Annotated in this window: 34 protein-coding genes and 4 pseudogenes; 21 read left to right on the plus strand and 17 right to left on the minus strand. The window is 74.1% G+C overall.

Translation table 11 applies throughout. The features are described from left to right. The 5 genes and pseudogenes from ABD323_RS15550 to ABD323_RS15570 all read right to left on the minus strand — a co-directional run. Positions 1-183, minus strand: a pseudogene (locus ABD323_RS15550) (hypothetical protein); the annotation flags it as partial. A 148-nt stretch (positions 184-331) separates the two neighbouring features. Further along, a complete protein-coding gene (locus ABD323_RS15555; RefSeq protein WP_344442169.1) occupies positions 332-1,198 on the minus strand; it encodes a (2Fe-2S)-binding protein in 867 nt (288 codons plus the stop codon). 117 nt (positions 1,199-1,315) lie between these two features. After that, the gene (locus tag ABD323_RS15560) at positions 1,316-2,314 is read right to left on the minus strand and encodes a hypothetical protein (RefSeq protein ID WP_425556006.1); all 999 of its coding nucleotides are present in this window, start codon (positions 2,312-2,314) and stop codon (positions 1,316-1,318) included. A 296-nt stretch (positions 2,315-2,610) separates the two neighbouring features. Beyond that, positions 2,611-3,600, minus strand: coding sequence for a hypothetical protein (locus ABD323_RS15565; RefSeq protein ID WP_344442170.1), 990 nt, complete (start codon positions 3,598-3,600; stop codon positions 2,611-2,613). Positions 3,601-3,749: 149 nt separating this feature from the next. Next, the gene (locus ABD323_RS15570; protein WP_344442171.1) at positions 3,750-4,400 is read right to left on the minus strand and encodes a nucleotidyltransferase family protein; all 651 of its coding nucleotides are present in this window, start codon (positions 4,398-4,400) and stop codon (positions 3,750-3,752) included. Between the two features lie 130 nt (positions 4,401-4,530). On the opposite strand from ABD323_RS15570, the gene moaA reads away from it, so the two are divergent. The 3 genes from moaA (at position 4,531) to ABD323_RS15585 (ending at position 8,122) form a co-directional block, all read left to right on the plus strand. Continuing rightward, on the plus strand, positions 4,531-5,526 hold the full coding sequence (gene moaA, locus ABD323_RS15575; protein ID WP_344442172.1) for a GTP 3',8-cyclase MoaA: 996 nt from the start codon (positions 4,531-4,533) through the stop codon (positions 5,524-5,526). Between the two features lie 90 nt (positions 5,527-5,616). Further along, positions 5,617-6,441: a hypothetical protein gene (locus ABD323_RS15580; RefSeq protein WP_344442173.1), complete on the plus strand. Its 825-nt coding sequence runs from the start codon at positions 5,617-5,619 to the stop codon at positions 6,439-6,441. 43 nt (positions 6,442-6,484) lie between these two features. Then, complete coding sequence (locus ABD323_RS15585) at positions 6,485-8,122, plus strand: alpha/beta hydrolase (protein ID WP_344442174.1); 1,638 nt, start codon at positions 6,485-6,487, stop codon at positions 8,120-8,122. A gap of 26 nt (positions 8,123-8,148) precedes the next feature. Here the strand turns inward: ABD323_RS15585 and ABD323_RS15590 are convergent, their stop codons facing one another. Continuing rightward, entirely contained in the window at positions 8,149-8,667 is a 519-nt protein-coding gene (locus ABD323_RS15590; RefSeq protein WP_344442175.1) for a hypothetical protein, read from the minus strand. Positions 8,668-8,690: 23 nt separating this feature from the next. Continuing rightward, complete coding sequence (locus ABD323_RS15595) at positions 8,691-9,812, minus strand: alpha/beta hydrolase (protein ID WP_344442177.1); 1,122 nt, start codon at positions 9,810-9,812, stop codon at positions 8,691-8,693. A 195-nt stretch (positions 9,813-10,007) separates the two neighbouring features. On the opposite strand from ABD323_RS15595, the gene ABD323_RS15600 reads away from it, so the two are divergent. Further along, the gene (locus tag ABD323_RS15600) at positions 10,008-11,009 is read left to right on the plus strand and encodes a hypothetical protein (RefSeq protein WP_344442178.1); all 1,002 of its coding nucleotides are present in this window, start codon (positions 10,008-10,010) and stop codon (positions 11,007-11,009) included. A 42-nt stretch (positions 11,010-11,051) separates the two neighbouring features. Here ABD323_RS15600 and ABD323_RS15605 read toward each other — a convergent pair whose 3' ends face one another. After that, entirely contained in the window at positions 11,052-13,124 is a 2,073-nt protein-coding gene (locus ABD323_RS15605) for a CocE/NonD family hydrolase (RefSeq protein WP_344442179.1), read from the minus strand. 233 nt (positions 13,125-13,357) lie between these two features. Here ABD323_RS15605 and nicT point away from each other — a divergent pair, with 233 nt between their 5' ends. Continuing rightward, entirely contained in the window at positions 13,358-14,539 is a 1,182-nt protein-coding gene (gene nicT, locus ABD323_RS15610; protein ID WP_344442180.1) for a Nickel transporter NicT, read from the plus strand. A gap of 36 nt (positions 14,540-14,575) precedes the next feature. On the opposite strand, the gene ABD323_RS46015 is transcribed toward nicT, so the two are convergent. The 3 genes and pseudogenes from ABD323_RS46015 to ABD323_RS15620 form a co-directional block, all read right to left on the minus strand. Beyond that, the gene (locus ABD323_RS46015; RefSeq protein ID WP_425556012.1) at positions 14,576-15,037 is read right to left on the minus strand and encodes an NPCBM/NEW2 domain-containing protein; all 462 of its coding nucleotides are present in this window, start codon (positions 15,035-15,037) and stop codon (positions 14,576-14,578) included. Further along, positions 15,029-16,702 (minus strand): annotated as a pseudogene (locus ABD323_RS15615) (NPCBM/NEW2 domain-containing protein); the annotation flags it as partial. The pseudogene ABD323_RS15615 and the gene ABD323_RS46015, both read right to left, overlap by 9 nt. 250 nt (positions 16,703-16,952) lie before the next feature. Further along, positions 16,953-17,897, minus strand: coding sequence for an SGNH/GDSL hydrolase family protein (locus ABD323_RS15620; protein ID WP_344442182.1), 945 nt, complete (start codon positions 17,895-17,897; stop codon positions 16,953-16,955). A 287-nt stretch (positions 17,898-18,184) separates the two neighbouring features. Between ABD323_RS15620 and ABD323_RS15625 the strand changes: the two genes are divergently transcribed. The 4 genes from ABD323_RS15625 to ABD323_RS15640 all read left to right on the plus strand — a co-directional run bounded on the left by ABD323_RS15625 (position 18,185) and on the right by ABD323_RS15640 (position 23,732). Further along, entirely contained in the window at positions 18,185-19,891 is a 1,707-nt protein-coding gene (locus tag ABD323_RS15625; RefSeq protein WP_344442183.1) for an FAD-binding dehydrogenase, read from the plus strand. A gap of 222 nt (positions 19,892-20,113) precedes the next feature. Further along, positions 20,114-21,778 (plus strand): purple acid phosphatase family protein, encoded by a 1,665-nt coding sequence (locus tag ABD323_RS15630; RefSeq protein WP_344442184.1) that lies wholly within the window; start codon positions 20,114-20,116, stop codon positions 21,776-21,778. Positions 21,779-22,002: 224 nt separating this feature from the next. Beyond that, the gene (locus ABD323_RS15635; protein ID WP_344442185.1) at positions 22,003-23,088 is read left to right on the plus strand and encodes an S-(hydroxymethyl)mycothiol dehydrogenase; all 1,086 of its coding nucleotides are present in this window, start codon (positions 22,003-22,005) and stop codon (positions 23,086-23,088) included. Beyond that, on the plus strand, positions 23,088-23,732 hold the full coding sequence (locus ABD323_RS15640; protein WP_344442186.1) for an MBL fold metallo-hydrolase: 645 nt from the start codon (positions 23,088-23,090) through the stop codon (positions 23,730-23,732). Before ABD323_RS15635 ends, ABD323_RS15640 begins: the two co-directional genes overlap by 1 nt. A 293-nt stretch (positions 23,733-24,025) precedes the next feature. Here ABD323_RS15640 and ABD323_RS15645 read toward each other — a convergent pair whose 3' ends face one another. Next, positions 24,026-24,502 (minus strand): peroxiredoxin, encoded by a 477-nt coding sequence (locus tag ABD323_RS15645; RefSeq protein WP_344442187.1) that lies wholly within the window; start codon positions 24,500-24,502, stop codon positions 24,026-24,028. Between the two features lie 115 nt (positions 24,503-24,617). Here ABD323_RS15645 and ABD323_RS15650 point away from each other — a divergent pair, with 115 nt between their 5' ends. Beyond that, a complete protein-coding gene (locus ABD323_RS15650) occupies positions 24,618-25,283 on the plus strand; it encodes a TetR/AcrR family transcriptional regulator (protein ID WP_344442188.1) in 666 nt (221 codons plus the stop codon). Between the two features lie 73 nt (positions 25,284-25,356). Here ABD323_RS15650 and ABD323_RS15655 read toward each other — a convergent pair whose 3' ends face one another. From ABD323_RS15655 to ABD323_RS15670, 4 genes are all read right to left on the minus strand, one after another. After that, positions 25,357-25,689: a YnfA family protein gene (locus ABD323_RS15655; protein ID WP_344442190.1), complete on the minus strand. Its 333-nt coding sequence runs from the start codon at positions 25,687-25,689 to the stop codon at positions 25,357-25,359. Positions 25,690-25,768: 79 nt separating this feature from the next. Next, the gene (locus tag ABD323_RS15660; protein ID WP_344442191.1) at positions 25,769-26,632 is read right to left on the minus strand and encodes a maleylpyruvate isomerase family mycothiol-dependent enzyme; all 864 of its coding nucleotides are present in this window, start codon (positions 26,630-26,632) and stop codon (positions 25,769-25,771) included. A gap of 127 nt (positions 26,633-26,759) precedes the next feature. Continuing rightward, on the minus strand, positions 26,760-29,096 hold the full coding sequence (locus ABD323_RS15665) for a terpene synthase family protein (protein WP_344442192.1): 2,337 nt from the start codon (positions 29,094-29,096) through the stop codon (positions 26,760-26,762). A 208-nt stretch (positions 29,097-29,304) separates the two neighbouring features. After that, complete coding sequence (locus ABD323_RS15670) at positions 29,305-30,516, minus strand: pyridoxal phosphate-dependent aminotransferase (RefSeq protein WP_344442193.1); 1,212 nt, start codon at positions 30,514-30,516, stop codon at positions 29,305-29,307. A 96-nt stretch (positions 30,517-30,612) separates the two neighbouring features. On the opposite strand from ABD323_RS15670, the pseudogene ABD323_RS15675 reads away from it, so the two are divergent. The 5 genes and pseudogenes from ABD323_RS15675 to ABD323_RS15695 form a co-directional block, all read left to right on the plus strand. Beyond that, positions 30,613-30,963, plus strand: a pseudogene (locus tag ABD323_RS15675) (winged helix-turn-helix transcriptional regulator); the annotation flags it as partial. 296 nt (positions 30,964-31,259) lie between these two features. Next, on the plus strand, positions 31,260-31,727 hold the full coding sequence (locus ABD323_RS15680; RefSeq protein WP_425556007.1) for a GNAT family N-acetyltransferase: 468 nt from the start codon (positions 31,260-31,262) through the stop codon (positions 31,725-31,727). 47 nt (positions 31,728-31,774) lie between these two features. Continuing rightward, positions 31,775-32,596 carry an SGNH/GDSL hydrolase family protein gene (locus tag ABD323_RS15685; protein ID WP_344442194.1) on the plus strand — a complete coding sequence of 274 codons (822 nt, stop codon included), beginning with the start codon at positions 31,775-31,777 and terminating at the stop codon, positions 32,594-32,596. A 41-nt stretch (positions 32,597-32,637) separates the two neighbouring features. Further along, entirely contained in the window at positions 32,638-34,344 is a 1,707-nt protein-coding gene (locus ABD323_RS15690) for an AMP-binding protein (RefSeq protein WP_344442195.1), read from the plus strand. A 172-nt stretch (positions 34,345-34,516) separates the two neighbouring features. Continuing rightward, positions 34,517-36,979: a Tex family protein gene (locus tag ABD323_RS15695; RefSeq protein ID WP_425556009.1), complete on the plus strand. Its 2,463-nt coding sequence runs from the start codon at positions 34,517-34,519 to the stop codon at positions 36,977-36,979. A 54-nt stretch (positions 36,980-37,033) separates the two neighbouring features. Here the strand turns inward: ABD323_RS15695 and ABD323_RS15700 are convergent, their stop codons facing one another. Further along, complete coding sequence (locus tag ABD323_RS15700) at positions 37,034-37,597, minus strand: NUDIX hydrolase (RefSeq protein ID WP_344442196.1); 564 nt, start codon at positions 37,595-37,597, stop codon at positions 37,034-37,036. Positions 37,598-37,716: 119 nt separating this feature from the next. Here ABD323_RS15700 and ABD323_RS15705 point away from each other — a divergent pair, with 119 nt between their 5' ends. The 6 genes and pseudogenes from ABD323_RS15705 to ABD323_RS15730 all read left to right on the plus strand — a co-directional run. Then, on the plus strand, positions 37,717-38,712 hold the full coding sequence (locus ABD323_RS15705) for a GNAT family N-acetyltransferase (protein WP_344442197.1): 996 nt from the start codon (positions 37,717-37,719) through the stop codon (positions 38,710-38,712). An 88-nt stretch (positions 38,713-38,800) separates the two neighbouring features. Then, complete coding sequence (locus tag ABD323_RS15710) at positions 38,801-40,435, plus strand: isovaleryl-CoA dehydrogenase (protein WP_344442198.1); 1,635 nt, start codon at positions 38,801-38,803, stop codon at positions 40,433-40,435. Positions 40,436-40,731: 296 nt separating this feature from the next. Continuing rightward, a complete protein-coding gene (locus ABD323_RS15715) occupies positions 40,732-42,273 on the plus strand; it encodes a coiled-coil domain-containing protein (RefSeq protein ID WP_344442199.1) in 1,542 nt (513 codons plus the stop codon). After that, complete coding sequence (locus ABD323_RS15720) at positions 42,270-42,836, plus strand: hypothetical protein (RefSeq protein ID WP_344442200.1); 567 nt, start codon at positions 42,270-42,272, stop codon at positions 42,834-42,836. The genes ABD323_RS15715 and ABD323_RS15720 overlap by 4 nt, the downstream gene beginning before the upstream one ends. A gap of 75 nt (positions 42,837-42,911) precedes the next feature. Then, on the plus strand, positions 42,912-48,917 hold the full coding sequence (locus ABD323_RS15725) for a dynamin family protein (RefSeq protein WP_344442201.1): 6,006 nt from the start codon (positions 42,912-42,914) through the stop codon (positions 48,915-48,917). Then, positions 48,917-49,264: pseudogene (locus tag ABD323_RS15730) on the plus strand (hypothetical protein); the annotation flags it as partial. The gene ABD323_RS15725 and the pseudogene ABD323_RS15730, both read left to right, overlap by 1 nt.

Raw genomic sequence — 49,264 nt, forward strand, 5'->3', positions numbered from 1 at the left:
GGTGCGCTCCCAGGAGTCTCCGCTGTCCTCGGCCTTGGTGGCCTTGAAACGCAGGAAGGCCACCAGGACGGCGACCAGGACGAGCGCGGCGCCGACCGCGACCGCCCAGCCCAGTGGTATGTCCGACAGTCTCATGGTGCTGAACGCCTCGCTTCCGGCCGTCGTGGTGGCAGCGGCCACCATGGACGTCCATCATGGCGGATGGCCGATCCCCGTACGGGTGGTTTGCCAGCAAATGCACGTGACGGGACGGAGTATGACGAAATGTCAGAATGACAGTACGACGGTTGAACTGATTTCTGGTGCGGATCGCGGGCGGACGGCCGCGCCCTCAGGCGCAGGTGCGCGGGCAGCCGGCGCAGGCGTCCGTAGGGCGCACGGTGTAGTAGAGGCAGCAGCTCACCCGCGAACGCCCGCGCGCCGCCGCCCGCCGCGGGGGTGCGCCACCGGCGCCGTGGAAGGCCGCCGCGCCGGTGAAGGGGGCGGTGCCGCCGGGCAGCAGGGCGGCCAGTTCCACCACCGCGCGCTCCTCGACGCCCAGCAGGCCGGCCGCGAACCAGAGTCCCTCGGCCAGCTCGTCGGTGGCCAGTCCCCACAGGGTGCGCGGGCCGCGCCGCAGCTCGCGGCGGAAGGCCGCCAGGACCGGGGCGAGCTGGCCGGCCACCGCCGTGCGCAGCTCCGCGCGCAGGGCGTCCTCGTCCGCCACCGGCCGGGCGCCGGGCAGCGCGGCGGCCGGGTCCTGTGGCAGGCAGGCGAAGGCCGGTGGCCGGGTGGCGAGTTCGAAGGGGCCGCCGCCGCCGGCCGCGCGCCGCAGGGCCAGGGTGCCCGGGGCCGGCAGCGGCACCCGGCGCTCCAGGAACCAGGGAAGCGTGAAGAACAGGCCCAGCGGCCAGGCGAGGCGGTGCAGCCAGAAGCCGGCCGCCACCTCGGGGCGCAGCGGCTCGCCGTAGCGGGACAGGCCGTACCGGGCCTCGGCGGCGAGCAGTCGGGCGCGCAGCTGCGGGTCGCCGGGCAACTGGGCGCAGCTGACCCAGCCCCGGCCCTCGGGCGGTTCGGTGAGCCGGATGCGCAGGTCGGGGAAGACCCGGGCGAGGGCGGCGTAGGAGTCGACCAGGGGGACGGGGGCGGGCCGCGCCGGGCCCATGACCCGCGCCGGACCCGCGGTGTCGGGGGTGCTCGTCGCGTGGCGCACGGTCATGGCGAGGCCCCATCGGGTCGGCCGGTGCTCGCGCGAGCCCGGGTGCGGCGGGTCCCGACCGGGCCGGGCGCGCGCGTGTCACCACCGCGCGCCCGGCCCCATCAGGTTAGCCTCACCTTAGCTGACAGGCCGTCGGGCGTCCCGTTCGGTGCGGCCGTCCGGGGGACCCGCGCTCCGCGTCCCCGGCACGCCCGGGCGCGCGCTCGGTGGGGCGCCGCGCGGCGCCCCCGGCGGACCGCCGGTCGCGGCGCTCTCGCCGAGCGCGCCGACCAGCCAGACCGGCACGCCGCCCAGCGCCTGCACCAGCCGCCCGGCCTCGGCCCGCAACTGCTGCGCCTCCTCCGGTTCGCAGACCTCGGCCAGCGCCGCCAGCGCGGGCGCCACGCCCACCATGAACCCCAGCTCCTCGCGCAGCCGCAGCGAGGCGGTGAAGCCCTCGCGGGCCCGCACCCGGTCGCCGCCGGCCAGGGCCAGGGCGGCCAGATGGCGCCAGGTGGAGGAGGCCAGCAGGGTGTCGCCGTGCGCCAACGCGCCGTCGTGCGCCCGCCGGTAGGCGATCCAGGCGGCCGTCCGGTCGCGCAGCAGGTTCTCCGCCACCAGGCCGCGGCGGAAGTCCAGCAGCGGGCGGCCCGCCGCGTCCGGGGCCAGCAGCGCGGAGGTCCGTCCCAGGGCGGCCTGCGCCTCGTCCAGCCGGTCGCGCGGACCCAGCACGCTGCCCAGGTAGGCCAGGAAGCCGCGCGCGCAGGCCGCCGTCGCGCGCTGCTCGGTGCTGGTCACCCCGGCCTCCGCCAGGCGCAGCGCGCCCTCCGCCTCCTCCCAGTGGTCGGCGGTGAACAGGCATTGCTCGATGAGGAGTTCGGCCCGGCACAGAGCCGTGCGCGGGTCCCGCTCGGCCGCCGGCATGAGCAGTTCGGCGGCCTCCTGCCAGCAGGCCCGGGAGCGCAGCCGCCAGACCGTGCCGCTGGTGATCTCGTCCAGGTGGCCGTCCGCGCCCGGATGCAGCCCTCCGCCGTGCGGTGGAATCCCCGGCGGGCCACCGCGCCCGCTCCCGGCCTCCCCCACCCGGCCACGCGTCCCCCCGCCCAGCGGGGCCGTTCCGTACTCCGACAACGCCACCTCCTTGTGTGCGCCATCAAGACCGGCCGGCAGACCGGGGGCGCCGCCCCCTGTGCGCCGTCCGGTCCTACGGATACCGCCGTCCACAGCCATGGCCGCCGTGGCGGCAATTCAACACGTGGGCGAGCTTGTGCACCAGATCACGAGCGCGACGTATTTTGCTTCCCGAGGCGGTGCGAGCTCGGCTCGAGGACGGGCGGACCGCGGGCCACGGGGGCGTACGCGGGCGCATCGGCGCAGGTCGAGGCGGCGTCGGTGGGACGGGTGGTGACGGAGGGTCAGGAGTGTCGCCAGGGTCAGGAGGTCCAGCCGGTCTCCAGCAGGGCCTCGGCGGCGCCGTTCGCGGGCTGCGGCACGCCGCCCTCGTCCAGCGTGAAGAGCGCCACCAGCAGTTGCTCGCCGCGCACGGTCGCCTGGTGCGAGTAGCCGGCGGTGGTGAACATCGCCGCCGCCATCTCCTCGGCGTGCAGGGTCTGCAGCCACAGGCACTCGATCGAGCGCAGGTCGGCCGGCTCCAGCCAGGTGTCCACCTGGGCCACGATCCGCTCGCCCAACAGCGTCACCGCGTCGCGCTCCTGGGCCTCGGTGAGCTCCAACTCGTCGAAGCCGAGCCACTCCAGGTAGCGGGCGGTGGTCAGCACGGCGTCCTGCGCGGTGCGCACCGGGTGCGGGCGGAAGGGCGGACGGTTCTGCCAGCGGCCGCCCTGCGGTGCGGCCGGGGTGCCCGGCGGGCGCGAGCGCGGTGGGCTCGGCGGCTCGCCGTGCGGGTGCGGGTGCGACGGCTGTGAAGGCTGTGAGGGGTGCGACGGGGGCTGCGGCGGCTCGTCGGCGTAGAGCGGGGCGGGTGATCCGGAGTAGGGGCGCACGCCGAGCGGGCGCGCGCCCTGCGGTCCGGTGGCACCGGTGCGCGGCGCCCGGTCCACCGGCAACCGGACGGTGGCACCGCAGTTGCAGGTGAACTCCGGTTGCGGCCACTGGTCGGAGCGGCCGCAGTGCGGGCAGCGCATGCTCAGCCAGGAGTCCTCCCAGGAGCGGAAGCGCACCTGGATCGGCACCCCGCCCTGCAGCAGCGGGATCTTCAGGGCCGCGCCGCAGGGGCAGGGCAGTGCCGGCGGCTCGTAGAGGTGCTCGCGGCGGCAGGCGGGGCAGCGGATGGGCCGGGTCGCACCGGCGCCGGGCCCGGTCACGGGCCCGTCCTCGCCCGGGTGGTAGCCGGAGTCGTAGGGGCTGCGGCCGCTGTGCGGTCCACGGCCGGAGAAGTCGTCGGGCAGCGGGGATCCGGACAAGGCGCGCACCGTCCGTTCGGGTGGAGAGGGCGGGACGCCTCCATGCTCCCCGATCGGGGCGCCCGGCGGCAGGGGTTAAGGGAACGATCAGGGGGATTTCAGGGGGAAGGGGACCGCTGTGCGCTGCCGGGAGGAGCGGGCGCGCGCTGTCAACCCGCCGACCAGCGGGCCAGGTCGGCCGGGGTGTCCAGATCGTCGGGCACCGCGACGTCGGCGCACTCGACCAGCCGCAGCCGGTCCTGACGCTCCGTCAGCAGTGTGCGCGCCCCGGCGTCGCCGTGCGCACCGGCCGCCGCCTCGGCCAGGTACGCGGCGCCGATCAGCACCGGGTGTCCGCGCCGGCCGTGGTAGCCGGCGGCCGCCAGCGCGGCGCCCTCGCGGTGCGCCGCCAGCAGCCGGGTGACGGCGGCCGGTGTCACGCCCGGGGTGTCCACCAGCGAGACCAGCACCGCCGAGCAGGGGCCGGGCAGGGCGGCCACGGCCGCCAGGCCCGCGCGCAGCGAGCCGCCCATGCCCTGCTCCCAGTCCGGGTTGGCGACCACCGTGCAGCCGTCCAGCGCGGCGGTGGCCAGCACCTGCTCGCGGGCCGCGCCCAGCACCACCACGAGCGGTCCGCAGCCGCCAGCGCGCAGCACCTCCAGCGCGTGCTCGACCAGCGGGCGCTCCCGCAGCCGCAGCAGCGCCTTGGGCCGCCCGCCCAGCCGGCGCCCGCCGCCGGCCGCCAGCAGCAGCCCCACCACCGGCGGCGGCGCGGGTGCGGGCCGGTCCACGGGGGCGGGGTGGGGCGGGGTGGCTGCCATGCCACCAGCTTGCCGCCCGGCGGGCCCGCCCGGCCTTGTGTGATTCCACAAGGGTGGGGCGCTGACCTTGGGGGGACCCCGGGGCATCCGCCGCTGGATCTTCCGTTCACCTGCGCTTCTACTGGCCGTTATGCACACCGCACCTGCCCCCCTGGTCGACCGCTTCGGCCGGGTCCACACCGACCTGCGGGTCTCGCTGACCGACCGCTGCAACCTGCGCTGCACGTACTGCATGCCGGCCGAGGGCCTGAACTGGCTGCCGAAGGCCGAGGTCCTCACCGACGACGAGATCGTCCGGCTGGTGCGGGTGGCGGTCCAGCGGCTCGGGATCCGCACGATCCGGCTGACCGGCGGCGAGCCGCTGCTGCGGCGCGGCCTGCCCGGGCTCCTCGCCCGCCTCACCGCGCTGGGGCCCGAGCTCTCGCTGACCACCAACGGGATCGGGCTGGCCCGCACGGCCGAGGAGCTGAAGGCGGCCGGGCTGCACCGGGTGAACGTCAGCCTGGACACCCTGCGCCCCGAGCGCTACCGGGAGATCACCCGGCGTGACCGGATCGCCGACGTGCTGGCCGGGCTGGCCGCCGCCCGGCGCGCCGGGCTGGCCCCGGTGAAGATCAACGCCGTGCCGGTGCGCGGGGTCAACGACGACGAGGTCCTCGACCTGGTCGAGTTCGCGGCCGCGCACGGCTACCGGATGCGCTTCATCGAGTCGATGCCGCTGGACGCCCAGGGCGCCTGGGACCGGGCGGCCATGATCACGGCCGACGAGCTGCTCGCGGTGCTCGGCTCCCGCTGGGAGCTGGTCCCGGTGGGCCGGCACGGCAACGCGCCGGCCGAGGAGTGGCGGATCGCCGGCACCGACACGGTCATCGGCGTGATCGCCTCGGTCACCCGGCCGTTCTGCGGCGGCTGCGACCGGGTGCGGCTGACCGCGGACGGACAGCTGCGCAACTGCCTGTTCGCCACCGAGGAGTCCGACCTGCGGGCGCTGCTGCGCGGCGGCGCGGACGACGCGGGCCTCGAGCGGGCATGGCGCGCCACCATCGCCCGCAAGGGGCCCGGGCACGAGATCGGCTCGGCCGACTTCCGGCGCCCGGAGCGTCCGATGTCCGCCATCGGCGGCTGAGCGGGAGCCGCCCGGGGCGTTGATGACCGGCCGCTGGGTGGTTCCTGGGAGAAGGCCGGGAACCGGCGCGATCCACCGAGCGTCCATCAGGTGTCATGGGGGGCGGGCGCAGGGCGCCGGGCGGGGGGTCGAGAGGTGCTGCTGGCGGCGAAGCCCCCGGTGCGGCGGGCGGAGCGGGAGTGGATCGAGCGCTCGATGGCGTGGCTGGTGGCCGAGTTCGGTCCCGGGCCGCTGCTGCGCGACCCGGTGCTGCCCACCGCCGAGTTCTTCCCCGGCCCCTACGACGGCTCCGAACAGGACATCCGCCGACTGGTCGGCCGGCTCTGCAAGTTCACCGGGGTGCACCCCGAGGTGGTGACCGTCGAGATCGACCCCGACGACGGCGAGTGGGCGATGGCCGCGGGACTGGGCTTCACCAGCCGCTCGCACTACGCGGCCGGCCACTACCGGCGGCGCCAGGGGCTCGCGGTGATAGGGGTCGACGCGCGGCTGGGCACCCGGCCGACGGCGCTGGTCGCCGTCGTGGCGCACGAGCTGGGCCACGTGCGGCTGCTCGACGAGGTGCGGGTCAGCGCCGAGCGGCCCGACCACGAGCCGCTCACCGACCTGCTGACGGTCTACTTCGGGCTGGGCGTCTTCAGCGCGAACGCGGCCCTGAGCACCGAGGTGGCGGGCGGGCGCCGCACCACCCGCCGACTGGGCTACCTCTCCGAGCGGGAGTACGGCTACGGGCTGGCCTGCTACGCCTGGCTGCGCGGGGAGAGCCGGGCCGGGCCGTGGGAGCGCCACCTGACGACCAACCCGCGGGCCTACCTGAAGCAGGGCCTGCGCTACCTGCGCCGCCATGCGCCCGGCCCGGAGCTGACGGCGGCCCGCGCGCTGGTGCACGGCCGGCCTTCCGACCGGGGAAGGTGACCCGGTGCGTGTTCATACGAAGAGATAGTGATATTTCTCAGCGGTGAACATCGCTCTGGCGCACCTGTCGCGCCGCATCCTGCCCGCCGTGCTGGGGGTCACCGTGGTCGCCGGCTGCGGCGGCTCGGGAGCCTCCCCGGACCCGGCGATGGAGTCGGCCGCCCCGAGCGCGCCCAGTGCCGCCGCCTCGCACGCCCCGGCCTCGCCCAGCGCCGCAGTCACCCCCACGGCCCAGCCCTCCGGCGCCGACGACCCCGCGCTCAAGCCGTTCTACGGCCAGCAGGTCGCCTGGAGCGCCTGCGCGGACGACCCGATGACCAAGGAGGTCAACGAGTCCTCCTTCCTGTGCGGCACCGCGCACGTCCCGCTGGACTACGCCCACCCGGCCGGCGACACCTTCGACCTCGCGCTGGTCAAGAAGCCGGCCGCGCAGTCGGTGCAGAAGCTCGGCTCGCTCTTCTTCAACCCGGGCGGTCCCGGCGGCTCGGGCATCGACATGGTCACCGGCGGCGCCGCCAGCCAGTTCAAGAGCCTGAACGACCGCTACGACCTGATCGGCTTCGACCCGCGCGGGGTGGGCAGGAGCAGCGCCGTGCACTGCCTGGACGACGCGGCCCGCGACCAGCTGAACGCCCTCGACCACGCCGACGGCGGCACCGGCAAGGCCTTCGCCGACGCCTGCCAGGCCAAGTCCGCCAAGCTGCTGCCGTTCGTCGGCACCGTCAACGCGGCCCGCGACCTGGACGTGCTGCGCGCGGTGGTCGGCGACCAGAAGCTCAACTACCTGGGCTTCTCCTACGGCACCTACCTCGGCGGCTTCTACGCCGAGCAGTTCCCCGACCGCACCGGCCGGCTGGTGCTGGACGGCGTGGTCGACCCGACGCTGAGCCAGCTGGACGCCGGCATCGCCCAACAGGTCGGCTTCGAGGGCGTCTTCGAGCGCTTCGCCGCGGACTGCGTCACCCACAGCGGCTGCTCGCTCGGCAAGGACCCGGGAGCCGCGGCGAAGAAGGCCGCCGACTTCCTGGACGGCCTGGAAGCCCACCCGATGACCGGCACGGACGGCCGCAAGCTCACCTCCGCCGAGGGCTGGACCGGCACGCTGGACATGCTCTACGGCGACGCGAAGTCCTGGGAGTACCTGCGCGACGGCCTGGCCTGGGCGATGCAGGGCCACAAGGCCGACTACCTGCTGGAGTTCGCGGACGACTACAACGGGCGCGACGGGCAGGGCCACTACAACAACCTGGCCGACGCCAACGTGGCGATCAACTGCGCCGACGACGGCTCGCCGATCCCCACCGACGACCAGATCCAGCAAGCCCTGCAGCAACTGCACGACAAGGCGCCCTACCTGGACCGCCGGGTGACCGCCGAGGACCTCAAGGCGCAGGACTGCCGGGCCTGGCCCTTCCACTCCGCCCCGCCGCCGCACGTCATCAAGGCCGCCGGCAGCGCGCCGATCCTGGTGGTCGGCTCCACCGGCGACGACGCCACCCCGTACGCCGGCGCGCAGAAGGTGGCCGCCAACCTGGCGAACGCCACGCTGCTCACCCGCGACGGGGACGGCCACACCGCCTACTCCAAGAGCGCCTGCATCAAGAAGGACGTCGACGCCTTCCTGATCGACGGCACGATGCCCCCGGCCGGCACCCACTGCCCGACGGACTCGGCCGGCTGACACGGTAGTCGACCGGCCGTCACGCTCTACCCGGCCCCCTGCCCCGCGCCCTCGCCCGCCGGGCAGGGGGTGTCGATGCGTGAGTGCCAGGTGGCGAGAGGGGTCGCCGTCGCCAGGGCGAGGAGCCGGGCGGTCGCCTCGGTCAGGGCGTGGGCGGCCTCGCGTGGGGTGGGGTGCTGGGTGTCGTGGGTGGCCAGGACGTGGGTGCCGCAGGTGTCGGCAGGGGGGCAGAGGCCCATGATCTCGGTGTCGACCGTCCAGGGTGGGCCCCAGCGGAGGTCGAAGGCGCAGCGGCGGGGGGCGTAGAGGCCGGCGGAGAAGTGCACGCCGGCCGCCTCGACCACCCCGAAGAGGCCGGCGATGGCGAACTGCGGCTGCGCGTGGAAGGCGAGGCGGCCGCCCGGTGGGGCGCCGAGGCGGTCGGCCAGGGTGCGCAGGTGGGCGTCGGCCTCGGCCAGGGCGGCCGAGACGGCGACGGCGTCGCCGTCGGGCAACTGGGGGAAGACCCAGCGCGGGTCGCCCCGGTCCAGCGGGATGGTCTCCATGGCGGACAGTCTGCCGCCAGGGGTCAGGCCGCGGCCGCCGGTGCGGCGAACTGCTTGCCGAGCCAGACCAGGGCCGGCGGGATCTCGCGGCCCCAGGTGTGGAAGTTGTGGCCGCCGCTGTTCAGGGTGATGGTGGAGAGCTTGGTGGGGGCCTTGAAGGCGGCCACCATCTCCTGGGTGGCGTGGTAGTTGTCCTCGTCGTAGCTGGTGGCCAGCAGCAGGGAGACGGGGGCGGCCGGGGCGTTCTTCAGCCGCCAGAGCAGGTCGTTCTCCTGCTTGAGCTGCGCGCTGCCGCCGAACAGGTCGCCGGTGGTGGGGTCGTTGCCCACGCTGTAGTCGGCGGAGAGCGCGACCGCGGCGCCGTACGCGTGCGGCTTGCGCAGCGCGAACTTCAGCGCGCAGTAGCCGCCGGTGGAGTCGCCCATCGCGGCGTGCGCGGCGGCCTGCGGCATGATCCGGTAGCCGCTGGCCATCGCCTTGGGCAGGTCCTCGGTGAAGTAGGTCTCCACCTGCGGGCCGCCGGGGACGTCCATGCACTCGGTGTCGCGGTTGGCGATGGGGCTGGGGCGCATCATCACCAGGACGGTGGGCGGCAGTTGCCGGTCGTTGATCGCCTGCAGCGTGCTGGCGGGGTACTGCATCAGCGAGATCAGCTTCTCGGGCGTGCCGGGGTAGCCGGTCAGCACCAGGGCCATCGGGAACTGCCGCTGCGCGTAATCGGGTTGGAAGTACTGCGGCGGCAGGTAGACGTAGCCGTCGTTGCTCAGCCCGGAGCTCGCGCCGGTCAGCCGGATCTTCTCGATCTGCCCGGAGCGCTCCTTGGCCGAGCCCTGCGAGGAGTAGAAGCTCTGCTGCCCGGTGATCGACAGGGCGTTGCTCGGCTGGTGGTCCACCACCGTGCCGTTGCCGCCGGCGGTGCCGAGCAGGTCGGTCCAGGAGGTGTAGAAGCCGAAGTAGGAGTTGGCGATCAGCGCCATGGCGACGATCACCGAGGCCTGGGTGGCGAAGAAGGCGGCGAAGCGGCCGAGCAGGGCCTTCCACCCTCTGCCGCCGAGCTTCGGCCAGAGCCAGAGGGTGGCGACGAAGGCGGCCACGGCCACCAGGCCGGCCACGATCTGCAGGGGAAGTCCGGTCAGCGCGAGCATTGAACGATCCTAGTTGACCTGGGTGAACGGATTTCCCCACCCCCGTCCGCGCTCGCCGCAGGCCTGGCCCGCTCCGTGTGTACGCCTCCAAAGTGCGCCCCTGTGCGCCCTGTTGACCTCGCCACTCGCCCTGCGGGAGGCTGATCGCGCATATGCACGCGAAAGGCTCTTGGGGGGCTCGACTTGCTCACTTCAGTGGGTGTTTCCCGTTCCGCGTTCCGCTCGGCGGCCGCGGTGGTCGGCGCGGCGTTGCTGGTCGGCGGGTGCAGCTCGGCACGCTACCCGGGGCCGCAGGGCCTGCCCGGTGGCCGGACCTCGACGCCGGCGCCCACCGGCACCGGCAGCGCGGGCGGCGCGCTCGGCTCGCTGGGCGGCACGCCCAGCGACGACCCGACGCCGAGCCCGCTGCCGACGCCGTACGGGATCCAGCTGACCACCTGGGTCGGCCCGGTCAACACGGCGCTGGGCCAGGTCGGCAAGGCCGGCAGCCTGGACTCGCTCAGCACCGCGCTCGGCACCGCCCAGCAGGCGGCGAGCGCGGCGGCCACCGGGCTGCAGGGCGCCGTGCCGCCGGACAGCCTCAGCGACGCCAACCGCAAGCTCTACGTCGCCCTGGACCAGCTGGCCACCGATCTCGGCCAGGTCCAGAGCGACATCACGGCGAGCAAGGTCTGCGCCACCTCCTCGGCGCTGGCCGAGACCGGCGGGGTGCAGGGGCTCAAGGACGTCCCCGCCGCCCTGCAGACGCTGGCCGCCTCCGGCTACACCACCGACTTCGCAGTCCCGCAGACCCCGCAGCAGCAGCACCGCGCGCTGGACAACGGCGCCTTCGTCCGCGAGGGCCAGGACGACGGCAACGGCGAGCTGACCGTGGAGAACGGCGGCGACGCCGACGCGGTGCTCACCCTGACCAAGAGCGGCACCACCGCCTACTCCTTCTACGTGGTCAAGGGCAAGACCGCCAAGGTGACCGGGATCCGGGACGGCAACTACGACGTCTACTTCACCGGCGGCTTCGACTGGGACGCCGGCACCAAGCAGTTCACCCAGAGCTGCGACTTCACCAAGTTCGACGACGGCCTGGACTTCACCACCACCAGCAGCACCTACTCGACCTGGAAGGTCAGCCTGCAGCCGGTCGCCGGCGGCAACGCCACCACCACCCAGGTGCCGCCCGGCTCGTTCCCGGTCCCGTAGCCGGTCCCGGGGCGCGGTCCCCGGCTCGGCCGCGTCCCGCGCTCACCCGGTGGTGCGCGGGATGCGGCGCTCCCAGTCCCGTTCGAAGAGCACCGCGCCGCCCTCCCAGGCGGTCAGCCGGTCGCGGGCCACGAAGTCCGACCCGTCGCAGCCGAGCTCGGAGCCGGTCGTGACGGTGACGTCCCAGCCCTGGTCGGGGCGCTGCAGCCGCACCGAGCGCTCGCAGTGGGCGCTCGCGCTGAGCGGGTCCCCGCGCCGGATCCGGTAGGTCTCCTCCAGTCGCTCGGTGGTGACCAGGCCGTCGGGGTAGCTGCGCGAGGCGCCGCGGTCGGGGCAGACGGCCAGGCGCCACTCGCCGCCGCCCAGGTCGAGGGTCAGCTGTTGCTCGGGCCGGCCGTCCTCGCGGGGCGCCACGTGCACCTCCAGCGGTGCGCCCTGTTCGGGCTCGGCGAAGGTGATCGGGGCCCGGCCGACGTCGGCGGCCAGGTGGCGCACCGGCAGCATGAGGGTGCTGTGGCCCGGGTCGACCCCGAAGCCGGCCGTCTCGGGCAGCGGCCAGAGCCAGGGCCAGTAGGTGGAGGAGAGCGCCAGGCGGATCCGGTGCCCGGGGACGAAGGCGTGCGCGATCGCGGCCAGCTCCACCTCGACGTCCTCGACGGCGCCGGGCTCCCAGGGCGTCATCCGCTCGGGCCCGCGACGGGCCGCGAGGCTGAGCACGCCCCGGGTGACCAGGGCCGACGACCCGTCGGGCGCCACGTCGCAGAGCCGCACCACCAGGTGGCCGCGGTCGGCGGCGCAGCGCAGCCGCACCACCAGCGAGGGCCGGCCCAGGATCTCGGTGCGCTCGGCGAGCGGGGCGGAGTCGAAGCAGACCGAGCGCCCGTCCTCGGCGCGCGGGCGGGGCGGCAGGCGGCGGGGGCGGCGGGGGGGGGGGGGGCGGCCGGCTTCGACGCCGGTCTGCTGCGGGGTGCGGACCGGGACGAACCGTTCGCCCTCGGGCGTGCCGGCCGTGCGCAGGGTGTCGGCCAGGCCGTAGTGGATCTCGCGGACGTCGTCGGAGGGCCAGCCGTCCTCGCCGATCCACCGGCCGGCCGGCGCCGCGTCGCCCCCGGTGGGTGCGGCCCGCTGGGGCGACCCGGCCGGGCTGGGCGCGGGCCCCGGCATCCAGCTGCGCAGGCCGGGCTCGTCCAGCACGCCGCGCTCCTCGCCCTTGAGCCACTGGTCCCACCAGCGCAGCGTCTCCTGGAGGAAGCCGATCGCCGGGCCGGGCCCCCGCTCGCGGTCCGGGTACTGGTGCGCCCAGGGGCCGATCAGGCCGCGCACCGGCGCCGTCAGGTGCTCGACCAGCCGCAGCACGCAGTCCCGGGAGGGTTCGGCCCAGCCGCCGACGGCCAGCACGGCGGCCCGGATCGCGGCGTAGTCCTCGCCGAGGTCGCCCCGGCGCCAGTAGGCGTCGCGGCTCTGGTGCGCCAGCCAGGTGTGGACGGGCGGCTCCAGCGAGCCCAGTCGCTCCAGCCACATCAGCCGCCAGTCGTCGCCGACGTAGCGCGGGTCCGGCGGGCGGGCGGCGGCGGCCAGGCGCGCGGCCGAGCCGGCGGGCAGGTCGCAGCCCAGCACCGAGCCGCCGAGGTAGCTCGCCTCGTTGCCGTAGCGGTCGTCGCTGGGGCAGACGGCGACCACGGCGGCCAGCGGTTCGGGGGCCAGCGCGGCGATCCGCAGCGCGCCGGTGGCGCCCGGGCCGATCCCGAAGAGGCCGACCCGTCCGCTGCACCAGGGCTGCTCGGCCAGCCAGCGCACCACCTCGACCCCGTCGGCGCTCTCCCGCTCGCCGTACTGCTCGCCGTGCGCCTCGCCCGGCAGGCCGTCGGAGTTGCCGTGGCCGCGCAGGTCCACCCGCACGCTCGCGTAGCCGTGCCCGGCGTACCAGGGGTGGCGCTCGGCGTCCCGGGCGGCGGTCCAGTCGCTGAGCCGGTCCGGCAGGTACTCCAGCAGCGCGGGCACCGGCGGGCCCGAGACGGGTCGCCAGAGGCGGGCGGCCAGCGTGGTGCCGTCGGCGAGCGGCAGGCGCAGGTCCTCGCGGACGGTCCGGTGGGGGAGGGAGCTGGGGTGCCGCATGCGGAGCCTCCGGGGAGGTGGACGGCGGACGGCGGACAAGAGTGGACATTACCGCTGATTCCATGACCAATCGTGAGCTGAGGGCCCGTCAGAGTGGCGCGCGGAAGCTCGTGCGGGGGCGTGCATGGAGTACCCAGTTGCGAACAGCTTGCAAGTGCGGGGGGTGAGAGGGAACGATGGACCGGTTCCGCAGCACTCCGCACGTTCCAGCATCCGAGATGAGGTCGCCGCCGATGAGCAGCGTGCCAGTCACCACCCCCGCCCGACCCCGGTGGACCGCCCGGCTCACCCGGGACGAGTGGCTGCGGCTGGCCGGCATGGGCGGCTTCGTGCTCGCCCTGCACGTGGTCGGCTGGTTCACCCTGCTGGCGGTGATCGCGCCCCGGCACTACACCATGGGCCACGAGGTCTTCGGCGCCGGCATGGGCCTGACCGCCTACACCCTGGGCATGCGGCACGCCTTCGACGCCGACCACATCGCGGCCATCGACAACACCACCCGCAAGCTGATGGGCCAGGGCAAGCGGCCGCTCTCGGTGGGCTTCTGGTTCTCGCTCGGCCACTCCTCGATCGTCTTCGGCCTCTGCGCGCTGCTCGCCTTCGGGATCCGCTCGCTGGCCGGCGCCGTCGAGTCCGACGACTCCTCGCTGCACCGGACCACCTCGCTGGTGGGCACCAGCGTCTCCGGGGTCTTCCTGGTGCTGATCGGGCTGGTCAACCTGGGGGCCTTCAACGGCATCCTGCGGGTCTTCCGCAAGATGCGCGAGGGGCAGTTCGACGAGGCGGAGCTGGAGGAGCAGCTGGACAAGCGCGGTTTCCTCAACCGGATCCTGGGCCGGGTCACCCGGGCGGTCACCAAGTCCTGGCACATGTACCCGGTGGGCCTGCTCTTCGGGCTGGGCTTCGACACCGCCACCGAGGTCTCGCTGCTGGTGCTGGCCGGCGGTGCGGCGGCCTTCTCGCTGCCCTGGTACGCGCTGCTGGTGCTGCCGGTGCTCTTCGCGGCGGGGATGAGCCTGCTGGACACCATCGACGGCTCGTTCATGAACTTCGCCTACGAGTGGGCGTTCTCCCAGCCGGTCCGCAAGATCTACTACAACCTCACGGTGACCGGTCTGTCGGTGCTGGTGGCGCTGGTGATCGGCGTGATCGAGCTGGCCTCGCTGCTGGCCGACCAGCTGGACGTCACCACCGGGCCGCTGGGCTGGATCGGCTCGCTGGACCTCAACAACGTCGGCTTCGCGATCGTGGGGCTCTTCGTGGCCACCTGGGCGGCGGCGATGGCGTTCTGGAAGTTCGGCAAGGTGGAGCAGAAGTGGTCCGCCGGTCTGCGGGCCGGGGCGGTGGGCGCCGCGGGCGTGGGCGCCGCGGTGGGCGCGGTGGCGACGCAGGGCGCGGTGGCGGAGGGCGAGTAGCCCGCCACCACCGCGCCGGTGGGTGCGACTACCTGATCAGCAGGTCAGCACCGGAGCGGCCCAGTCGGCGTGGTCGCTGTTGTTGCCGTCGCCGCCGTCGGTCACCACCAGGTGCAGCTCCATCGCGCCGGTCAGGTCGGCGGTCAGGTGCGCGCCGGGGCCGGTGCCGGTGAGCAGGCCGCTGTCGGCGACCTTGGTGGCGTCCTTGTAGATCTGGAAGTCGACCGTGCCCCGGCCGTACGTCTCGTCGTCCACGCCCACCGTGGTGCTCAGCGAGGTGCAGGCGCCGCCGAGGTAGTAGACGATCTCACTGGCCGCGTTGGTGCCCAGGCCCTTGGCGTAGGTGGTGCCGCGGATGCTGAGGGTCTGGCCGTCGGCGAGCCCGTTGTCGCCGTTGCTCATGTCCTTCTCCACCGGACCCCAGCCGTTGCCGGCCGAGGACCAGGTCAGGTCGGAGAGCTGGTGGGTGCCGGCGGCGGGACCGTTGCCGCAGGCGATCCGGGCGCCCGCCCAGTCGGCGTGGTCCCAGCTGGTGCCGTCACCGGCGTCGGTGACCACCAGGCGCAGGGTGCTCGCGCCGGTCAGGTCGGCGGTCAGGTGCTGGACCGCGCTGGTGCCGGTGACCCGGCCGCTGTCGGCGACCAGGGTGTCGTCCCTGTAGACCTGGAAGTCGACCGAGCCCTGCCCGCCGGTCTCGTCGTCCACGCCCACGTCGGTGACCAGGTTCTTGCAGGCGCCGCCGAGGTTGATGCTGACGCTGCTGGCCGCGTTGGTGCCCAGGCCCTTGGCGTAGGAGGTGCCGCGGATGCTCAGCCGGCGGCCGTCACCGGCGGCCCAGTCGCCGTTGCTGCGGTCGCGCTCGATGGGGCCCCAGGCGTTGGCCTGCGCGGCGAAGGGCAGGTCGCTGACGTAGTTCATGCCGGTGGGCGGCGGGACCGGCGAGCTCGGGGTGACCTTGAACATCGCGGTGCCGTGCCCGGGGACGGTGGCGCTGAGGGTCCCGGTGGTGGTGCTCGTCGCCTTGGACCACAGGTCCTTGACCCGGTACGAGCTCGCGCCGCCGATGCCCAGGGTCTGCACGGTGGTGGAGACGGTGGCGTCGTACGAACCCTCGTTGGTGAGGGTGACCGCGCGGCTGCCGTCGGCCAGCGGCTTGGACATCACCACCAGGCCGTTCGCGCTGGAGACCACCGAGCCCTGCTTGCCGAGCGGGTCCTGGTCGACCGCGATGACGTCGGTGTTGGTCAGGATGTCGAAGGTCTGCTGCTGCGCTGTGCGCAGGTCGGTGCCGATCATCAGCGGGGCGGCCATCTCGGACCAGAGGCTGAAGTGCGTCTGGTACTCGGTGCCGGTCATCCCGCCGTTGCCGACCTCCAGCATGTCGGGGTCGTTCCAGGCGCCGGGCTGGGCGTAGGTCGACAGGCCCTGGTTGGCGTGCGCGATGGCGATCATGCTCTGCCAGTTGTCGCTGATGTCACCCGTGGTGCGCCAGGAGTTGCCGACCGAGGGCGCCCAGCTCCACGGCTGGGTGGAGCCCCACTCGCAGATGCTGTACAGGATCGGGCGGCCGGTCTTCTTGAGCGCGTCGCCCATCGCCTTGTAGCGGCTCTGGGCGTCGACGCCCTGGTTGTTGCAGTTGTCGTACTTGAGGTAGTCCACGCCCCAGGAGGCCCAGAGGTCGGCGTCCTGCTGCTCGTGACCCAGGCCGCCGGGGAAGCCCTGCACGTCGCAGGTGTGGGTGCCGGCGCTGGAGTAGAGCCCGAACTTCAGGCCCTTGGCGTGGACGTAGTCGGCCAGCGCCTTGATGCCGTCGGGGAAGCGGACCGGGTCGGCCACCAGGTTGCCGGCGGCGTCGCGGTTGGGCAGGGCCCAGCAGTCGTCGAGGTTGACGTACTGGTAACCGGCCGCCTTGAGGCCCTTGCTGACGAAGAGGTCGGCGATGCCCTTGACCATCGCCTCGTTGAACTGGGAGCCGCAGTGGGTGGAGTTCCAGTTGTTGAAGCCCATCTGCGGGGCCAGGTCGATGCCGTTGTCCACGGCCATGGCGGCCGGGGCGGTGGCCAGTTGGAGCCCGACGACGGCGGCGCCACCGCCGGCGAAGAGGGACAGGGCGGTACAGAGCGCGCCGAGACGGCGATGGGGGGCTCTGCGGATCGGACGCAAGGGAACCTCCGGTAGCGACGGAACAGGACGCAATCAAACGGAACATCACATATGACAGTGCGCGTTCCGGTGCATGTCAAGGGATCTGACGTCCATTCATGAACGATCTTGTTTGATTCTGTGCGAAACCGGACGTCGGAGCGGGTAGGTGCGGCGGTGTGGCGCGGACGCGACGGAGCGGGGCGCGACCGGTGTGGTCGCGCCCCGCTCTCGGGTGGGTCCTCGGCTGCCGCCGGCCGCCGGCGGTCGGTCAGCGCAGCTTCGCCAGCACGGCGTTCGCCATGGCCCGCTCGCCGGTGGCGTTGGGGTGGAACGGGACGGCGGGGGAGCCGGGCAGCGCACCCTCGATCCACCGGTCGTCCGAGCAGGCGTCGTGTCCCTGGGTCGGGGTCTGGGTGTCCACGTAGGTGGCGCCGTTGGCGGCCGCGGTCGCCGCCAGCATGCCGTTCAGCTGCCCGAGGATCCCGTGCAGGTAGGCCACGTCGCCGACGGTGACCGGCTGGCGGCCCGCGCAGGTCGAGGCGTCGGCGGGCAGCACCGAGGGGTAGCCGACCAGCAGCACCTTGGCGTGCGGCGCGCGGGCGTGGATCTGCTGCAGGGCGTCGGCGAGCCGGGGCGCGGCCGCGTCGATCCGGTCCACCAGGGTGTCGTCGCCGTAGCTCCAGCTCCAGCTGAAGGAGGACCAGCTCCAGGACCAGTGCCCGTGCCCGTACACGTCGTGGCAGGGGGTGCCGGCCGGGTTGACCACCGCGCCCGCGATGCAGGTGGCGATCACCTCGCCGATGCCCAGGCTGGAGCCGCCCAGGTCGTTGCCGCCGATCCCCAGCGTCACCAGTTGGGTGTCGCCGGACAGGGCGTCCAGCTGCGGGTCGTTGACCCGGAAGACCGCGTCGTACTGGGCGCTGGAGAGGTCCTGGATCCGCGCGGCCGAACAGGTGGCGTCGGTGTAGGAGGCGCTGCCGAGCGCGGCGGACACCAGGTGGCCGTAGTTGTGGTCCGAGCGCAGGCACAGGCCGGCCGACTGGCCGGGCACGCCGGCCCCCGCGGAGTAGGAGTCGCCGAGCGCCACGTAGGCACCGGTGGTGCCGGTGGCGGCGCCGGCCGAGCCGGTACCCAGCGAGACCAGTGAGGTGGCGAGGAGCAGGCTGCCGAGGAGTTTCGCGGCAGGGCGGAGCGTGCGGGCAGGGCGGAGCACGGTTCCTCCTGGGGGAGAGAAACGAGAAGGGTGGGTGGGGGCACGGCCGCGGCTGCTACTGACAGGTAAGTTACCGTCAGGTTTCCGAAGCGTCTACGGAATCGGCACCGTGAATTGCGCTCCGAATTTCGCGTCGCAATGGAGCGGAATTCGTGGTCCCACCGATGAGTTCACCCTTCCGGTCGAGGGCCGAGCGCCGCCCGGCGCACCGGCGCCCGCCGGTTGACGCCCCGATCGCCAGGACGCAGGATCGACGCACCCGACGGCCGCCCCTGGAGGACCCCCGCATGGCATTCGACGCCGACGTCATCGTGATCGGAGCGGGACTCGCGGGACTGGCCGCCACCGCCGAACTGGCCGACGCCGGGCGGCGGGTGATCCTGCTCGACCAGGAAGGGGCGGCCTCGCTGGGCGGTCAGGCGCACTGGTCCTTCGGCGGCCTCTTCCTGGTCGACTCGCCCGAGCAGCGCCGGATGCGGATCCGCGACAGCCTCGACCTGGCCCGGCAGGACTGGCGGGGCACGGCCGGCTTCGACCGCGCCGAGGACCTCTGGCCGCGCCGGTGGGCCGACGCCTACCTGGACTTCGCCGCCGGTGAGAAGCGGGCCTGGCTGCGCGCGATGGGCGTGCGGTTCTTCCCGGTGGTCGGCTGGGCCGAGCGCGGGGGGCTGGACGCCGGCGGCCCGGGCAACTCGGTGCCGCGCTTCCACATCGTCTGGGGCACCGGGCCCGGCCTGGTCGAGCCGTTCGCCCGGCGGGTGCGGGCGGCGGTGGCCAAGGGCCTGGTCGAGCTGCGGTTCCGGCACCGGGTCACCGCGCTGGGCGCCAGCGCCGGGGCCGTCGACACCGTCAGCGGCGAGGTGCTGGTGGCCGACGACGTCGAGCGCGGGCGCGCCTCCTCGCGCGAGGTGGCGGGCGCCTTCGAGCTGCGCGCGCAGGCCGTGGTGGTCACCTCCGGCGGCATCGGCGGCAACCACGACCTGGTCCGCGCGGCCTGGCCGGAGCGGCTCGGCACCCCGCCGGCCCGGCTGCTCAGCGGGGTGCCGGCGCACGTCGACGGGCTGATGCTGGGGGTGACCGGCGCGGCCGGGGGCCACCTGATCAACGGCGACCGGATGTGGCACTACACCGAGGGCATCGAGAACTGGGACCCGATCTGGGCTCGGCACGGCATCCGGATCCTGCCCGGCCCCTCCTCGCTCTGGCTGGACGCGCGCGGGCGGCGGCTGCCCGTCCCGCTCTTTCCCGGATTCGACACGCTGGGCACGCTGGAACACATCATGCGGACGGGCCACGAGCACACATGGTTCGTACTCACTCAGAAGATCATCGAAAAGGAGTTCGCGCTCTCCGGCTCGGAACAGAACCCGGATCTGACCGGCCGCAGCATTCGCCAGGTGCTCGCCCGGGCGCTGCCCGGCGCCACCGCGCCGGTGGAGGCGTTCAAGCGGCACGGCGCGGACTTCGTGGTCGCCGACCGGCTGGCCGACCTGGTGCGTGGGATGAACGAGCTGACCGCCCAGCACGCCGGCGACGCGGGTGAGGCGGGCGGACCGGAGACGGGCGGGGGCGTGCCGGTGCTGGAGGAGGCCGCGCTGCGGCGCGAGATCGAGGCCCGGGACCGCGAGTTGGCCAACCCCTTCGGCAAGGACCTGCAACTGGCGGCCGTCCGCGCGGCCCGCCGCTACCTGGGCGACAGGCTGATCCGCACCGCCGCGCCGCACCGGCTGCTGGACCCGAAGGCCGGACCGCTGATCGCGGTGCGCCTGCACGTGCTGACCCGCAAGTCGCTCGGCGGGCTGGAGACCGACCTCGCGGGCCGGGTGCTGCGGGCGGACGGCGAGGTGCTGGAGGGGGTGTACGCGGCCGGCGAGGCGGCGGGGTTCGGCGGCGGCGGGATGCACGGCTACCGCTCGCTGGAGGGGACCTTCCTGGGCGGCTGCCTCTTCTCCGGGCGGACGGCCGGCCGCGCGGCCGCCGCGGCCACCGCGTGACGGCCTGGGGGGTGGGGCTCGCGGCCCGGTCGAGCCGCGGAGGAGGGGAGGGCTGTCCGCGCGCTGTCAAGGGGGTATGAGGACATGTCAGGTTTCCGCCTGACTGGCCGTCGGCGTACGGAGCGGTCTTCGCAGGTAGGGGCGCTTCCGGCAACCGACTCGTCTACGCGCGTTCACCGACCGTCCGCCGAATGGCCTTCCACTCCTGGGAGAGTCCCCGCCATGGATATCCCACGCATGGGCGTGCCCGAGAAGCTCGCCAACCGCATGAACATGGCCGAGCAGCACGAGTACCTGCGCAGCCGGCTCTCCCGCCGCAGTGTGCTGCGCACCAGCGCGATCACGGTGGGCGCCCTCGCCGTCGGCGGCGCGCTCGGCACCGGCACGGCGTACGCCGCGCCGACCAGCCCCACGCTGCTGGGTGACGCCGCGTCGGCCGTCGACGGGTCCAAGGTCATCCCGGTCGGCCGCCACCTCGCGTTCGGCCCCGAGCCGGACACCCAGTTCCGCGTCTCCTGGCAGGTGCCGGTCCCGGTCAAGAAGCCGTTCCTGCGCTACGGCAAGACCCCCTGGGACCTGAGCCACAAGGTCGAGGCCGAGATCCGCGCGCTGCACACGCCGGCGCTGGTGCCCGGGCAGAGCCCGGTCGACCAGTACTACGTGCACGTCGCGCTCGAGGACCTGCACCCCGACACCACGTACTACTACGGCGTCGGCCACCAGGGCTTCGACCCGGCCGCCCAGCAGGCGATCTCCGCGCTCGGCACCTTCACCACGGCCGCCTCGCGCGACCACCGCTGGGGCAAGGTCTACGACCCGTTCACCTTCACCGCCTTCGGTGACCAGGGCGTCAGCGCCCACGCGGCCAACAACGACAACGTCATCCTGGCCCAGAACCCCAAGTTCCACCTGCACGCCGGTGACATCTGCTACGCGGACCCGGACGGCCAGGGCCTGGACGCCGACAAGGCCGACTTCAAGGCCACCACCTGGGACGCGTTCCTGGTGCAGACCGAGGCCGTCGCCGCCAAGGTCCCGTGGATGGTCGCCTACGGCAACCACGACATGGAGGCCTGGTACTCGCCGAACGGCTACGGCGGCGAGGACGCGCGCTGGTTCCTGCCGGACAACGGCCCGGACAAGCGCGTCGCCCCCGGCGTGTACTCCTTCCGCTACAGCAACGTCGGTGTCATCTCGCTGGACGCCAACGACGTGTCCTACGAGATCCCGGCCAACCTCGGCATCACCGCCGGTCGTCAGACCAAGTGGCTGGACCGCACCCTCAAGGACTTCCGCAACGACGAGACCATCGACTTCGTCGTGGTCTTCTTCCACCACTGCGCCTTCTCCACCACGCACCAGCACGCCTCCGACGGCGGCGTGCGCGACGCCTGGGTGCCGCTGTTCGAGAAGTACCGCGTGGACCTCGTGATCAACGGTCACAACCACGTCTACGAGCGCACCGACGCGATCCTCGGCAACAAGGTCTCCAAGGCGATCCCCAGCGGCGCCACCCTGGAGCCGGCCAAGGACGGCGTGGTCTACGTGACCGCGGGTGCCGCCGGTCGCAGCATCTACTCGTTCGACTCGCCGCAGACGTACGAGGGGCACGAGAACCGCGTGGACGAGGTGAACACCTACCACTTCGTCAAGGGCCAGCAGAAGGTCACCGAGACGGTCGAGTGGTCGCGCGTGCGCTACCTCGGCTACTCGTTCATCAAGGTCGACGTGACCCCGGCGCACCTGGGCCAGAAGTCCTCGATGAAGGTCACCGCGCTGACCGAGACCGGCCAGCAGATCGACCACTACACCATCGTGCGCAAGGTCGGCGAGGGCTGGGACAGCACCACGGACGACGACGGCCAGGGCGGCGGCTGGGGCTGGTAGCCCCGGTGGCCGGGCGCCCGCGGGGTGCTCGGTCGTGCCCGACCGGCGACGGCCGCTGACGGACGGACGTCGCACCGCGAGCCCCCTGGGAGCACCTCTCCCCGGGGGCTCACGGCGTTCCCGCGCGTGGATGCGGGTGGAGGGGAGTCGCGGGCGGCTGACCGGGAGACAATCACCCGGGGGCCGTTCGGCTCCCGGGTCCGTCGAGGAAAGGTCAGGGCCGTATGTCACAGCAGGTCAGGGGCGTCATCGCCCGAGGCAAGGGCGAGCCGGTTCAGGTGGAGACGATCGTCGTACCCGACCCGGGACCGGGGGAGGCGGTGGTCAAGGTCCAGGCCTGCGGCGTCTGCCACACCGACCTGCACTACCGGGAGGGCGGGATCAACGACGACTTCCCGTTCCTGCTCGGGCACGAGGCCGCCGGTGTGGTGGAGAGCGTCGGCGAGGGCGTCGAGGACGTCGCCCCCGGTGACTTCGTGATCCTCAACTGGCGTGCCGTCTGCGGGCAGTGCCGCTCCTGTCGGCGCGGCCGGCCGCAGTACTGCTTCGCCACCCACAACGCCAAGCAGAAGATGACGCTGCTGGACGGCACCGAGCTCTCGCCCGCGCTGGGGATCGGCGCCTTCGCCGAGAAGACCCTGGTGGCGGCCGGACAGTGCACCAAGGTGGACCCGGCGGCCTCGCCGGCCGCGGCCGGCCTGCTGGGCTGCGGCGTGATGGCGGGCCTCGGTGCGGCGATCAACACCGGCGGCGTGGGCCGCGGCGACACCGTCGCGGTGATCGGCTGCGGCGGGGTCGGCAACGCGGCGGTGGTCGGCGCCCGGCTGGCCGGCGCGGCGAAGATCATCGCGGTGGACATCGACCCGCGCAAGCTCGTCACGGCGCGGGGGCTCGGCGCCACCCACACCGTCGACTCCTCCAGCGGTGACCCGGTCGAGGAGATCCGGGCGCTGACCGGTGGGAACGGCGCGGACGTGGTGATCGAGGCGGTCGGCCGCCCCGAGACGTACCGGCAGGCGTTCTACGCCCGCGACCTGGCCGGCACCGTGGTGCTGGTCGGCGTGCCGACGCCGGAGATGACGCTGGAACTGCCGCTGCTGGACGTCTTCGGGCGGGGCGGCGCGCTGAAGTCCTCCTGGTACGGCGACTGCCTGCCCTCGCGGGACTTCCCGATGCTGATCGACCTGTACCTCCAGGGCCGGCTCGACCTGGACGCCTTCGTCACCGAGACCATCGCGCTGGACGACGTCGAGCAGGCGTTCGCCCGGATGCACGACGGCGACGTGCTCCGTTCGGTGGTGGTGTTCTGATGCACGTGCTGCCCCCCGAGCCCGAGATCGAGCACCTCGTCACCGCCGGCACCTTCGAACTGGACGGTGGCAGCTGGGAGGTGGAGAACAACGTCTGGATCATCGCGAACGACCGGGACGCGGTGGTGATCGACCCGGCGCACGACGCGCCGGCCATCGCGGCGGCGGTCGGCGACCGCCGGGTGCTGGCGATCATCTGCACCCACGCGCACAACGACCACGTCAACGCGGCCCCCGCGCTGGCGGCGCTGACCGGTGCGCCGATCATGCTGCACCCGGCGGACCTGCCGCTGTGGAAGCAGGCGCACCCCGGTGACCAGCCGGACGAGGAGCTGAGGGACGGTCAGCGGATCACCGTCGGCGGCCTCTACCTGCACGTGCGGCACACGCCCGGGCACAGCCCGGGTGGCGTGAGCATCTACGTGCCGGCGCTGGAGGCGGTCTTCACCGGGGACACGCTCTTCCAGGGCGGGCCGGGTGCCACCGGGCGGTCGTTCTCGGACTTCCCGACCATCATCGACTCGATTCGCGACCGGCTGCTCGACCTGCCGCCGCAGACCGTGGTGCACACCGGGCACGGGCCCACCACGACGATCGGCCAGGAGGCACCGCAGCTGGCGGAGTGGATCGCGCGCGGGCACTGAGGGCGGGGGCGAGTGCGGGTGCGGGGCGTCGGGTGTGGGGGGTGCGGGGCGGCCGTCGATCGGGCGGCTGATGACGGGTGACCGGTGTCGGCTGACCGTTGTTGGATGACCGCCGCCGGCTGACGGATGACAGAATCTGAAATCTGTCATCCGTCAGCTCGACGTCAGATAACCGACACCGGATGACAGGTGTCGGTTGGCCGATGTCAGGTGACCGGTGTCAGATAACCGCGGCCGGATCACCGATGCCAGACGCCCGCCGTCGGACGGCCGACGGCGTCACCGCCGCCGCCTCACAGCGCCGCGAGCTGCTCCGCCAGCGTGTCACTGTGCTGGAACGTCAGTCCGGCCAGCGCCACGTGCTTCCAGCGCACCGCGCCCGTGGCGTCCAGGATGAACACCGAGCGGCGCAGTCCCAGGCCGGGGACGGCGATCCCGAACGCCTTGGCCACCGTGCGGTCGGTGTCGGCGAGCAGCGGGAAGCCGAGCCGGTGCTTGCGGGCGAACGCCTCGTGGCTCTCCAGCCCCTGCGGGCTGATGCCCCAGACCGTCGCCCCCAGGTCCTTGAAGCGGTCCAGGTCCGAGGTGTACGAGCAGAGCTGCTTGGTGCAGACGGCCGTGTCGTCGCCCGGGTAGAAGACCAGCACCAGCGGGTGTCCCTTGGCGTCGGCGAGGCGGTAGTCGTGGAACTCGGGTGAGCCCTCGGTGAGCAGCAGGCCGGGCAGGGTGAAGTCGGGTGCGGGGGAGCCGACCTCGGGAGACTTGGCCATCGGGGATCCTCTGTGAGTCCAGGGAGACAGAACGTTCGTTCTGCTCGCATGCTAGCCCGTTTCGCTGGCTCGGCGCCAGCGTGACGCGTGCACGCGGTGGAGTACGGTCGAGAGCGTGAGTACGTCTGCCGCCGCCCCGGCCAACGCCGGCTCGTCACCCGCCACCCCATCCTCCACCGTCGCCACCGCGTCGTCCGCCGGCGCCGGCCCGTCCTCCGCCGTTTCGGCGTCCGTCGCCGCGCTGCCCGCCAAGGCGCGGGTGCTGGCCACGGCCACCCGGCTGTTCTACACCGAGGGGATCCACACGGTCGGCGTGGACCGCATCGTCACCGAGGCGGGTGTCACCCGGGCCACCTTCTACCGGCACTTCCCGGGCAAGGAGGACCTGGTCCGCTGTTACATCCAGGAGTGGGACCAGCGGATCCGGGCGGAGTTGGCGCAGGCGGTGCCCGGGTTGACGGCGGCTCGGCTACTGCCGCTGCTGGTGACCCGGCTGGGCCAGGAGATGTGCGGACCGGGTTTCCGGGGCTGCCCGTTCATCAACGCCTCCGCCGAGTACCCCGACCCCGAGCATCCCGTCTCGCAGGCGATCACGGAACACCGGGCGTGGCTGCGGGGGGCGTTGGTGCGACTGCTCGGCGACGCCGGGGTGCCGGAGCCGGAGCGGCGAGCCGACATCGTGGTCCTGCTGCGCGACGGCGCGATGGTGGGCGCCGCGCTCGGTGACCCGGCGGTGGTGGCCGACCGACTGGCGGCCGCGGTCGCCGAACTGGTCGGCTAGCGCCGGTCGGGCTGAGCCGGGCCCGCGCCGGCAGGGCGCGGTGCGGCGCGGTCGCGCACCGGCGGGCGAGGGGTCAGCGGCGCGGGCCGTACATGATCACCGCTACACCGGCCAGGCAGATCGCGGCGCCGGCGAGGTCGTAGCGGGTCGGCCGGAAGCCGTCGACCAGGACGCCCCAGAGCAGCGAGCCGGCCACGAAGACCCCGCCGTAGGCCGCGAGCACCCGGCCGAAGTGGCTGTCCGGTTGCAGCGCGGCGACGAACCCGTACCCGCCCAGCACCACCACGCCGACCCCGGCCAGCCACCACGGCCGGGACTCGCGCACGCTCTGCCAGATCAGCCAGCATCCGCCGATCTCGGCGACGGCGGCGAGGGCGAAGAGGGCGACGGAGCGCAGCACGGTCATGGCGGCCAGCGTAGGGCCGCACCCCGGCGGGCCGGTCGGCGCCGGGGCCGATCGCGTGCCGGGGCCGGCCGGGGGTCGGTCAGAACGCCGAGTGGGTGAACCAGCGGGTGAGCAGGTCCTGGTCCCCCTCGGTCGCCAGCACGGGCGCGGTCCGCTCCAGGCGCCCGTAGACGAGCAGCAGGAGGTCGGCGGCCGCCCCCTGGACGCTCGCGTCGGCGACCGTCCCGGAGTCGGCAGCCCCGGCGCCGGTCGCCCCGGAGTCGGCAGCCCCGGCGCCGGTCGCCGCGGCGCCGGCCGCCTCCAGCGCGAAGCCGTCGGGGCGCAGCCGGACCAGCCAGCTCTCGGGCCCGTCGGTGCAGCGGAAGCGGATGGTCTCGTCCTGGCCGCGCAGCTCGCCCACCTCGGGGCGGAAGAGCGTCGCGAACGGCAGGTTGACCAGGAACTCGTCCAGCCCGTCGACGGCGAGGTCGCGGTCGATCACCGGCTCCAGCCCGAGCGCCAGCTCCGCGTCCACGCGGTGCACCAGCGTCTCGAAGAGCATCCGGCGGGCCCAGAACCGGGCGTGCTGGTCGGCGCCCCAGGCCCACATCGGGGCGTCCGGGTCGGTGCCCGCGAAGGCGTCGGCGGCCTCCAGGGCGCTGGCGGCCAGCCAGCCGGGGTAGTCCTGCGGTGCGTCCGGCAGCTGCAGGTCCACCTCGCGGCTGGTCGGCGGCTGCTGGCTCCGCCGGCGCAGCAGCACCGAGAACCAGCGCTGCACGCTGCCGGCGTGCTTGACCAGGTCGGCCAGCGTCCAGCCGGGGCAGGTCGGCACCGGGGTCGTCGGATCGGCCTTCTCGACCGCCGCCACGAACACGGCGGTCTGGGCGGCCACGGCCGCGCGGTGGTCGACCGGGCGGTGGTCGACCGGGCGCGCGGCGTGGTCGGGGAGCTCGGCTGCGGTCATGGTGGTGCGCCTCCTGGCGTGCTGGGCGGGTGAACCGGCGCCGAAGCCTAACCCGCCCTGACGCGCCTCGACCCGCCCACCGAGGACGGCGGGCGGGTCGAGAGGGGTCCGGTCGGCGGGCGTCCCGTCAGCGGTGGCCCAGCGGGGCGAGCAGGGCGGCGATCCGGGCCGCCGAGGTGCCCAGGCCGCCGGGGCCGGGAGTCGGCAGCGGGCCGGTGGGTGGGCCGGCGGGCCGGCGCAGGGTGCCGGCGCCACGGGCCGCGGTGGCGAGCCGGTGGTGGTGGGCGGCGGGCTGGTACTCCAGCGCGTCCTCCCGGTAACGGTCGCAGTCCCGGTGCCAGACGTAGATGCCGCTGATCCAGTTGTAGAGGTCCGCGACGTACTCGTCGAGCTCCCTGCGCTGGCTCGGGCTGAGGTCGAAGTCGTCGTAGAGCACCGGGAGTTCGTGGGTCGTCAGGTGCTCGATCTGGCGCATCCGGGAGGCCATCAGGTCCTGGACCACGGCGGCGGCGCGGGTGGTGTCGCAGTCCAGGAAGGACTGCACCACCAGGATCGCGTTGTGCAGCTCGCCCTCGAACTGGATCTCCTTCTGGTAGGAGAAGAAGTCGTTGATCAGGCAGGCGTAGTCGCTCACCGCGTTCTCCAGCGCGCGCATCGGGCCGGACTCGAAGACCGCGGCCGGCGCCTCCCGCTGGTGGGCGAACCGGATGAGGCCGGTGGTGAGTTCGGAGCCGAAGGTGTGCCGGCGCATCTCGATGTAGTCGATGGGGTCGGGGATCCGGTGCTGGGCGGTGTTCCGCACCTCCCAGACCCAGCTCTCCAGCATGACCTCGACGGCCTCCCGGAAGGTCTGGCGTGCGGCGGGCGGCATCGGCCGGGCGGTCCGTTCCCAGAGGTCGGCCAGGCCGCGCTCCAGCGCGGTGGCCGGCGGTGGGCCGGCGCTCGGGTCCTGGAGCGGCATGAAGCGGGCGAGTCGCTCGACGCAGGCCTGCGCGCCGGGCACGTTGCCCGGGTGGCCGAAGGCGAGCGGGAACCAGTCGTCCGCGTAGGTGCCCCAGATCAGCCACCGGGCCGACAGGTCCAGTGCCTCGGGGGAGGCGTCCGGCCCGATCCCGGCCGAGCAGAGCGCGAGGTCGTAGGCCTTGAGCTGCCGCTCGCTCCAGACCCCGGAGTCGGGCACGCCCGGGACCACGTCCAGGTACCCCATGGCGCGTGCCCACTCGCCGGAGGTGCGCCGGGCCGCGTCCAGGTGCGGGCTCAGCCGCGGGGCGACGGGCAGCGTGAACTCCGGTACCGGCAGCGGGCCGACCTGCTGGTACGGGACGTGGCTGAAGCCGCGCAGCAGGCCCGACAGGCCCGGCAGGTCCAGGGTGCGGCGCAGGTCGGCGGCCGAGGTGCCGAGCCCGACCGGGACCGTCGAGAACCGGCCGAGCTCGCCGCCCGCGGGGGCGCCCGCGCCGCCGTCCCGGTCGGCGCGGTCGTTCATGTAGCGGCTGGAGCGCAGGTGCCACTCGTGCCCGCCGGACTGCCAGTCCTGCAGCCCCTTGGTGTACGCCAGCACCCGGGCGATCTCGTCGGGGCCCAGCGCGTGCTCGGCGAAGAGCGGCGGCAGTTCGGTCAGCGCGGTGTTCTCGAACTGGTGCAGCCGGGAGGTGAGCAGGTCGTTGACCGCGTCGGCGGCCTGCTGGGTCTCGTAGCCCAGGAAGTGCTCCAGGACCAGCACGCCGTTGCTCAGCTCGCCCTCGTCCCGGGTCTCGCGCTCGTACGAGAAGAGGTCGTTGCGCAGGTGGACGCCGTCGGCGAAGGCGTCCCGCAGCACCCGCAGCGGCCGGCTGCCGGCGACGGCGGCGGGCACCTCGGCCCGGGCCGCGTACTCGATCAGGCCGGCCGACCAGGGCGCGCCGCCGACCTTGCGGCGCATCTCGATGTACTCCACCGGGTTGGGGATCCGGTGGATGTTCATGTTGGCGATTTCCCAGTCGGACTCGTTGAGCAGGTGCCGGGTGCTCTCGGCGAACCTGGCCCGCCAGTCCAGTGACATGGCGGGCACGGTGCGGGCCCAGAGGTCGGCGAGCCCGGCCTCCACCGGGTTGGTCGGTTCCGGGAAGCCGTCGGCCAGGTCCATCGGCATGAAGGCCGGCAGCCGGTCCAGGTAGGCCTTGCCGCCGGCCCGGTCGCCGAGGCGTTTGAAGGTGTCCAGGAAGTGGTCGTCGAAGAAGAACACCCAGACGTACCAGTCGGCGACCAGGTCCAGCGCGGCACTGTCGCAGTCGGGGTGGGTGTAGGCGCAGAGCAGTGCGTAGTCGTGGTCCTCCAGGTCCTGGAGGTCCCAGATGCCGGAGCCCTCCAACATGCCCATGCCACGGGCCCAGTCGCGGGTGTGCGACCGGGCGGACTCCAGGTGCGGGTTGAGCCGGGCGGGGTGCGGCAGGTAGAAGTCGGGCAGGACGAAGGGTTGCGTCACGTGGTTCCCCCCATGGGCCGCGAGCCGGGCGGGCCGTGGCCGGGCCGCCGATCATCCCCAGTGTCGGGAGCGGACCGGCGGCCGGTAAGACGCGCGTGGCAGCGCGGGGGAGGCGTGGGGGCCGGCGCGCACGTGATCTTTGGGGTGAAGAAACGGAGAAGCGGTGGCGGGCCCGCGGCGTGCGGGCTACGGGAGGGCCACGGGCGGGCTACTGGCGGTAGGTGGCCAGGAAGCGGCCGATCCGGTTGATCGCGGTCTCCAGGTCGTCGGCCCGCGGCAGGGTCACGAACCGGAAGTGGTCCGGGCGCGGCCAGTTGAAGCCGGTGCCCTGGACGATGTGGATCTTCTCGCGCAGCAGCAGGTCCAGCACGAACCGCTCGTCGTCCTTGATCGGGTGCACCGCCGGGTCGAGCCTGGCGAAGGCGTACAGCGCGCCCTTGGGCTTGACGCAGCTCACCCCCGGGATCTCGTTGAGGGCGCGCCAGGTGACGTCGCGCTGCTCGGTGAGCCGGCCGGCGGGCAGGGTGAGGTCGTGGATGGACTGGTGGCCGCCGAGCGCGGCCTGCACCGCGTACTGGGCCGGCACGTTGGGGCACAGCCGCATGCCGGCCAGCATGGTCAGGCCCTCCAGGTAGTCCCTGGCGTCCTGCTTGGGGCCGGTGACCACCAGCCAGCCGCTGCGGAACCCGGCCACCCGGTAGGCCTTGGAGAGCCCGTTGAAGGTGAGGGTGACCACGTCGTCGGCGAGCGCGGCCAGGCAGTGGTGCTCGACGCCGTCGTAGAGGATCTTGTCGTAGATCTCGTCGGCCAGCACCATCAGGCCGTGCCGCCGGGCCAGTTCGAGGATCCCCTCCAGGAGTTCCTTCGGGTAGACCGCGCCGGTGGGGTTGTTGGGGTTGATGACGACGATGGCCTTGGTCCGGTCGGTGATCTTCGCCGCGATGTCCGCGAGGTCCGGGTACCACTCGGCCTCCTCGTCGCAGAGGTAGTGCACCGCCTTGCCGCCGGCCAGCCGTACCACGGCGGTCCACAGCGGGAAGTCGGGGGCCGGGACGAGCACCTCGTCGCCGTCGTCCACCAGGGCCTGCACGGCCATCTGGATCAGCTCGGAGGCGCCGTTGCCGAGGTACACGTCGTTGACGGTGACGCCCGCGACGCCGCGCTGCTGGTAGTACTGCACGACCGCGCGGCGGGCGGGCAGGATGCCGCGCGAGTCGCTGTAGCCGTGCGCGGTGGGCAGGTTGCGGATGATGTCCTGGAGGATCTCCTCGGGCGCCTCGAAGCCGAACGGGGCCGGGTTGCCGGTGTTCAGCCGCAGCACGCTGTGGCCGGCCTCCTCCAGGGCGTTCGCCTGGTCGACCACCGGGCCGCGGATCTCGTAGCAGACACCTGCGAGCTTGCTGGACTGCCGAAACTCCATGTGCTGCCTCCCGGCCTCGCCACCACCGTCAACCTGCAAGCTTTGTTCTACCAAGTAAGCACTTGGAAAGTCCAACCTTTTGGTTATGCTGATGCCATGTCACGCCGAAGCTACGACCAGTACTGCGCGATCGCCCGGGCCCTGGACGCGGTGGGGGAGCGCTGGAGCCTCCTGATCGTCCGTGAGCTCCTGGGCGGGCCGCGCCGGTACACCGACCTGCACGCCGACCTGCCCGGGGTCAGCACGGACATCCTGGCGGCTCGGCTCAAGCAGCTCGAGGCGGAGGGGCTGGTCGAGCGGCGCCGGCTGGAGCGGCCGGCCAACGCCACCGTCTACCAGCTCACCGGGCGCGGGGACGAGCTGCGCGTGGTGATCGCGGCGCTCGGCGCGTGGGGCCTGGGCGCGCTCGGCGAGCAGCGGCCGACCGACGCGGTGCGCGGGCACTGGGTGACGGCGGCCCCGGCGGAGGCCGCGGGCGCCACCGCCGAGGCGGCACCCACCGACGCGGCGGGCGTGACGGCGGCCGGTGCGACGGCGGCCGGCGTGACGGTGGGCGGCTGACGGGCCGACCACCCCGAGGACGGACGGCGGCGGGAGCCTCGCGCCCCGCGGCCGTCGCGGGTGCTCGGGGCCGTCGGGAGGGAAGCCCGCCGGCCCCGGGTCGACCCGTCGCCGGCGGGGCCCGGCGGGGACCGGGCGGAAATCCGGTTGGCGAATCCCCCGTGGCCGCGCATAGTGCGAGCGTGACGATCACCGACACCGAACTGCGCCGCGCCACCGACCGGGACGCCGACGCCCTCGCCGCGCTCTACCTGCGCTCCTTCACCAGCGCCCTGCCCGAGGTGCGCCGCGCGCACACCGACGAGCAGGTGCACGACTGGTTCCGCCACGTCGTCGTGCCGCGGCTGGAGACCTGGCTCGCCGCCACGCCCGAGGGCGAGGTGATCGGCCTGCTGGTGCTGGACGAGGGATCGCTCGACCAGCTCTACCTGGAGCCGCAGCGGCGTGGCCAGGGCGTGGGCGACGCGCTGGTGGAGCTGGCCAAGCGGCAGCGGCCGCAGGGTCTGGAGCTGTGGACCTTCCAGGTCAACGGCCCGGCCCAGCGCTTCTACCGGCGGCACGGCTTCACCGAGGCGGAGCGCACCGACGGCAGCGGCAACGAGGAGCGGGAGCCGGACGTGCGCCTGGTCTGGCGGCCGCAGGCCGGCTGAGAGCCGGCTGGGAGGCGCAGGTGACCGGCGAGTAGCATCGGGGAGCTATGGACCAGACCACCCGTACCCCCGCGCGCTTCGGCAGTTACGTCGCCGTCGGTGACTCGTTCACCGAGGGCATGTGCGACGAGCTGCTGCCTGACGGCCAGTTCCGCGGCTGGGCCGACCGTCTCGCCGCCGCGCTGGCCCGCAGGGCGGCCGGCACGGCGGCGGCGGCCTTCGCGCCGGCCGACTTCCGGTACGCCAACCTCGCGGTGCGCGGCAAGCTGATCGGGCAGATCTGCGCCGAGCAGCTGGCGCCCGCCGTGGCCCTGGGCGGCGAGCTGGTGACCCTGGCCGGCGGACTGAACGACGTGCTGCGACCCGGCTGCGTGATCGAGGACGTCGAGGCGCAGCTGGGCGCGGCGGTCGAGCGGCTGCTCGCAACCGGCGCCACCGTGGTGCTCTTCAGCAGCACCGACCCGACCCGCCGGATGGCCGGCAGCGCCCGTCTGCTGCCGGCCATCCACCGGCTGCGGGCCTTCGTGGAGCGACTCGGTGAGCACCCGCGGGTGGTCGTGGTCGACCTCTTCCCGGTCGGCTGCTTCGACGACCGCCGGCTCTGGGCCGAGGACCGGCTGCACCTGTCGCCGGAGGGCCACCGCCGGGTCGCCGAGGCGGTGCTGCAGGCGCTGGGCCGCCCGGCGTCCTTCGACTGGCGCGCCGAGCTGCCGCCGCTGGCCGCGCCCGGGCGGTGGGCCGCGGCGCGGGCGGACCTGCGCTGGCTGCGCCTCCACGTCGGTCCCTGGCTGGTGCGCCGGATCACCGGCCGCTCGTCGGGCGACGGGCGGGCACCCAAGCGCGCGGAGCTGCTGCCCTACCGGGGCTGAAGTCCCTATGATCGGCCCCGATCGCCTGCCGAGGAGCCGCCGTGACCAGCACCACCGCCACCGAGCAGTACCGCGCCGCCCGTGACCTGCTGCTGGGCCTGCGCACCGAGCACGGCGAGAGCCTGCGCCGGTTCGCCTGGCCCGCCCTGGAGGGCACCTTCAACTGGGCCGTCGACTGGTTCGACGCGATCGCGCGCGACAACGCGCGCACCGCGTTGTGGATCGTCGAGGAGGACGGCCGGGAGGCGAAGTACAGCTACGCCGAACTGGCCCACCGCTCGGACCAGGTGGCGCACTGGCTGGCCGGCCGCGGGGTGCGGGCGGGCGACCGGGTGCTGCTGATGCTCGGCAACCAGGTCGAGCTCTGGGAGTCGATGCTGGCGGTGATGAAGCTGGGCGCGGTGATCATGCCGACCACCGCCGCGCTGGGCCCGGCCGACCTGGCCGACCGGATCGAGCGCTCGGGCGCCGCGCACGTGCTGGCCAACGCCGCCGACACCGCCAAGTTCGAGGCGGTGCCCGGCTCGTACACCCGCAGCGTGGTCGGCGGGCAGGACGTGGCCGGCTGGGCGCCCTACCGGGAGGCCTACCGGCTGGCGGACCCCGCGCCGTTCACCGCCGTGACCTCGGTCGAGGACCCGCTGCTGGTCTACTTCACCTCCGGCACCACCAGCCGGCCCAAGATGGTCGAGCACACCCAGGTCTCCTACCCGGTGGGCCACCTCAGCACGCTGTACTGGATCGGGCTGCGCCCGGGGGACGTGCACCTCAACATCAGCTCGCCGGGCTGGGCCAAGCACGCCTGGAGCTGCTTCTTCGCGCCGTGGATCGCCGAGGCGACGATCTTCGTCCACAACTACACCCGCTTCGACGCCGCCGCCCTGCTCGCACAGCTGCGCCGGGCCGAGGTCACCACCTTCTGCGCCCCGCCCACGGTCTGGCGGATGCTCATCCAGAGCGACCTGTCGGGCGGCCCCGGCACGCTGCGCGAGCTGGTCGCGGCCGGCGAGCCGCTCAACCCCGAGGTGATCACCCAGATCGAGCGGCACTGGGGGCTGACCATCCGCGACGGCTTCGGGCAGACCGAGACCACCCTGCTGATCGGCAACACCCCCGGCTCGGTGGTCAAGCCCGGTTCGATGGGCCGCCCGCTGCCCGGCGTGCCGGTGGTGCTGGTCGACCCGGTGAGCGGCCGGCCGGCCGAGGAGGGCGAGATCTGCCTGGACCTCTCACCGCGCCCGCTCAACCTGATGACCGGCTACCTGGGCGACCCCGAGCGCAACGCCGAGGTGACGGCGGGCGGTTACTACCGCACCGGCGACGTGGCCAGCCGCGACGCGCAGGGCTACATCAGCTACATCGGCCGCACCGACGACGTCTTCAAGGCCTCCGACTACAAGATCTCGCCCTTCGAGCTGGAGAGCGTGCTGATCGAGCACCCGGCGGTGGCCGAGGCGGCGGTGGTGCCCGCGCCGGACCCCACCCGGCTCGCGGTGCCCAAGGCGTACGTGGCGCTGGCGCCCGGCTGGGCGCCGGACCGGGCCACCGCGCTGGCGATCCTGCGGCACGCCCGGCAGCACCTGGCACCGTACCTGCGGGTGCGCCGGCTGGAGTTCTACGAGCTGCCCAAGACCGTCTCCGGCAAGATCCGCCGGATCGAGCTGCGGACCCGCGAGGAACGGGCCGCCGGCCCGCTGGCCACCGAGTGGCGCGACGACCAGTTCCCCGAACTGCGCAGCGAGGGCTGAGCGCAGGGCCGAGCGCCGCGCCGAGCGCAGGGCGCCCGCGCGGACCGCTCGCGCGGGCCCGGGCGGCCGGGCGGCGGCCGGGCCGGTGCGCGGCGCGCGGAGCGATGTCGCGGGGAGCTGCCAGAATGCAGAGCGTACGTGCAGGGCAACTCTGGAGAAGGTGACCGGCTTCGTGACCACGCCAGCCGAACGGGCAGCACAGGCAGCAGCGGCAGCCGAACGGGCAGTCGGGCGGCGGATCGCCGAGGAACTCGGGGTCCGCGAGGGACAGGTGAAGGCGGCCGTCGAGCTGCTCGACGGCGGCTCGACCGTGCCGTTCATCGCCCGGTACCGCAAGGAGGTCACCGGCGAGCTGGACGACGCCCAGCTGCGCACCCTGGAGGAGCGGCTGCGCTACCTGCGGGAGTTGGAGGAGCGCCGCACCGCCGTCCTGGAGTCGATCGAGGCCCAGGGCAAGCTGGACGACGCGCTGCGCGCGCAGATCCTGGCCGCCGACTCCAAGGCCCGGCTGGAGGACATCTACCTGCCGTTCAAGCCCAAGCGGCGCACCAAGGCGCAGATCGCCCGCGAGGCGGGGCTGGAGCCGCTGGCCGAGCAGCTGCTGGCCGACCCCTCGCAGGACCCGGCCACCGTGGCGGGCGGCTTCCTGGGCGAGTCGGTGGCCGACGCCGCGGCCGCGCTGGAGGGCGCCCGCTCGATCCTGGTGGAGCGCTTCGCCGAGGACGCCGACCTGATCGGCTCGCTGCGCGAGCGGATGTGGACCCGCGGGCGGGTGGTGGCCACCGTGCGGGCCGGCAAGGAGCAGGAGGGCGCCAAGTTCGCCGACTACTTCGACTTCGCCGAGCCCTACACCCGGCTGCCCTCGCACCGCATCCTGGCCCTGCTGCGCGGTGAGAAGGAGGAGGTGCTCGACCTCGACCTCTCTCCCGAGGACGGCGAGCAGAGCGCCGACCTGCCCGGCCCCAGCGACTACGAGCAGCGCATCGCGGCCCGCTTCGGGGTCGCCGACCACGGCCGCCCGGGCGACAAGTGGCTCGGCGACACCGTCCGGTGGGCCTGGCGGACCCGGATCCTGGTGCGCCTGGGCATCGACCTGCGCACCCGGCTGCGCCAGGAGGCGGAGGACGAGGCGGTGCGGGTCTTCGCCGCCAACCTGCGCGACCTGCTGCTCGCCGCGCCGGCCGGCACCCGGGCCACCATGGGCCTGGACCCGGGCTTCCGCACGGGGGTGAAGGTCGCGGTGGTGGACGCCACCGGCAAGGTGCTCGCGCACGACACCATCTACCCGCACCAGCCGGCCAACAAGTGGGACGCCTCGATCGCCACCCTCGCCGAGCTGGCCGCCCGGCACTCGGTGGACCTGGTCGCGATCGGCAACGGCACGGCCTCGCGCGAGACCGACAAGCTGGCCGAGGACCTGATCAAGCGCCACCCGGAGCTGAAGCTCACCAAGGCGATGGTCTCCGAGGCCGGCGCCTCGGTCTACTCCGCCTCCGCCTTCGCCTCGCAGGAACTGCCGGACCTCAACGTCTCGATCCGCGGCGCGGTCTCCATCGCGCGCCGGCTGCAGGACCCGCTGGCCGAGCTGGTCAAGATCGACCCCAAGTCGATCGGGGTCGGCCAGTACCAGCACGACCTGAGCGAGGTGAAGCTCTCGCGCTCGCTGGACGCGGTGGTCGAGGACTGCGTCAACGCGGTCGGGGTGGACGTCAACACGGCCTCCGCGCCGCTGCTCACCCGGGTCTCGGGGGTGACCGCGACGCTGGCCGACAACATCGTGGCGCACCGCGACGCCAACGGCCCCTTCCGCACCCGCCGCGCGCTCAAGGACGTGGCGCGGCTGGGCCCCAAGGCCTTCGAGCAGTGCGCGGGCTTCCTGCGGATCCCCGGCGGCGACGACCCGCTGGACGCCTCCGCGGTGCACCCCGAGGCCTACCCGGTGGTGCGGCGGATCCTGGCGACCACCGGCGGCACGCTGCCGGAGCTGGTCGGCAACGCGGCGGCGCTGCGCGCGCTGCGGCCGGCGGACTTCGCGGACGACACCTTCGGCATCCCGACCGTCACCGACATCCTGGGCGAGCTGGTCAAGCCCGGCCGCGACCCGCGGCCGGCGTTCAAGACCGCCACCTTCAAGGAGGGCGTCGACAAGATCGGCGACCTGGAGGTGGGCATGGTGCTGGAGGGTGTGGTGACCAACGTCGCCGCCTTCGGCGCCTTCGTGGACGTGGGCGTGCACCAGGACGGCCTGGTGCACGTCTCGGCGCTCTCCACCAAGTTCGTCAAGGACCCGCGCGAGGTGGTCAAGCCGGGCGACGTGGTGCGGGTGCGGGTGGTGACGGTCGACGTGCAGCGCAAGCGGATCGGGCTGACCCTGCGGCTGGACGACGAGGTGGTGGCCGGCCGGCCGGGCCAGGGCGGCGGCGAGAGCGGCAGCCGGAGCGGCGAGGGCCGGGGCGCCGAGGGTCGCGGGGGCGGTGAGGGCCGTGGGGGTGGCGGCCGGGACCGCGAGCGCGGGCCGCGGGCGCCGCGGCAGGACCGGCGCGGCGCGTCGGGTGGCGGCGGCGCGAGTTCCGCGCCCGCGCCCGCCAACAGTGCGATGGCCGACGCGCTGCGCCGGGCGGGGCTGGGCAGGTAGTCCGGGCGGGGCAGTGGAGGTCGGCCCCTTCGACGTCCACTGCCCCGGCGGCCGTCAGCCTCTCGCCGCGGCCCGCAACTCCGCCGCGAGCGCGATCAGTTCGCCCCACCAGGGCTCACGGCCGCGGGTCAGCAGCAGGCCCGCCTCGGCCGCCGGCAGCGCCCGCACGGCCACCACCTGCTCGCCGTCGGGCGGGTTGGTCGGCGCGGAGTCGACCACCACGTCCGCCCAGCCCCAGAGCCAGGCCTTCTCCGGGTGCGGCTGCCAGGGGCGGTAGGGCGTGGGACGGTCGGTGACCGCGCGGTGCGCGCCGACCCAGACCGGCTCGCCGAGCAGCCGGGCGCCGGCCTCCTCGCGCAACTCGCGGACCAGGCAGGCGTCCACCGACTCGGCGACCTCACGGGTCCCGCCGGGCAGGAACCAGTGGCCGCGGGCCTCCTGACAGAGCACCACCGCGTCGCCGCTGAAGCCGATCAGGTGGATGTTGGTGATCAGTTCGTCGGGTGGCAGACCGAGGCTGAACTGCGCGTCGATGCCGCCCCACTCCCAGCGCTGGGGCGCGAAGAGCGCGGGAAAGCGGTCCTGGGGCGGGTGCGCGAGATCCGTGATTTCCGTCATCGGGTGATCGTAGTGCGTGACGGTGCGTCAACCGGACGGCCGCCGGGCGGCGAAAACGCGTTGCCGGCCGGAGGCCGTGCGCCGTACCCTCCAGCTCCACCCACGTCGGAGGCCCGTCCTTGAACCGTTCCACCCCGCACTTGCGCCCCACCGTCGAGGGCGACCTCGACCGGATCCTGCCGCTGCTCACCGGCGCCCCGGCCTGCGCGGGCCTGACGGCGGCTTCCTACCGGGCCAAGCTCGCCGACGCCCAGTACCGCCCCGAGTGGACCTGGGCGGCCGAGGACGACGCGGGCACGCTGCTCGCGGTGGCCGTCTGGTGGGGCGGCTCGCACGAGGCGCGGCCCGGCGCCCTCGACGGCTTCTTCACCGCCGCGTCGGTCGGCGAGGGTCCCGAGCGCACCGAACTGGCCGCCGCGCTGCTGCGCGCCGCGCACGCGGCCTTCGCCGCCACCGGCGGTGCGGGCCGCTCCGGTGACGCCACGACCCCGCCGGAGTACCACGTCTTCCTGCCCGGCGACTGGCGCGAGCAACCGGCCGTGGCCGCCGACCTGGGCTGGCGCCGGCAGGCGGCCGCGCTGGCCGGCCTGAGCGCCTCGCTGGAGCGGCTGCGCTTCGAGTGGAGCCCCGCGGACGCACCGCCCGTCGCTGACGCGCGGCTGACCTTCGAGCCCGAGGCGGACGACGAGGCCTTCGTCGAGCTGGCCCGCCGGGCGCTGACCGGCAGCCTGGACAGCCACTCCAGCACCGAGGCGGCCAGGGTGGGCGCCGAGCGGCAGGCCCGGGAGGACATCGCGTTCTACCGGGACTCGATGCTCGGCGAGCGCTCCTGGTGGCGGGTGGCGCGCGACGCCCAGGGCGCGGTGGTCGGGTTCGGCCTGCCCTCGCGCAACCACGCGGCCGCGGTGGTCGGTTACCTCGCGGTGCTGCCCGAGTACCGCGGCCACGGCTACGCGGTGGGCATCCTGGGGGAGATCACCCGGATCCTGGCCACCGAGGCCGGCGCGACGCTGGTGCGCGCGGACACCGACCTGGTGAACCGGCCGATGGCCGAGGCGTTCGCCCGCGCGGGGTACCGCAACGAGAGCCGCCGGCTGGTCCTGTCGGCCGGCTGAGCGCGCGGGGCCGGTGCGGTACTCCCCATCGGCGGGTCGATGCGGCAGTCTGGTCCTGTCGAACTTACCCGCGAGTAGGGAGCAGGGCATGCCGCACACCCACGAGGTCACCAACCAGGTCCCGCCGCCCTACGGTCACACCACCGCCGAGGACCCGGCCCTGCTCGCCGCCCTGCACCGGGCCGGCGCCGGCTGGGCCGAGCCCGAGCTGCGCGAGCTCGGCCGGCTGGCCGGCACCGAACAGGCAGCCGAGTGGGGCCGGCTGGCCAACGAGAACGAGCCGGTGCTGCGCACCCACGACCGCTACGGCCACCGGATCGACGAGGTCGAGTTCCACCCGGCCTGGCACCAGCTGATGGGCGTGGCCGTCGAGCACGGCCTGCACGCGGCGCCCTGGCGCGACCCGCGCCCCGGTGCGCACACCGCGCGCGCCGCCAAGTTCTACCTCTGGGGCCAGGTCGAGGCCGGGCACAGCTGTCCGATCTCGATGACCTACGCCGCCGTGCCGGCGCTGCGCGCCACCCCCGCGCTGGCCGACTGGCTGGAGCCGCTGCTGGCCTCCACCGTCTACGACTTCGGGCTGCGCGAGCCGAGCGGCAAGCGCGGGCTGATCGCCGGCATGTCGATGACCGAGAAGCAGGGCGGCTCCGACGTGCGGGCCAACACCACCACCGCGATCCCCAGCGGCGACGGCAGCTACCGGCTGCTCGGCCACAAGTGGTTCACCTCCGCGCCGATGTCGGACGTCTTCCTGACACTGGCCCAGGCACCCGGCGGGCTCAGCTGCTTCCTGCTGCCGCGGGTGCTGCCGGACGGCACCCGCAACGCGCTGCGCATCCAGCGGCTCAAGGACAAGCTGGGCAACCGCTCCAACGCCTCCGCCGAGCTGGAGTACGAGGAGGCGGTGGGCTGGCTGGTCGGCGAGGAGGGGCGCGGGGTGCGCACCATCATCGAGATGGTCAACATGACCCGGCTGGACTGCACGCTCGGCGCCGCCTCCGGGATGCGGCTGGGCGTCCAGCGGGCCGTCCAGCACGCCACCCACCGGCGCGCGTTCGGCGCCGCGCTGATCGACCAGCCGCTGATGCGCAACGTGCTGGCGGACCTGGCGCTGGAGTCCGAGGCGGCCACCACGGTGGCGCTGCGGCTGGCCGAGGCCACCGACCGCGGGCTCGCCGGCGAGGAGAGCGAACTGCTCCTCAAGCGGCTGGGGTTGGCAGTGAGCAAGTACTGGGTCTGCAAGCGCGGTCCGGCGCACGCGGCGGAGGCGCTGGAGTGCCTGGGCGGCAACGGGTACGTGGAGGAGTCCGGCATGCCGCGGCTCTACCGGGAGGCCCCGCTGGTCTCCATCTGGGAGGGCTCGGGCAACGTGGCGGCGCTGGACGCGCTGCGCGCGATGGTCCGCAGCCCGCAGTCGGTGGAGGCCCTCTTCGCCGAACTCGACGCGGCCGCCGGCGCGGACCGGCGCCTGGACGCGGCGGTCGTCGCGCTGCGCAAGGAGCTCGGCGACCCGGGCGAGGTGGAGTACCGCACCCGGCGGCTGGTGGAGTCTATGGCCCTCGCGCTGCAGGGATCCCTGCTGGTGCGCCACTCGGCTCCGGCGGTCGCCGACGCCTTCTGCGCCTCCCGGCTGGCCGGCGACCACGGCGGCGCCTTCGGCACGCTGCCCGCCGGCGTGGACACCGAGGCGATCATCGCGCGGGCCCGGATGGTGCCCGCGTAGCCGCGACCCCGGCCGCCTTTAGGGCCGTCCCCGCCGTGCGCGGGGGCGGCCCTGCGGCGTTCGGGGCGATTCGATCAGGTGACGTGGTCCGCACCGCCGGCCGCGCCTACGGTTCTCGGCACCGGGAGCCCGGCAACAGGCCCCAGGGGAGATCACGTTGACGTGAAACGCTTGTGCGGGCCCTCGTCACACCGCCATAGTGTTCTCCCAAATACCCCACTGGACAAGGGAATTGACTGTACATCAGTAAACGGATCGAGCGGCCGAGCGGTCTCGTTCCGACGGAGGGGAAAGACATGGTCAACGCCCCGGTGGCCCGGTACCAGGACGAACTCGCCCGAGAACTCGAGAGTTTGGCGCACGAACCGCGACTGCTCCCGCACCGCGGCGCGTTGCGGCTGCTGGCCCGCGCGGTCGAGTCGGGGCAGGGCCTGACGCAGTGGGCGGGCGGCGGACTGGTCGCCGCGTACGCCGGCCCGGACGCACTGGTCCCCGACGCCGCAGGTGCCGCGCGCTGGGCCCGCCGGGCGGCGACGGCCTCCTCCGTCCTGGTCTTCCTGCCACTGCTGCTGACCTGGACCGGCCTGGCCTTCGCGGCCTACGCCTACGGGCAACAGCAGCGGGATGGCGGCGCGCCGGCCACCGGCACGTTCCTGGAACTCTGGCAGCAGGGCTTCCACGGCCACCTCTGGGAGCCGCTGCGCTTCGACTGGCTGGTCGGCTACACGCTGGCGCTGCTCGTCGCGCTGATCACGGTGAGCATCCTGCGCCAGCTCTGGGAGCAGCGCGACGAGCAGCGGGCCGGCGAGCTGCTGCGCCGGCTGACCGGCGCGCTGGCCGCCACCGAGGCACGCGCGACGGCGGCCGCGCACACCGAGCCGCTCCGCTTCGCCCAGGAACTCCAGGGCGCCGCCCAGGGGTTGCGGGAGATCGTCGAGCTGTCGACGCAGAGCGGGGAGCGCTCCCTGGTGCTGCTTCGGCAGGCGGTCGAGGTCGTCGAGCGGCAGGCCGAGGCGGTGCGGTCGCTGCAGGAGGCCGCGACGGCGCTGCGCGCGGGTAGCGACCAGGTCTCCCGGGTCACCGGGGAGGCGGCCGCGGCGGCCGGGCGCTCGGGAGACCAGGCGCAGCGGCTCGGCGACCAGGTCGCCACCGCCGTGACGGGGCTGACCGAGGGGGTGGAGGCCGGGACCCGGCAGGCCGCGGAGCGGATCGGCGCGGCCGCCGAGACGGCCGCCCGGCGCTTCGACCTGGTGATGACCGGAGCGACGGACCGGCAGGCCCGGCAGGCGGCCGAGCCGGCCGGGGCGCTGGAGCGGCGCGCGGTCGAGCAGGCGGCGGGACTGGAGCGGCGCGCGGTCGAGCAGGCGGCGGGACTGGAGCAGCGTGCCAAGGCGGCCGAGGAGTCGCTGGCGGCCGGACGGGACGCGCTGACCGAGGCGGCACGGGCGCTGGGGGCGAGCGCGGCCGGGCTGGACCGTGCGGTGACCGTCCTGCCGCCCGCGCTGGCCGACGCCGCGCAGGAGGGGGCGGAGCACATCGGAGCGGCGTACGAGGTGGCGGTCCTCGCGCTGGCGACCTCACTGCGCGGCGAGGTGGAGCTGGCCGCCGCCGCGATCGGGGACCAGCTGGCGGAGCTGGCCACGCTGCTGGACCGCCAGGCGGAGCGGCGGGAGAGTCTGCGGGAGCCGCCGGCGCAGGCGCCCCGCGACCTGCCGCGCGACGAGCCCTTCGACGAGCCTTTCGACGTGCCACGGGACGCGCCCCGCGACCTGCCCTTCGACGTGCCACGGGACGCGCCCCACGACGTGCCCGTCGACCGGCCGTTGGACCTGCGGTGAGCCGCCGTGGCCGCGGTGGCGCCCCGGCGCTGTCACAGCTGGCCGGCTGGCTCTTCGCCGACCTGCTGCTGATGCTGGTGGTGGTCGTCCTCGGCGGTCAGAGCAGCGCGCGGAACCCGGTCGCCGACGCCTCCGCCTCCCCGTCGGCCCCCGCCACCGCCCCCACCTCGGCGGCGCCGTCCACCGCCGCCCCCACCGCGAGCTCGCCGCCGGGGCTGGACCCGCACAGCGTCTCGGTCTCGGCCCCGGTCGACCCGGACGCGTTGATCAACGGATCCGCCGCGGCCCGGGCCGACCTCGGCGCCAAGGTGCGCGAGCTGATCAGGCCCTACCTGCCCCGGCAGGCCGCCCTGGTGATCGTCTGGGGCTCCGCCGGGGGCTGCCGGGGCTGCCCGCCCGATCTCGGGCGCAGCAAGCAACTCGCTGACGCGGTGGCGCCGTTGGTCCACGACTTCGCGCCGGACTTCTTCCCGCCCTACGACCCGAAGATCATCCGCGGCTACTACGACGGGGAGGGCGGCTCGGACACGGTCCGGTTCGAACTCTTCTTCATCCGCGCCTGACCTCCCCCATCCGTCCGCCCCGCCCTCGCCCGCCGACTTGCCCGCCCCTCCCTTCGCGCCCGAAGGAGCACACCCATGCCACGCCCGTTGAGCTTCCGTGAGATGTGCCAGTACGCCGAGGCCGTCGAGTCCCTGCTGCGGGGGCTCGACCCGCCGCAGAGCCCCGAGGAGCAGGACGCCCGCGAGCGGGTGGCCGCCGCGGCCCGGGAGCTGCGCGACCGCGCCCAGGCGCCGGTGTCGGTGGCGGTGGTCGGGGAGTACAGCCGGGGCAAGTCGCTGCTGCTGGGGACCCTGCTGGGCCGTCCGGACCTGCTCGCGGTGGACGAGCGGCCGGTCACCGGGAACATCACCGTGCTGCGGCTGCGGCAGGGCCCGGCGGGCAGCGCCACCCGGCTCGGCGCCACCACCCGGGTGCACTACCTGAGCCGGGACCAGCTCGCCACCTGCGTGCGGGAGATCCTTCAGGAGCTGGTGGAGAAGGTGGACGCCCAGCACCCGGGCCTGCGCGCCGGTGAACTGCTGGGCGGCAACGACCCGGTGAACGGTCCGCGGGGCTGGGCGGAGTTCGACGCCTGGTACCCGTGCCTGTGGGGCGCGGCGGTCGCCGGCCTGACCGCGGTGGACCGCCGCACGGTGGCGCCCACGCACCGCGACACCGTGGTCGAGCTCTGCCGGATCCGTGACGCGCTGCGCGGGCAGCAGGACGTGGTCGGCGCCGGGCCGCTGGAGCTCGACACCGCCACCGTGCGCGACGTCCTGCAACTGCCGCCGGCCGAGCCCACGCCGGACGAGCCGCCGCGCGCCAGGGTGACCCGGTTCGGCCGGGCCGACCTCGCGGCCGGCGGCGAGGTGCTGCGGGCGAGCTTCCCGCTGGTCGAGCGGGTGGAGCAGGACGTGGAGGTCGGACCGGACGACTGGGACATCAGCGGTCTGCTGGCCGAACAGGACGTCCAGTTCCTGGACTTCCCGGGGATCGGCGCCGCCGCCTCGTACGGGCGGGACAAGAACCTGAGCCGGCGCGAACTCGCTTCGGTGCACACCATCCTGCTGGTGCTGCACGCCAAGTGGGCCTACTCGCAGGACGCGTTGGCGTTCTGGGACATGCTGAGCGCGGACGGCCGCTCGCCGCAGGCGTTGAGCCGGGCCGCCCTGGTGGCGGCCAACGTCTTCGACGAGGTCGCGGTGCCGGCGCTGCCCGCCGGGCCGCTGCCACTGGAGCAACTGCTGTTGCTGGCCGATGCGGTCAACGGCATCCACACCCAGGCCGGCAAGTACGTGGGCGGTTGGGCGGACCGGGTGCTCGCGGTCTCGGCGGTCACCGCGCTGCTGCACTACGGGATGGACTACCGGCAGGCCTCGCCCGCCACCCGCGCGCTGATCGACGCCACCCGGGCCAAGTCCGGCCAGCAGGAGGGCCGCTGGTCGCAGGTGGCGGACCGGCTCGCGGCCGCCGACCCGGCCAACGTGTGGACCCCGCGGCTGCGGGCCTTCGACCAGGACGGCGGCCTCGCGGCGCTGCGCGCCCTGCTGGAGTCGCACGTGCGCGCGCACGGCGTGGCCCAGAAGCAGGAGCGCGCGGAGCGTTCGCGCCAGAAGCTCGACGTCCAACTCAAGTCCCTGCGGAGGCTGTTGAACCGCGATGCGGAGGCCCCGCCGGAGGAGTACCGGCAGGCCGCGGAGAACTTCGGCCGGATCCGGGAGGTCTTCGACCGGATCGCCCGCCAACTGGACTCGCTGCGCGAGCAGTACCCGCTGCAGGTCCCGGACGGCCCGCTGCCGCCCGACTCCGCCGAGGTGATGCGCCAGGCCCGCACGGCCGTCTACACCTGGCCGCAGTGGGACCAGTTGCTGGAGCGGGCGCTCAACGACCCCGAGCAGCTGGTCACCCGCAGCGTCGCACCGGTGGACAACCCGCTGCTGCCGCAGCGGATCCGCGCCGCGCGGGCCCGTGAGGAGGCCTCCGAGGACAGCACCGCCGTCTACCTGAGCACGTTCGAGCAACTGGTGGAGAGCGCCGCCGAGCGCAACCTGGCGGCGGTGGCCGACTGGCTGGACAGCTGGACCGAGCACTGGGAGGTCGACGGCGGCCCGCTGCGCGGCTGGCTCGAGCCCGACTCCGACGCCTGGGACCTGCTGGAGAGCCTCTACGCCCGCCGCGGACGCAGCCCCGGCTCACTGGACCTGGTCCGCTACGGGCTGGAGTTCGCCGAGCTGGCCGAGGACCTCAAGACCTCGCTCGGCGAGCAGCAGGCCCGCTACCGGCGCGACTGGGCCCAGGCGTTCCCGGCCCAGCGCGGGCACGCGCTGCCCTGGCACCACCGGGGCGGGGCCGGCCCAGGTGGACGCCCACCTGGACGCGGTGCTGCGGGAGCTGGTCGGGGTGCTGGCGGAGATCTTCCGCACCGCCCGGCAGGCGCTGCTGGCCGCCGAGGACTTCCGCGCGCCGGCCCCGGCCGGCGGCCCGCAGGACGAGAGCGAGGACGGCACCGTGCCGCGCACCATCGAGAAGCTGCTGCGGGCCTGGAACGAGGAGGAGGACCGATGACCGGCGCACTGACCATCAGGTTCCGCGCACCGCGGGCCGAGCAGGGCGCGTCGCCCCTGGTACTGCCCGAGGGCGCGCACCAGTTCCGGCTGTTGCCCGACGCGGACGGCTACCTGCTGCCCGAGGTCCTGCTGGCGCAGGACGGCTTCCGCGGCCACCTGACGGCGCACCTGCCGGCCCGGCTGGAGATCGCCGCCGAGGACGGCTCGCGGCTGCCCGACACGCTGCCGGGCGCGCTGCGCACGGTCTGGGCCCCGCTGGAGGCCAACCGGGTGACGGTCGACGGCGAGCGGCTGCTCTCCGGCAACGCCCGGCTGCCGCTGCACCTGGTCCACGAGGAGGCGGCGGACGGCGCCGGCGCACCGGTGGAGCCGGTGCGGCTGCTGGTCTCCTGGCGGGTGGAGTACTCCGGCGCCCAGGACGCCGGCACTGCGCACGCCACGGTGCTGGTCGAGTTCCACCCACCGGGCAGCGCCCCGCCCGCGCCGCGGCCGGCGGCCGCCGAGGAGCTGCTGGTGCTGCGCCGGCGCACCCGGGTGGCGGACCACGGGCGGGTGGTGGCGGTCGACTTCGGCACCACGGCGTCCACCGTCACGGTGGTCGACACCCGGCGGATCGCCAACCACCCGATGGACGCGACCCAGAAGGAGACCCTGGCGGACGCGCTGCAGCGGCTCACCGCGCCGCCCCCGGACGCGCCACCGGCCTGGCTGCGCGCGCTGGAGGAGCTGCGGGCCGAGCACATCGTGCTCAACCGCCACCAGCAGCGCGCACTGAGCGGCGCGCAGGCGCTGGAGCGGCTGGGCGAGGCGGAGGTGGCGACCGCGGTGCTGCTGCGGATCGAGCGGATCCGGCGCGGCGCCGAGCCGGCGCTGCGGTCCTGGCTGATCGAGCACCTGCACCAGGCCGGACTGCGCACGGTGACCACGCCCGCGCTGGAGTTCAACGCGCTCGGCGCCGTGCAGTACCCCGACGGCGCCGGGAACCTGACCCGGGCCCCCGCCACCGCCCTGCGGCCGGTCGAGGGCGACCTGGAGCGGCGGGGCGTGTCGGTGTACGACGGGAGGGGCTACGAGCTCAGCGCGGGCGGTCCGGAGGCGATCGTCGGGCTCAAGCGGAACCTGTTCGAGAAGCCGGTCGGCGCGCTGGAGCCGGGCGAACTCTCGCCGGTCCACCTCGCCCAGCACATGTTCCACCTGCTGATCGACCGCGCCGAACGCTCCGGCGACGGCGCCGGTGACCAGCAGCCGATGGGCACCGCGCTGCTCACCTACCCCACCTCCTCGCACCCCGAGAGCCGCGAGCTGCTGGTGGAACTGGTCCGCACCGGGCTGTCCATCGGCAACGTCGAGCTGACGGTCGACGAGGGGCTGGCGGCCGGGCTGTACTTCCTGATGCGTGACCTCTCCGCCGACCTGGATCAGGGCGTGGAGGCGCTGCGGGCGGCCTCGCGCCCGGTGCCGGGCCGGCCGGGTACCTGGCAGCGGATCATGCTGGTGGTCGACATCGGCGGCGGGACCACCGACATCGCCCTGCTGGAACTGACCCTGCGGGACGTGACGGTGGAGCAGAACGCTGCCCAGGCCTTCGTCTCGGGGCGCGACTACCTGCTGGAGCCGCGCATCCTGGGCACCATCGGTCACGGCCAGCTCGGCGGGGACCTGCTGACCCTGCACGTCCTGTACTGGCTCAAGGCGCGGATGGCGGACGCGGCCCGCAAGCGCCCCGAGGAGTCGGGCGGGCGCAGCCGCGCCGCCCAGGTGGCCGAGGAGGCCCGCGAGCACCGCGAGTCGCTGGTCGGCCCGGCCCTGCGCCGGGACCTGCAGCGGCTGCTGCCCAGCCACTGGGTCGGCGAGTCGGGCACGCCGCTGGCGCTGACCGAGGCGGAGCTGGCCAAGCGCCGGCTGCGCTTCCACGACCTGTGGCAGCTGGCCGAGCAGGCCAAGCAGGTGCTGGGGCAGGAGGCGGAGCCGTTCCACATCAACCAGGGCAAGCTGCTGAAGGTGGCCACCTCCGAGGGCCTGCCGGTGAGCCACCTGGGCGAGGGCCTGAGCCTGCCGGTCGAGGAGTTCCGCACCCTGGTGGAGCCGGCGCTGGCGCAGGCGGCGGAGATGGCGGCCACCCTGGTCACCGACGCCTTCCGGCGGATGGGGCGGGACCGGGCCCGGGCGGCGGCGCGCGGCGAGCAGGCGCCGCCCGAGCCGGTGCTGGACATGGTGGTGCTGGCCGGCCGGACCAGCGCGATGCTCGCGGTGCGGCGGGCGCTGGAGAGCGCGCTGCTGGCCGCGCGCTGGAAGTCCCCCGAGGACGACGAGCTGCGGCCGGTGGCCTGGAACCCGACCCAGCTCTTCACCGAGACCGGCTACCTGGCCAAGCAGGCCACCTCGATCGGCGCCGCCTGGGCGCACGTGATGAGCGGCTACCGCGGGCACGGCGCGGACCGACGCCGGCAGGCGCAGGAGAGCCGGCCGGCGGGGGAGGGCCAGGAGGCGGCGGAGGGCCAGGAGGTCCCGCGGGCTCCGCGGGGTCCGGCCGAGGCGGACACCGCGCCGCCGGACGCCGACATCCAGGGCTCCGAGCTGGGCATCGTCACCGGCGGGCTCTTCGCCTGCCTGCCCTGCGACTTCGAGCTGGCGGCCCAGGGCGGGCTCGGCCACACGCTCTTCGAGTCCGGTACGCCGTACCGCGAGATCGGCGCGGACGGCACTCTGGGACTGCGCTCCGGCTGGCGGCGGGTGGTGCGCCGGATCGAGGTGCACCGTCCGCGGGCGGGCAGCCGCTCGATCCAGTGGGGCGTGCTGGAGACGGTCCGCCGGGCCGCCGCCGAGCAGTACCGACTGCGGTTGCCGGCCTGGGACTTCGACGGTGAGCCGCTGGTCCGCTACCAGGTCGAGATCGACAACCAGCTCAATCTCTTCGTCGACTTCTGCTACGGCCGGCGCAACCACTACCACGTCGGCGGGCCCCGGGAGTTCGAGGAGGAGTCGGTGCTGCGGCTGGCCGGCGCGGCGGACGGCACGTTGCTCTTCGACGCGGAGCTGGGCGTCCTGGCGGTGCCCGGCACGATCTGCGCCGCGCCGGTGGCGGCCGACGAACCGGGCTTCGCCCTGACGGAGGTCTTCCCCGCCTGGCAGCCGGGCGCCGACGGCCTGGACCTGGACTACCTGCCGGAGCTCTTCCACACCGCGCCCGAGCCGGACCCGCAGGTGGCGCCGGTGCCGGGCCGGATCCGCGACCTCGAACTGCGCCCGCAGAGCGGGTACCTGTACTTCTACCTGCGCCCACCGGTCGGCCCGCCCGCCTACCTCGGCCGGCTCGTCGTACCGCCGGCCAACGCGCAGGTGGCCCGCGACATCTTCAAGGTGAGCCTGGACGCGGCCGGCCGGCTGCGGCTGCACCGCGGTGAGATCCCCTACCCGCAGGTCGGCTCGCTCGGCGCGGTCGAGGAGCACCCCGGCTGGGTGTACCGGACCGGCATGGACCGCGGCATGCCCGACTTCGAGAACCTCTGGGACCCCTTCAACGGGAGGCACTGATGACGGAGCCGGACACCGTCGAGGGCCGGTTGCGGGCCTTCGCGCAGGAGGCGGCGCGGCTGCTGCGGCTGTCGGACGGCCGGGCGGCGCGGGCACTGCTGCTGGCCGGGCTGGTGGCGCTCGCCGACGAGCTGGAGCAGGGCCACGGGCACCGGCCGCCGCTGCTGGACGACGGTGACGCCGCGGTGCTCGGGCTCACCGCGCCGGCCGCGCACGTGAGTTGGGCGATCAGGCTGGCGGGGCGGGAGGAGGTGGTGGCCGGGCCGGGGGGTGAGCCGGATCCTGTGCCGGCACCGGTGCCGGTGCCGGTGCCGGTGCCGGTGCCCGTACTGCCTTCGCCGGCCCCG

Source organism: Kitasatospora nipponensis, assembly GCF_039528135.1.
In the GTDB taxonomy this organism is placed as follows: Bacteria; Actinomycetota; Actinomycetes; order Streptomycetales; family Streptomycetaceae; genus Kitasatospora; species Kitasatospora nipponensis.

What these genes read in the sequence shown, in the direction of transcription:
- ABD323_RS15555 (WP_344442169.1), bottom strand. Translation starts at nt 1,198, where the DNA reads ATGACCGTGCGCCACGCGACGAGCACCCCCGACACCGCGGGTCCGGCG.
- ABD323_RS15570 (WP_344442171.1), bottom strand. Translation starts at nt 4,400, where the DNA reads ATGGCAGCCACCCCGCCCCACCCCGCCCCCGTGGACCGGCCCGCACCC.
- moaA (WP_344442172.1), top strand. Translation starts at nt 4,531, where the DNA reads ATGCACACCGCACCTGCCCCCCTGGTCGACCGCTTCGGCCGGGTCCAC.
- ABD323_RS15590 (WP_344442175.1), bottom strand. Translation starts at nt 8,667, where the DNA reads ATGGAGACCATCCCGCTGGACCGGGGCGACCCGCGCTGGGTCTTCCCC.
- ABD323_RS15595 (WP_344442177.1), bottom strand. Translation starts at nt 9,812, where the DNA reads ATGCTCGCGCTGACCGGACTTCCCCTGCAGATCGTGGCCGGCCTGGTG.
- ABD323_RS15605 (WP_344442179.1), bottom strand. Translation starts at nt 13,124, where the DNA reads ATGCGGCACCCCAGCTCCCTCCCCCACCGGACCGTCCGCGAGGACCTG.
- nicT (WP_344442180.1), top strand. Translation starts at nt 13,358, where the DNA reads ATGAGCAGCGTGCCAGTCACCACCCCCGCCCGACCCCGGTGGACCGCC.
- ABD323_RS15625 (WP_344442183.1), top strand. Translation starts at nt 18,185, where the DNA reads ATGGCATTCGACGCCGACGTCATCGTGATCGGAGCGGGACTCGCGGGA.
- ABD323_RS15630 (WP_344442184.1), top strand. Translation starts at nt 20,114, where the DNA reads ATGGATATCCCACGCATGGGCGTGCCCGAGAAGCTCGCCAACCGCATG.
- ABD323_RS15635 (WP_344442185.1), top strand. Translation starts at nt 22,003, where the DNA reads ATGTCACAGCAGGTCAGGGGCGTCATCGCCCGAGGCAAGGGCGAGCCG.
- ABD323_RS15640 (WP_344442186.1), top strand. Translation starts at nt 23,088, where the DNA reads ATGCACGTGCTGCCCCCCGAGCCCGAGATCGAGCACCTCGTCACCGCC.
- ABD323_RS15645 (WP_344442187.1), bottom strand. Translation starts at nt 24,502, where the DNA reads ATGGCCAAGTCTCCCGAGGTCGGCTCCCCCGCACCCGACTTCACCCTG.
- ABD323_RS15655 (WP_344442190.1), bottom strand. Translation starts at nt 25,689, where the DNA reads ATGACCGTGCTGCGCTCCGTCGCCCTCTTCGCCCTCGCCGCCGTCGCC.
- ABD323_RS15660 (WP_344442191.1), bottom strand. Translation starts at nt 26,632, where the DNA reads ATGACCGCAGCCGAGCTCCCCGACCACGCCGCGCGCCCGGTCGACCAC.
- ABD323_RS15670 (WP_344442193.1), bottom strand. Translation starts at nt 30,516, where the DNA reads ATGGAGTTTCGGCAGTCCAGCAAGCTCGCAGGTGTCTGCTACGAGATC.
- ABD323_RS15685 (WP_344442194.1), top strand. Translation starts at nt 31,775, where the DNA reads ATGGACCAGACCACCCGTACCCCCGCGCGCTTCGGCAGTTACGTCGCC.
- ABD323_RS15700 (WP_344442196.1), bottom strand. Translation starts at nt 37,597, where the DNA reads ATGACGGAAATCACGGATCTCGCGCACCCGCCCCAGGACCGCTTTCCC.
- ABD323_RS15710 (WP_344442198.1), top strand. Translation starts at nt 38,801, where the DNA reads ATGCCGCACACCCACGAGGTCACCAACCAGGTCCCGCCGCCCTACGGT.
- ABD323_RS15715 (WP_344442199.1), top strand. Translation starts at nt 40,732, where the DNA reads ATGGTCAACGCCCCGGTGGCCCGGTACCAGGACGAACTCGCCCGAGAA.
- ABD323_RS15725 (WP_344442201.1), top strand. Translation starts at nt 42,912, where the DNA reads ATGCCACGCCCGTTGAGCTTCCGTGAGATGTGCCAGTACGCCGAGGCC.